Source organism: Streptomyces sp. NPDC005141 (genome assembly GCF_053599975.1).
In genome coordinates, this window is sequence record NZ_JBSFYW010000010.1 from 113,826 (window position 1) to 171,496 (window position 57,671).

General features: G+C 71.7%; 49 protein-coding genes (2 of these 49 cut by a window edge). 34 read left to right on the forward strand and 15 right to left on the reverse strand.

Features of this window, described 5'->3' with window-relative positions:
• The 8 genes from glmS to ACWD68_RS10905 form a co-directional block, all read left to right on the forward strand.
• On the forward strand, positions 1–22 hold the 3' portion of the coding sequence (gene glmS / locus ACWD68_RS10870; protein ID WP_451806095.1) for a glutamine--fructose-6-phosphate transaminase (isomerizing). Its footprint begins 1,826 nt before the window's first position; 22 of the gene's 1,848 nt are visible here — the last part of the coding sequence; the start codon falls outside the window, past its left edge; it ends in the stop codon at positions 20–22.
• Positions 23–329: 307 nt separating this feature from the next.
• Complete coding sequence (locus ACWD68_RS10875) at positions 330–701, forward strand: holo-ACP synthase (RefSeq protein ID WP_451806096.1); 372 nt, start codon at positions 330–332, stop codon at positions 699–701.
• 124 nt (positions 702–825) lie between these two features.
• Positions 826–2,256: an NAD(P)H-hydrate dehydratase gene (locus ACWD68_RS10880; protein WP_451806097.1), complete on the forward strand. Its 1,431-nt coding sequence runs from the start codon at positions 826–828 to the stop codon at positions 2,254–2,256.
• Positions 2,257–2,913: 657 nt separating this feature from the next.
• A complete protein-coding gene (locus ACWD68_RS10885) occupies positions 2,914–3,798 on the forward strand; it encodes a L,D-transpeptidase (protein WP_451806098.1) in 885 nt (294 codons plus the stop codon).
• Positions 3,799–3,912: 114 nt separating this feature from the next.
• Positions 3,913–5,085 (forward strand): alanine racemase, encoded by a 1,173-nt coding sequence (gene alr, locus ACWD68_RS10890; RefSeq protein ID WP_451806099.1) that lies wholly within the window; start codon positions 3,913–3,915, stop codon positions 5,083–5,085.
• Between the two features lie 127 nt (positions 5,086–5,212).
• Positions 5,213–6,448: an alpha/beta fold hydrolase gene (locus tag ACWD68_RS10895; RefSeq protein ID WP_451806100.1), complete on the forward strand. Its 1,236-nt coding sequence runs from the start codon at positions 5,213–5,215 to the stop codon at positions 6,446–6,448.
• Positions 6,414–6,947, forward strand: a complete 534-nt coding sequence (tsaE, locus tag ACWD68_RS10900) for a tRNA (adenosine(37)-N6)-threonylcarbamoyltransferase complex ATPase subunit type 1 TsaE (RefSeq protein WP_451806101.1) — start codon at positions 6,414–6,416, stop codon at positions 6,945–6,947. The genes ACWD68_RS10895 and tsaE overlap by 35 nt, the downstream gene beginning before the upstream one ends.
• A gap of 211 nt (positions 6,948–7,158) precedes the next feature.
• Positions 7,159–7,299 (forward strand): hypothetical protein, encoded by a 141-nt coding sequence (locus ACWD68_RS10905; RefSeq protein ID WP_451806102.1) that lies wholly within the window; start codon positions 7,159–7,161, stop codon positions 7,297–7,299.
• Between the two features lie 21 nt (positions 7,300–7,320).
• On the opposite strand, the gene ACWD68_RS10910 is transcribed toward ACWD68_RS10905, so the two are convergent.
• Positions 7,321–7,875, reverse strand: coding sequence for a hypothetical protein (locus ACWD68_RS10910; protein WP_451806103.1), 555 nt, complete (start codon positions 7,873–7,875; stop codon positions 7,321–7,323).
• A 110-nt stretch (positions 7,876–7,985) separates the two neighbouring features.
• Here ACWD68_RS10910 and tsaB point away from each other — a divergent pair, with 110 nt between their 5' ends.
• The 4 genes from tsaB to ACWD68_RS10930 are packed head-to-tail and all read left to right on the forward strand — an operon-like array spanning position 7,986 to position 10,480.
• Positions 7,986–8,639, forward strand: a complete 654-nt coding sequence (gene tsaB / locus ACWD68_RS10915) for a tRNA (adenosine(37)-N6)-threonylcarbamoyltransferase complex dimerization subunit type 1 TsaB (protein ID WP_451806104.1) — start codon at positions 7,986–7,988, stop codon at positions 8,637–8,639.
• Between the two features lie 17 nt (positions 8,640–8,656).
• Complete coding sequence (gene rimI / locus ACWD68_RS10920; RefSeq protein ID WP_451806150.1) at positions 8,657–9,130, forward strand: ribosomal protein S18-alanine N-acetyltransferase; 474 nt, start codon at positions 8,657–8,659, stop codon at positions 9,128–9,130.
• Positions 9,123–10,226 carry a tRNA (adenosine(37)-N6)-threonylcarbamoyltransferase complex transferase subunit TsaD gene (gene tsaD / locus ACWD68_RS10925; RefSeq protein ID WP_451806105.1) on the forward strand — a complete coding sequence of 368 codons (1,104 nt, stop codon included), beginning with the start codon at positions 9,123–9,125 and terminating at the stop codon, positions 10,224–10,226. Before rimI ends, tsaD begins: the two co-directional genes overlap by 8 nt.
• Positions 10,223–10,480 carry a hypothetical protein gene (locus tag ACWD68_RS10930; RefSeq protein WP_451806106.1) on the forward strand — a complete coding sequence of 86 codons (258 nt, stop codon included), beginning with the start codon at positions 10,223–10,225 and terminating at the stop codon, positions 10,478–10,480. Before tsaD ends, ACWD68_RS10930 begins: the two co-directional genes overlap by 4 nt.
• Before the next feature lie 143 nt (positions 10,481–10,623).
• Here ACWD68_RS10930 and ACWD68_RS10935 read toward each other — a convergent pair whose 3' ends face one another.
• From ACWD68_RS10935 to ACWD68_RS10950, 4 genes are read right to left on the reverse strand one after another with little or no spacing between them, the layout of a single operon-like run.
• Positions 10,624–12,930 carry a beta-xylosidase/alpha-l-arabinosidase gene (locus tag ACWD68_RS10935; protein ID WP_451806107.1) on the reverse strand — a complete coding sequence of 769 codons (2,307 nt, stop codon included), beginning with the start codon at positions 12,928–12,930 and terminating at the stop codon, positions 10,624–10,626.
• Positions 12,931–12,980: 50 nt separating this feature from the next.
• Positions 12,981–13,880 carry a carbohydrate ABC transporter permease gene (locus ACWD68_RS10940; RefSeq protein WP_451806108.1) on the reverse strand — a complete coding sequence of 300 codons (900 nt, stop codon included), beginning with the start codon at positions 13,878–13,880 and terminating at the stop codon, positions 12,981–12,983.
• Between the two features lie 4 nt (positions 13,881–13,884).
• Positions 13,885–14,793, reverse strand: coding sequence for a carbohydrate ABC transporter permease (locus ACWD68_RS10945; protein WP_451806151.1), 909 nt, complete (start codon positions 14,791–14,793; stop codon positions 13,885–13,887).
• A gap of 2 nt (positions 14,794–14,795) precedes the next feature.
• Positions 14,796–16,103: an ABC transporter substrate-binding protein gene (locus ACWD68_RS10950; RefSeq protein ID WP_451806109.1), complete on the reverse strand. Its 1,308-nt coding sequence runs from the start codon at positions 16,101–16,103 to the stop codon at positions 14,796–14,798.
• Positions 16,104–16,241: 138 nt separating this feature from the next.
• Here ACWD68_RS10950 and ACWD68_RS10955 point away from each other — a divergent pair, with 138 nt between their 5' ends.
• The 3 genes from ACWD68_RS10955 (at position 16,242) to ACWD68_RS10965 (ending at position 19,978) form a co-directional block, all read left to right on the forward strand.
• Complete coding sequence (locus ACWD68_RS10955; RefSeq protein WP_451806110.1) at positions 16,242–17,270, forward strand: LacI family DNA-binding transcriptional regulator; 1,029 nt, start codon at positions 16,242–16,244, stop codon at positions 17,268–17,270.
• A gap of 167 nt (positions 17,271–17,437) precedes the next feature.
• Entirely contained in the window at positions 17,438–18,811 is a 1,374-nt protein-coding gene (locus ACWD68_RS10960) for an endo-1,4-beta-xylanase (RefSeq protein WP_451806111.1), read from the forward strand.
• A 105-nt stretch (positions 18,812–18,916) separates the two neighbouring features.
• A complete protein-coding gene (locus ACWD68_RS10965; RefSeq protein ID WP_451806112.1) occupies positions 18,917–19,978 on the forward strand; it encodes an LCP family protein in 1,062 nt (353 codons plus the stop codon).
• Between the two features lie 606 nt (positions 19,979–20,584).
• On the opposite strand, the gene ACWD68_RS10970 is transcribed toward ACWD68_RS10965, so the two are convergent.
• On the reverse strand, positions 20,585–20,737 hold the full coding sequence (locus ACWD68_RS10970; protein ID WP_451806113.1) for a hypothetical protein: 153 nt from the start codon (positions 20,735–20,737) through the stop codon (positions 20,585–20,587).
• A gap of 263 nt (positions 20,738–21,000) precedes the next feature.
• Between ACWD68_RS10970 and ACWD68_RS10975 the strand changes: the two genes are divergently transcribed.
• The 3 genes from ACWD68_RS10975 to ACWD68_RS10985 all read left to right on the forward strand — a co-directional run bounded on the left by ACWD68_RS10975 (position 21,001) and on the right by ACWD68_RS10985 (position 24,869).
• Complete coding sequence (locus ACWD68_RS10975) at positions 21,001–21,357, forward strand: YciI family protein (RefSeq protein WP_451806114.1); 357 nt, start codon at positions 21,001–21,003, stop codon at positions 21,355–21,357.
• Positions 21,358–21,421: 64 nt separating this feature from the next.
• Positions 21,422–22,705 (forward strand): RNA polymerase sigma factor, encoded by a 1,284-nt coding sequence (locus ACWD68_RS10980; RefSeq protein ID WP_451806115.1) that lies wholly within the window; start codon positions 21,422–21,424, stop codon positions 22,703–22,705.
• A 163-nt stretch (positions 22,706–22,868) separates the two neighbouring features.
• A complete protein-coding gene (locus tag ACWD68_RS10985) occupies positions 22,869–24,869 on the forward strand; it encodes a cell wall-binding repeat-containing protein (RefSeq protein ID WP_451806116.1) in 2,001 nt (666 codons plus the stop codon).
• Here the strand turns inward: ACWD68_RS10985 and ACWD68_RS10990 are convergent.
• On the reverse strand, positions 24,847–26,040 hold the full coding sequence (locus ACWD68_RS10990) for a class I SAM-dependent methyltransferase (RefSeq protein ID WP_451806117.1): 1,194 nt from the start codon (positions 26,038–26,040) through the stop codon (positions 24,847–24,849). The two genes, ACWD68_RS10985 and ACWD68_RS10990, sit on opposite strands and share 23 nt — an antisense overlap.
• 91 nt (positions 26,041–26,131) lie before the next feature.
• Between ACWD68_RS10990 and ACWD68_RS10995 the strand changes: the two genes are divergently transcribed.
• The 4 genes from ACWD68_RS10995 to groL all read left to right on the forward strand — a co-directional run bounded on the left by ACWD68_RS10995 (position 26,132) and on the right by groL (position 30,191).
• The gene (locus ACWD68_RS10995; RefSeq protein WP_451806118.1) at positions 26,132–27,133 is read left to right on the forward strand and encodes a polysaccharide deacetylase family protein; all 1,002 of its coding nucleotides are present in this window, start codon (positions 26,132–26,134) and stop codon (positions 27,131–27,133) included.
• Positions 27,130–27,882: a polysaccharide deacetylase family protein gene (locus ACWD68_RS11000; RefSeq protein ID WP_451806119.1), complete on the forward strand. Its 753-nt coding sequence runs from the start codon at positions 27,130–27,132 to the stop codon at positions 27,880–27,882. Before ACWD68_RS10995 ends, ACWD68_RS11000 begins: the two co-directional genes overlap by 4 nt.
• Before the next feature lie 226 nt (positions 27,883–28,108).
• Positions 28,109–28,417, forward strand: a complete 309-nt coding sequence (gene groES / locus ACWD68_RS11005) for a co-chaperone GroES (protein WP_385697282.1) — start codon at positions 28,109–28,111, stop codon at positions 28,415–28,417.
• Positions 28,418–28,568: 151 nt separating this feature from the next.
• Positions 28,569–30,191, forward strand: coding sequence for a chaperonin GroEL (gene groL / locus ACWD68_RS11010; protein WP_451806120.1), 1,623 nt, complete (start codon positions 28,569–28,571; stop codon positions 30,189–30,191).
• Between the two features lie 135 nt (positions 30,192–30,326).
• Here the strand turns inward: groL and ACWD68_RS11015 are convergent, their stop codons facing one another.
• From ACWD68_RS11015 to ACWD68_RS11025, 3 genes are all read right to left on the reverse strand, one after another.
• Complete coding sequence (locus ACWD68_RS11015; RefSeq protein WP_451806121.1) at positions 30,327–31,034, reverse strand: ester cyclase; 708 nt, start codon at positions 31,032–31,034, stop codon at positions 30,327–30,329.
• 127 nt (positions 31,035–31,161) lie between these two features.
• Entirely contained in the window at positions 31,162–31,935 is a 774-nt protein-coding gene (locus ACWD68_RS11020) for an SDR family NAD(P)-dependent oxidoreductase (RefSeq protein WP_451806122.1), read from the reverse strand.
• 107 nt (positions 31,936–32,042) lie between these two features.
• Positions 32,043–32,711, reverse strand: coding sequence for an MOSC domain-containing protein (locus tag ACWD68_RS11025; RefSeq protein ID WP_451806123.1), 669 nt, complete (start codon positions 32,709–32,711; stop codon positions 32,043–32,045).
• A gap of 79 nt (positions 32,712–32,790) precedes the next feature.
• On the opposite strand from ACWD68_RS11025, the gene ACWD68_RS11030 reads away from it, so the two are divergent.
• A complete protein-coding gene (locus ACWD68_RS11030; RefSeq protein WP_451806124.1) occupies positions 32,791–33,687 on the forward strand; it encodes a LysR family transcriptional regulator in 897 nt (298 codons plus the stop codon).
• A gap of 181 nt (positions 33,688–33,868) precedes the next feature.
• Here ACWD68_RS11030 and ACWD68_RS11035 read toward each other — a convergent pair whose 3' ends face one another.
• A complete protein-coding gene (locus tag ACWD68_RS11035) occupies positions 33,869–34,198 on the reverse strand; it encodes a WhiB family transcriptional regulator (protein WP_266761829.1) in 330 nt (109 codons plus the stop codon).
• Between the two features lie 389 nt (positions 34,199–34,587).
• On the opposite strand from ACWD68_RS11035, the gene ACWD68_RS11040 reads away from it, so the two are divergent.
• From ACWD68_RS11040 to ACWD68_RS11055, 4 genes are all read left to right on the forward strand, one after another.
• Entirely contained in the window at positions 34,588–35,199 is a 612-nt protein-coding gene (locus ACWD68_RS11040; protein WP_003948568.1) for a response regulator transcription factor, read from the forward strand.
• Positions 35,200–35,467: 268 nt separating this feature from the next.
• Positions 35,468–36,043: a sigma-70 family RNA polymerase sigma factor gene (locus ACWD68_RS11045; protein WP_451806125.1), complete on the forward strand. Its 576-nt coding sequence runs from the start codon at positions 35,468–35,470 to the stop codon at positions 36,041–36,043.
• 450 nt (positions 36,044–36,493) lie between these two features.
• Positions 36,494–38,002 (forward strand): IMP dehydrogenase, encoded by a 1,509-nt coding sequence (gene guaB, locus ACWD68_RS11050; protein ID WP_451806126.1) that lies wholly within the window; start codon positions 36,494–36,496, stop codon positions 38,000–38,002.
• A gap of 135 nt (positions 38,003–38,137) precedes the next feature.
• Positions 38,138–39,262 carry a GuaB3 family IMP dehydrogenase-related protein gene (locus ACWD68_RS11055; protein ID WP_451806127.1) on the forward strand — a complete coding sequence of 375 codons (1,125 nt, stop codon included), beginning with the start codon at positions 38,138–38,140 and terminating at the stop codon, positions 39,260–39,262.
• A 92-nt stretch (positions 39,263–39,354) separates the two neighbouring features.
• Here the strand turns inward: ACWD68_RS11055 and ACWD68_RS11060 are convergent, their stop codons facing one another.
• The 3 genes from ACWD68_RS11060 to ACWD68_RS11070 form a co-directional block, all read right to left on the reverse strand.
• Positions 39,355–39,621: a hypothetical protein gene (locus ACWD68_RS11060; protein WP_451806128.1), complete on the reverse strand. Its 267-nt coding sequence runs from the start codon at positions 39,619–39,621 to the stop codon at positions 39,355–39,357.
• A 2-nt stretch (positions 39,622–39,623) separates the two neighbouring features.
• Positions 39,624–40,181: a hypothetical protein gene (locus ACWD68_RS11065; RefSeq protein ID WP_451806129.1), complete on the reverse strand. Its 558-nt coding sequence runs from the start codon at positions 40,179–40,181 to the stop codon at positions 39,624–39,626.
• 151 nt (positions 40,182–40,332) lie between these two features.
• Positions 40,333–41,538, reverse strand: a complete 1,206-nt coding sequence (locus tag ACWD68_RS11070) for a nucleotide sugar dehydrogenase (protein WP_451806130.1) — start codon at positions 41,536–41,538, stop codon at positions 40,333–40,335.
• 270 nt (positions 41,539–41,808) lie between these two features.
• On the opposite strand from ACWD68_RS11070, the gene ACWD68_RS11075 reads away from it, so the two are divergent.
• Positions 41,809–43,515: a glycerol-3-phosphate dehydrogenase/oxidase gene (locus tag ACWD68_RS11075; RefSeq protein WP_451806131.1), complete on the forward strand. Its 1,707-nt coding sequence runs from the start codon at positions 41,809–41,811 to the stop codon at positions 43,513–43,515.
• A gap of 70 nt (positions 43,516–43,585) precedes the next feature.
• Here the strand turns inward: ACWD68_RS11075 and ACWD68_RS11080 are convergent, their stop codons facing one another.
• On the reverse strand, positions 43,586–44,662 hold the full coding sequence (locus ACWD68_RS11080) for a serine hydrolase domain-containing protein (protein ID WP_451806132.1): 1,077 nt from the start codon (positions 44,660–44,662) through the stop codon (positions 43,586–43,588).
• Between the two features lie 262 nt (positions 44,663–44,924).
• Between ACWD68_RS11080 and ACWD68_RS11085 the strand changes: the two genes are divergently transcribed.
• The 6 genes from ACWD68_RS11085 to ACWD68_RS11110 all read left to right on the forward strand — a co-directional run.
• Positions 44,925–47,081 carry a protein kinase domain-containing protein gene (locus ACWD68_RS11085; protein WP_451806133.1) on the forward strand — a complete coding sequence of 719 codons (2,157 nt, stop codon included), beginning with the start codon at positions 44,925–44,927 and terminating at the stop codon, positions 47,079–47,081.
• A gap of 169 nt (positions 47,082–47,250) precedes the next feature.
• Positions 47,251–50,322: a protein kinase gene (locus ACWD68_RS11090; protein ID WP_451806134.1), complete on the forward strand. Its 3,072-nt coding sequence runs from the start codon at positions 47,251–47,253 to the stop codon at positions 50,320–50,322.
• A 189-nt stretch (positions 50,323–50,511) separates the two neighbouring features.
• A complete protein-coding gene (locus tag ACWD68_RS11095) occupies positions 50,512–52,236 on the forward strand; it encodes a protein kinase domain-containing protein (protein WP_451806152.1) in 1,725 nt (574 codons plus the stop codon).
• A gap of 58 nt (positions 52,237–52,294) precedes the next feature.
• On the forward strand, positions 52,295–53,938 hold the full coding sequence (locus ACWD68_RS11100; RefSeq protein ID WP_451806135.1) for a serine/threonine-protein kinase: 1,644 nt from the start codon (positions 52,295–52,297) through the stop codon (positions 53,936–53,938).
• Positions 53,939–54,030: 92 nt separating this feature from the next.
• A complete protein-coding gene (locus tag ACWD68_RS11105) occupies positions 54,031–55,734 on the forward strand; it encodes a serine/threonine-protein kinase (protein ID WP_451806136.1) in 1,704 nt (567 codons plus the stop codon).
• A 230-nt stretch (positions 55,735–55,964) separates the two neighbouring features.
• Positions 55,965–57,671: the 5' portion of a succinic semialdehyde dehydrogenase gene (locus tag ACWD68_RS11110; protein WP_451806137.1), read on the forward strand. The gene runs 75 nt beyond the window's last position; only the first 1,707 of its 1,782 coding nucleotides appear in the window; its start codon is at positions 55,965–55,967; its stop codon lies beyond the right edge, outside the window.

Here is a 57,671-nt window from a genome sequence, read left to right on the forward strand (position 1 = left end):
GAAATCGGTGACTGTGGAGTGAGATGGGGCCGCCCCGCCGGCCGCCCGGTCAGGGGCGGCTCTCCATCTCCGGGGAAGGGGGATCCGTGGCCCGATCCGGACAGTGAATCTCTCACCCGCGCATCGGAAGCCGCCTTCGACCTCGGGGGCGACCGCTTCCGCGTCACCACCCTCACGCTCCGGTTCCGCACCCTCGCGTTCGCCGAGGGCCGCTCCCGCGACCACCTGACGGAGGACCGGTCGGTGGTCGATCTGCGGGGTGTCCTCTGAAGGGGCCGTCGGCCGTCACCTGGGCATGTCGGATGTCCGGACCGCCGTAGGGTGCGGACATGAGCATCATCGGGGTCGGTATCGACGTGGCCGAGATCGATCGGTTCCGGGCGTCGCTGGAGCGGACGCCGGCGCTGGCCGAACGCCTTTTCGTGGAGCGTGAGTTGCTGCTGCCCAGCGGTGAGCGGCGGGGCATCGCCTCGCTCGCGGCGCGGTTCGCGGCGAAGGAGGCGCTCGCCAAGGCGCTTGGCGCCCCGGCGGGGCTGTACTGGACGGACGCCGAGGTCTTCGTCGAGGACAGCGGCCAGCCGCGCCTGCGCGTGAAGGGCACGGTGGCCGCCCGGGCGGCCGAACTGGGCGTGCGGTCGTGGCATGTGTCGCTCAGTCATGACGCCGGGGTGGCTTCGGCGGTGGTGGTGGCGGAGGGCTAGGGCCCGTTTCCCGGGCGGGTTCGCCGGGGCCGGCAGGGCAGGCCCCGGCCGGGGCGGTTCGGTGGCCGGGGGACCCGCTCCGGACGGTGCGCACGGTGCGCGCCGGTGCGGGAGACTCGGCTCCATGCGTACTGCGTACAGCGTGGAGACCGTAAGGGCCGCCGAGCGGGAGCTGATGGCACGGCTTCCCGAAGGGGCGTTGATGCAGCGGGCGGCCGCCGGGCTGGCCGCCGCCTGTGCGGACCTGCTCGGCCGGGTGTACGGCCGCCGGGTGGTGCTGCTGGTGGGCAGCGGGGACAACGGGGGCGACGCCCTGTACGCGGGGGCACGCCTCGCCCGGCGCGGCGCCGGCGTCACCGCGGTGCTGCTCGCACCCGGACGGACGCACCCGGAGGGACTGGCGGCGCTGCTCCGCGCCGGCGGCACCTCGGCCTCGTCCGACGCCGCCGAACCGCTCGTGCGGCGGGCCGATCTCGTCGTCGACGGCATCGTCGGGATCGGCGGCAAGGGCGGTCTGCGGCCGGATGCCGCGCGCCTCGCCGAACTCGCGCACGCGTCCCGTGCCGCCGTCGTCGCCGTCGATCTGCCGAGCGGTGTCGAGGCGGACACCGGTGAGGTGCTCGGCGCCGCCGTCCGCGCCGATCTGACCGTCACCTTCGGCACCCACAAGCCGGGACTCCTCATCGATCCGGCGCGCGGGTACGCCGGTTCCGTACGCCTTGTCGACATCGGGCTCGACCTGCCGGAGCCGGCCGATCTGGAGGCACTCCAGCACGCCGATGTCGCCGCCCTGCTGCCCCTGCCGGGGGCGGAGAGCGACAAGTACCGGCGCGGTGTCGTCGGGATCGCAGCCGGGTCCGCCCGCTACCCCGGAGCCGCGGTGCTCGCCGTGTCCGGGGCGCTGCGCGGCGGTGCCGGGGCCGTGCGGTACGTCGGGCCCGCCGCGGACGCCGTCATCGCGCGCTTCCCCGAGACGCTGGTGTCCGACAAGGGGCCGTCGAAGGCAGGCCGGGTGCAGGCCTGGGTGGTGGGCCCCGGAGCCGGGGACGACGCCGCGGCGGTCGCGGAGGTGCTGGACGCGGACGTGCCGGTGCTGGTGGACGCGGACGGGCTGCGGCTCGCCGACCGGGAGGTGGTGCGGGCCCGCGACGCGCCGACGCTGATGACCCCGCACGCCGGGGAGGCCGCCGCGCTGCTCGGGGTCGCGCGGGAGGCCGTGGAGACGGCCCGGCTCGCTTCCGCGCGGGAGCTCGCGGCGCTGTACGGGGCGACCGTACTGCTCAAGGGGGCGACGACACTGGTCGCCGACGCCACCGGCGGGGCGGTGCGGGTGAACGCGACGGGGACGGCGTGGCTGGCCACCGCGGGGAGCGGGGACGTGCTGTCGGGGCTGGCGGGGTCGCTGCTGGCGGCGGGGCTCCGCGCGATCGACGCGGGGAGTGTCGCCGCGTACCTCCACGGGCTCGCGGGGCGCTTCGCGGCGGACGGCGCGCCCGCCGGGGCGCATGACGTGGCCGCCGCGATCCCGGAGGCGTGGCGCGACGTACGCGACTGACGCCGATCCGCCCCCCGTTCACGCGCCCGGCCCTGGTTCCGGCCCCGGCCCCGGCCCCGGCCCTGGTTCCGGCCCTGGAACCGGCCCCGGCCCCGGCCCTGGTTCCGGCCCTGGCTCCGGCCCCTGGTTCCGGCCCTGGCTCCGGCCCCTGGCCCTGGCTCCGGCCCCTGGCCCTGGCTCCGGCCCCTGGCCCTGGCCCCGGCACTGGCCCCGGCCCTGGCCCCGGCCCCTGGCCCCGGCCCCGGCCCCTGGCCCCGGCCCCGGCCCTGGCCCCGGCCCGGCCCTGGAACCGGCCCCGGCCCTGGAACCGGCCCCGGCCCTGGAACCGGCCCCGGCCCTGGAACCGACCCCGGTCCTACCGGGCCCGGGGCCGCTGCGTGGCGGTGACGGCTGCGGTCCGACGGGTCCTCGGGGTCTGCCGGGCCTGCGAGGTCTGCATGCCTGCCATGCCTGCCGGGTCCGAAGCGGCTGACCGGCCTGCCGGGTCTGACGGGTCTGGTGGGACCGCAGTGGGTGAAGGCCCCGTACGCGGACCTCTCGTCCGTGCACGGCGCCGTGTGCACCGGACTTGGGTCCCTCGGACGCGTTGCCCAGATCGGGCGACCCTTTCCGCGCGGCTCACCCTGGGGCACCGCGCCGTTGCGTATGGCTGATCGCATGATGATCAGACGAAGGGTGTGTCAGGGGATCGCGGTGCTGCTGACAGTGGTGGCAGCCGTGCCCGTGGGGTCGGCGACGGCCGCGCCCCCGCCGCCCGGGCCCGTCGGCGAGTCGGCGCTCCGAGCGGTGAAGGGACCGTATCCGCCGTGGCAGGGCGGGGCCCTGGACCTGGCGGCCCCGGCCGAGGACATGCCCAGTGCAGGAGAGGACGGGCGGCAACCGAGGGGCACGTCCGAGGGCGACGACGCGCCGATCGCGTACGTGCCGTTCGGCGACGGGGCCGCCGGTCCGGAGGCGGCCTGCAGCAAGCGGACGGGTCCGTACCAGCGGCAGGTCGAGCGATGGCTGAGGCTGACGGTGGACGGCAGGCAGTCGGCGGCCGACTGCCTGGTCATCCGCGACTTCCAGGCGAAGCAGGGCATCCGGCCGGCCAGTGGATTCGCCGGACCGCTGACCTGGGCCCGCATGCGGCTGCTGTCCGCCCGGGACGACCCGAACCACGCAGGCGCCTGCCCGGTCCGCTCCTACCGGGTCGCCTGCGTCGACCTCACCCGTCAGCTCACCTGGGTGCAGCAGCGCGGCAAGATCCTTTACGGGCCGGTGCCGATGCGCAGCGGCGGGGTCCGGCACCCCACCCGCACCGGCTGGTTCAGGATCTACTGGAAGCACCGGAACCACTGGTCGACGCTGTACAACACCCCCATGCCGTACGCCCAGTTCTTCAGCCGAGGGCAGGCCTTCCACGCGGTCCGCGGCAGCATCCGCACGACCGGCGGTTCGATGGGCTGCGTGAATCTGCGGCCGGCCGACGCCCGCGCGCTCTGGAACGTGCTCAGGACGCGCGACCGCGTCTACGTGTGGGGCCGGAGGTCCGGCAGCTAGGGCGGCGCAACAGTCCCTGGGGCCGACTCCGGGCGGCCGCTCGGTCCGTCCCCGGGTCCGTCCGGGGGACCGGTGCCGGAAGGCTGTCGTACCCCTCTGAGAGACTGGGGCGCGATGACAGAGACAGCACACCCGCGGACGGCGCCCCTGCGCGCCCGCGCCGAGATCGATCTGGCCGCCCTGCGAGCCAACGTGCGGACCCTGCGTGCCCACGCGCCGACCGCGGCCGTGATGGCCGTGGTCAAGTCCGACGCGTACGGCCACGGCGCGGTCCCGTGCGCCCGCGCGGCGCGCGAGGCGGGCGCCACCTGGCTCGGCACGGCCACCCCGGAGGAGGCGCTCGCGCTGCGGGCGGCCGGCCTGCCGGGGCGCATCATGTGCTGGCTCTGGACCCCGGGCGGCCCCTGGGCGGAGGCCGTCGAGGCCGATGTCGACGTGTCGGTCAGCGGGATGTGGTCGCTGCGGGAGGTCGTGGCGGCCGCCGAGGCCGTCGGCGCGCCCGCCCGCGTGCAGCTCAAGGCCGACACCGGTCTCGGGCGGGGCGGCTGCCAGCCCGCCGACTGGCCGGAGCTCGTCACCGAGGCACTGGCCGCCGAGGCGCGCGGACTGATCGCCGTCACCGGGCTCTGGTCGCACTTCGCCTGCGCCGACGAGCCGGGACACCCCTCGATCCGGGCCCAACTGGAGCTCTTCCGCGAGATGGTGGCGTACGCCGAGGAGCGGGGCGTCCGCCCCGAGGTGCGGCACATCGCCAACTCGCCCGCGACGCTGACCCTCCCCGAGAGCCACTTCGACCTCGTACGGACCGGGATCGCGGTCTACGGGATCTCGCCGAGCCCGGAGCTCGGCACCCCGGCCGATTTCGGACTGCGCCCGGTGATGACGCTGAGCGCGTCGCTCGCGCTGGTGAAGCACGTCCCGGCGGGCCACGGCGTGAGCTACGGCCATCACTACGTCACCCCCGGCGAGACCACGCTCGGCCTGGTCCCCGTCGGCTACGCGGACGGCATCCCGCGGCACGCCTCCGGCACCGGTCCCGTCCTGGTCGGCGGCAAGTGGCGTACGGTCGCGGGCCGGGTCGCCATGGACCAGTTCGTGGTGGACCTCGGCGGCGACGAGCCGGAGCCCGGCGCTCAGGCGGTCCTGTTCGGGCCCGGCGACGGCGGTGAGCCGACCGCCGAGGACTGGGCGCGCGCGGCGGGCACGATCGCGTACGAAATCGTCACGCGCATCGGAACCCGCGTTCCACGCGTCTACGTGAATGTGAAAGAGGAACAAGGCGGGTAACACCCCTTAGCCGAACAGGTGCGCGGGGCCCGGCGAGCGGCGGGCGGAACACGGCGGGCGGGAGCCGGACCGAAGCGCGCACAGCCGAGAGCCGAATGCCGACAGCCGGAGCGAAGAGGAGCGGGACGTGAGCGAGAGCAGCGCGGAGGCCGTCGTGAGTGCGGCCTCGGCGGCCGCCGCCTCCGCCGGGAACTGGCGCAAGGCCGGAGTCGCCGGCGCCGCGATAGGCGTGGTCGCGGCGGGCGCCGCGGCCGGAGTCGCGATCGAGCGGCTCACGGTCGGCCGCGGCATGCGCAAGAAGGCGCGCCTCGCCCTCGACTCGGCCGGCCCGTACGGCTCGCTGCGCGGCACCCCCGGCAAGGCGTACGCCGACGACGGCACCGAGCTGTACTACGAGGTCGACGAGGCCGAGCCCGAGGCTTCGCTCGCCCCGCGCCGGCGCAGGCTCTTCGGCCGCAAGGCCCCCGCCCCCGTCACCGTCGTCTTCAGCCATGGCTACTGCCTCAACCAGGACTCCTGGCACTTCCAGCGCGCCGCGCTGCGCGGTGTGGTGCGCACGGTGCACTGGGACCAGCGCAGCCACGGGCGGTCCGGGCGGGGCGTCGCACAGCTGGAGGACCGGACGCCGGTAACCATCGACCAGCTCGGCCGCGACCTGCTGGCCGTCATCGAGGCGGCGGTGCCCGAGGGCCCGATCGTGCTCGTCGGGCACTCCATGGGCGGCATGACCGTGATGGCCCTCGCCGACCACTTCCCCGAGCTGATCCGCGACCGGGTCGTCGCCGTCGCCCTGGTCGGTACGTCGTCGGGGCGGCTCGGCGAGGTCAACTTCGGGCTGCCCGTCGCGGGCGTCAACGCCGTACGGCGCGTGCTCCCCGGCGTCCTGAAGGCGCTCGGCCAGCAGGCCGCCCTGGTGGAGCGGGGACGGCGTGCCACGGCCGATCTGTTCGCCGGGGTCATCAAGCGGTACTCGTTCGCGAGCCGTGACGTCGACCCGGCCGTCGAGCGGTTCGCCGAGCGGATGATCGAGGGCACGCCGATCGACGTGGTCGCCGAGTTCTACCCGGCGTTCACCGAGCACGACAAGACCGCCGCACTCGCCCGTTTCACCGAGATGCCCGTCCTCGTCCTCGCCGGGGTCAAGGACCTGGTGACGCCGAGCGAGCACAGCGAGGCCATCGCGGACCTGCTCCCGGCCGCGGAGCTGGTCCTCGTCCCCGACGCGGGACACCTGGTCATGCTGGAGCATCCCGAGGTCGTCATAGACCGCCTCGCCGACCTCCTCGTGCGCGCTGGAGCCGTGCCGGCAGGGGCTACCGTGGGCGGTTATGGAAGCACCAGCAGCAGCGCACAACCCGGCTGAGTCCGCGCAGGACGAGGTCAGCGCGCAGATCACCGTCAACTCCCCCGAGCAGATGCAGGAGCTGGGCCGCAGGCTCGCCGAGCTGCTGCGCGCGGGCGACCTCGTGATGCTGAACGGGGAGCTGGGCGCGGGCAAGACCACGCTGACCCGCGGACTCGGTGAGGGGCTCGGCGTCCGCGGCGCGGTCACCTCGCCGACCTTCGTCATCGCCCGCGTGCACCCCTCCCTCGGCGGCGGACCGCCCCTCGTGCACGTCGACGCGTACCGCCTCGGTGGCGGGCTCGACGAGATGGAGGACCTCGACCTCGACGTCTCGCTCTCCGACTCCGTGATCGTCGTCGAGTGGGGCGAGGGCAAGGTCGAGGAGCTGACCGAGGACCGTCTGCACCTCGTCATCCACCGGGCCGTCGGGGACACCACCGACGAGGTGCGGCACGTGACGGTCACGGGACTCGGGCGGCGCTGGGCCGCGGCGGACCTGACCGTACTCGCGGCCTGATCCCGCTCTTCACGCGCCGGGCGCTTTTCGCTCGTACATTCGGCCAACGTTCCGACACGACGTCGGCAAGATATTGCGTTCGGCGTCCCGGCCGTGGTCACATGGACACCAGTATGTAGTTAGGTCTACCTAACTGCACTTGCCCCCGAAGCCCGAGGAGGCGTCCATGTCGGCTTCAGAGTCGGCTGCAGTGCCGGCTTCAGAACGTGACGTGCCGGCGCCGCGCGCGACGGCCGGGGTGTCGATGCGGGATCTGCTGGCGGCCTGTGCCGCGGCGGAGGCGGTGTCCAGGCCGCCCCGCGAACCACTGGCCGAGCCCGGCGTCGCCGAACGGCCCCGCAAGGCCGCCTGACGCCGGTGCGGCAGGGTGTCGTTACTTGACGACGACGACCTTCGCGCCCACGGTCGCGAACGCCCACAGCGCGTCGCCGTCGGCGCGCGAGGCACGGATGCCGCCGAGCTTCTTCTCCGGGTCCGGGGCCTCCGTGGAGCCGTTCACAGCGGCGCTGAAGCCGATCGCGACCCCGTTGACCAGCGTGAACCGTACGACGTGCTCGATCTGCGTTCCGTCGGACCCGGTGACCGCTCCCGCACGCGTCGTGACGTCGTAGGTGCCCGCGGCCGGGTCGACCGTGCCCGGGGTGACCTTGAAGGTGCGCCGCACCTTGCTGCCCGCGCCGACCAGCCACACCCGGTCGTCGCCGACCGAGTAGACGACCCGCTCGCCGGTGCCGGAAAGGGACGGCAGCGCGACGGGGTTCTTCTTGTCCCGGGGGGCCTTCGGGGCGGACGACTTGGCCGACACGCTCGCGCTCGGTTTGCCCAGGGTCTCCGGAACGTTCGCGGACGCCTGGAAGGCGAGGAAGCCGACTGCGGCGATCGCCGCCACGGTGAGCCCGGCCACGAATCCCGAGCTGCTCCTAGCCACCTTGTGTGCCCACCTCTCGACCTTCGTACGTACTTGCTGTGACGGTAGCAGCCGAGGGACGGGAGTCCCGGGGGGCCTTGCGTCAGGCTCCGGCGCCGTAGGCTGTTTGCGTGCTCTTGCTCGCTCTGGATACCGCCACCCCCGCCGTGACCGTCGCCCTGCACGACGGCACGTCCGTCATCGCCTCGTCGAGCCAGGTGGACGCGCGCCGGCACGGGGAGCTGCTGCTGCCGGCCGTCGACCGGGTGCTCACTGAGGCAGGCCTCAAGCTGGACGCCGTCACCGGCATCGTCGTGGGCGTCGGCCCCGGCCCGTACACGGGGCTGCGCGTCGGTCTCATGACCGCCGACACCTTCGGACTCGCCCTCGGCGTGCCCGTGCACGGCGTCTGCACCCTCGACGGGCTCGCGTACGCGGCCGACATCGAGGGGCCGTTCGTCGTCGCCACGGACGCCCGGCGCAAGGAGGTCTACTGGGCGCGGTACGCCGACCGCCGCACCCGGCTGTCGGAGCCCGCCGTGGACCGCCCCGCCGAGATCGACGGATCGGTCACCGCGCTGCCCGCCGTCGGCGCGGGCGCGCTCCTGTACCCCGACACCTTCCCGGACGCCCGCGCCCCCGAGAACGTCTCGGCCGCCGCGCTCGCCTCCCTGGCCGCGGAGAAGCTGGCCGCAGGCGAGGAACTGGAGCCGCCCCGGCCGCTGTACCTGCGGCGCCCGGACGCCCAGGTGCCCAAGAACTACAAGGTGGTCACCCCCAAGTGACCGCCGTGCTGCGCGAGATGCGCTGGTGGGACATCGATCCCGTACTGGAACTGGAGAAGGAACTCTTCCCCGTGGACGCCTGGTCCCGGGGCATGTTCTGGTCCGAGCTGGCCCACTCCCGCGGGCCGCAGGCGACCCGGCGCTATCTGGTCGCCTGCGACGGCGACCGGCTCGTCGGATACGCCGGGCTGGCCGCCTCGGGAGACCTGGGCGACGTACAGACCATCGCGGTGCGGCGGGACCAGTGGGGCACCGGCCTCGGCGCCCGGCTGCTCACCGAGCTGCTGCGGGCCGCGAGCGCCTTCGACTGCGCCGAGGTGATGCTCGAATGCCGCGTGGACAACGTTCGCGCGCAGAAGCTGTACGAGCGCTTCGGCTTCGAGCCCATCGGCTTCCGGCGCGGCTACTACCAGCCGGGGAACGTGGACGCCCTCGTGATGCGCCTGCACGACCCCTCCACCTCCGTACAAGGAACAGAGACCCATGGCTGACGAACCTCTCGTCCTCGGCATCGAGACCTCCTGCGACGAGACCGGTGTCGGCATCGTCCGCGGGCACACCCTGCTCGCGGACGCGATCGCGTCGAGCGTCGACGAGCACGCGCGCTTCGGCGGAGTCGTGCCGGAGGTCGCGTCCCGGGCTCACCTGGAGGCGATGGTGCCGACCATCGAACGGGCGCTGAAGGAAGCGGGGGTCACGGCCAGGGACCTGGACGGTATCGCCGTCACCGCCGGGCCCGGGCTCGCCGGGGCGCTGCTCGTTGGGGTTTCGGCCGCGAAGGCGTACGCGTACGCGCTGGGCAAGCCGCTGTACGGCGTCAACCACCTCGCCTCCCACATCTGCGTGGACCAGCTGGAGCACGGCGCGCTGCCGGAGCCGACGATGGCCCTGCTGGTGTCCGGCGGCCACTCGTCGCTGCTGCTGTCCACCGACATCACCTCCGATGTACGGCCGATGGGCGCGACCATCGACGACGCGGCCGGCGAGGCCTTCGACAAGATCGCGCGGGTGCTTAACCTCGGCTTCCCGGGCGGCCCGGTCATCGACCGGTACGCGAAGGAGGGCGACCCGAAGGCCATCGCGTTCCCGCGCGGACTCACCGGGCCGCGCGATCCGGCCTACGACTTCTCCTTCTCCGGTCTGAAGACCTCCGTGGCCCGCTGGATCGAGGCCAAGCGGGCGGCGGGGGAGGACGTGCCGGTGCGCGACGTCGCCGCGTCCTTCCAGGAGGCCGTGGTGGACGTGCTCACCCGGAAGGCCGTCCGGGCCTGCAAGGACCAGGGCGTCGACCACCTCATGATCGGCGGCGGGGTGGCCGCGAACTCGCGGCTGCGGGTGCTCGCCCAGGAGCGCTGCGAGGCCGCCGGGATCCGGGTCAGGGTGCCGCGCCCGAAGCTGTGCACGGACAACGGCGCGATGGTCGCCGCGCTGGGCGCCGAGATGGTCGCCCGGAACCGGGCCGCCTCCGACTGGGACCTGTCGGCGGACTCGTCGCTGCCGGTGACGGACCCGCATGTGCCGGGGCGCGGGCATGCGCACACGCACGATCACGTGCACGAGGTCGCGAAGGAGAACCTGTACTCGTGACCGTCGCGCTGATGTGGGAGGCGCGGGCCGTCGACGGCCGGGGCGAGGAACTGCTCGCCTGGGTGCGGGGGCAGGAGATCGCCGGCGAGCCGGTGCGGCGGGAGATCCTGCGGGCGCCCCAGGACCGGGTCCTCGTCATCACCTGGTGGGACGCCGCGTACGACGCCGAGCTTCCCGAACTGCCGGATCCCGACGGTGAGTTGGTGATCCGGGCGGTGCACAGGTGGCGCTTCGAGTCGGTAGACGCGCACTGACCGCCGCCCACTCGGCCGGCGTGTTTCCGGGCGGGTGGGCGGCGGCTCGCAATCCGGAGACCCGGACACGCGGGCCGGGTCTCCGGGGTCCGGCCGCGGAGTCCTGACCCGGCGACCGGACCCGGAGTGGTCCGCCCCTCAGGTCAGGACACCTGCGCGACCTCGGTCTCGCAGCGCATGCGCCGCTCCGTGCCCAGCTGCCGCACAGGGCCCGTCAGGTTCAGCCGGGCCGTGTGGCGTACGTCCGCGCTGGAGGCGGCGAGCCGCAGCTCCAGGGCGCCCGGTTCGACGATCCGGGTGCCGGTGCGGTCGGTGAACGCCGAGAGGTCCGCGTGGAAGCGGAAGGTCACCCGGCGGGCCTCGCCCGGGGCCAGGTCCAGGCGCTGGTAGCCGATCAGCCGCACGTCCGGGCGGGTCACCGAGGCCACCGGGTCGTGCAGGTACAGCTGGACGACCTCGGCGCCCGCGCGCTCACCGGTGTTGCGGACGGTCACCGACACGTCGTACGAGCCGTCCGTGGTGATCTCGGCCCCGGGAGTCCCGGCCGGCTCCCAGTCGAACGAGGTGTACGAGCGGCCGTGGCCGAACGGGTACAGCGGCGTCGGGTCCAGGTTGCTGACCTCGCCCGCCAGGCCCAGCGGCGGCTGCAGATAGGTCCACGGCTGGCCGCCCGGGTCGCGCGGCACGCTCACCGGCAGCCTGCCCGACGGGCCGACCCGGCCGGACAGCACGCCCGCCACCGCGGGGCCGCCCTCCTCGCCCGGGAAGAACGCCTGGACCACGCCCCCGAGACGGTTCTGCCAGCGGCCCAGCGCGTAGGGGCGACCGGTGAGCAGCACCAGAACCACCGGGACCCCCGTGGCGACCAGCGCGTCCAGCAACTCACCCTGCACACCCGGCAGGCCGAGGTCGGCCACGTCGCAGCCCTCGCCCGAGGTGCCCCGGCCGAACAGCCCGGCCCGGTCACCGAGCACCGCCACGCACACGTCGGCCTCGGCGGCCCGAGCCACCGCCTCGTCGAAGCCGGACCGGTCCGGTTCCGTGACCCCGCAGCCCTGCGTGAACGTCACCTTGGCGTCCGGCAGTTCGGCGCGCAGCGAGTCGAGCACGGTGGGTATGTCCACGCCGGTCGGCACCTCGGGGTGGTGCGTGAGCACGTGCGAGGGGAACGAGTAGCAGCCGAGCATCGCCAGGGGGTCCGCCGCGCGTGGACCGACCACCGCGATCCGGGTGTCCGGGGCCAGCGGCAGCACGCCGTCCGCGTTGTCCAGCAGGACCACCGACTTCTCGGCGAGTTCGCGGGCGAGCGCCCGGTTGCCCGCGGAGTCCAGGTCGACGGGGCGGCCGGTCTCCGGCCGCCAGTCCTCGTCCAGCAGGCCGAGATCGCACTTCTGCAGCAGCACCCGGCGGGCCGCCCGGTCGATCAGCGACTCGGGGACGGTGCCTTCACGGACGGCGGCCACCAGCGGCTTGCCGTAGCACTTCAGCGTGGGCAGCTCGACATCGATGCCGGCCTCCAGTGCCTTGTGCGCCGCCTCGGCCTCGCTGCCGGCCACCCGGTGCAGCGTCTGGAGGAAGCCGATACCGAAGTAGTCCGCGACCACCGTGCCGGTGAAGCCCCACTCGTCGCGCAGCAGCTCGGTCAGCAGTTGCGGGTCGGCCGACGCCGGAACGCCGTCCGTGTCGTTGTAGGCGGCCATCACCGAACGGGCGCCGCCCTCGCGCAGCGCCATCTCGAACGGCGGCAGCGTGATGTCGGCCAGCTCGCGCACACCCGCTCGCACCGGCCCCAGGTTCCGGGCACCCGCCGAGGCCGCGTACCCGGCGAAGTGCTTGAGCGTGGCCACGATCCCGGCCGACTCCAGGCCCCGTACGTAGGCGGTGGCGACGGTGCCGACCAGGTAAGGGTCCTCGCCGATGGTCTCCTCCACCCGGCCCCAGCGCAGGTCGCGGACCACGTCCAGGACCGGGGCGAGGCCCTGGTGGACGCCGACCGAACGCAGGTCGTCGCCGATGCGCCGGCCCAGCTCCTCCACCAGAGCCGGGTCGAAGGTGGCGCCCCACGCCAGCGGGACCGGGTAGGCCGTCGCCTGCCATGCGGTGAAGCCCGCCAGGCACTCTTCATGGGCGACCGCGGGTATACCGAAGCGGCCCGCCTCGGCGATCCGGCGCTGGGCGCTGGCGAGGGCCTGCGCGCCCAGGACCGGGTCCACGGGGGCGGTGCCGAAGGAGCGGGTCAGCTGGCCGAGACCGAGGGCGATCAGCTCGTCCCAGTCGTAGTCGGAGGTCATCTCGCTCTGGAGCGGGGCGACTCCGCCGCCGTCCGTGGCGGCGCCCACCCACACGCCGTACAGCTGGGCGGTCTTCTCCTCCAGGGTCATCCTGGAGAGCAGGTCGTCGACGCGGGTCGCGGCGGGCAGCGCGGGGTCGCGCCAGGGAGCGGTGGTCATGGAACTCCTGTCGGAAAAAGGGGGGTTCGACCGCCCCTGGTCGTACACGTTCACTTGCCGCCCACACCCATGAGGCCGCCGACCAGCGCGCGGCGGGCCACCAGGTACACGATGAAGATCGGGACACCGGAGAGGACGACCGAGGCGAGGATCGCGGGGATGTTCACGCCGAACTCGCTCACGTAGTTGAACAGGCCGAGGGTCAGCACCCGTGGCCCGTCGGACTGGGTGAAGATCAGCGGGAAGAGGAAGCCGTTCCAGGCCTGCAGCGCCGAGAAGATGACGACGGTGCTGATGCCGCCCTTGGCCATCGGGATGACCAGCTGGAACAGCATCCGGGTGGGAGAGGCGCCGTCCAGCGCCATCGCCTCGTACATCTCCTCCGAGATGTCCCGCAGCGTGCCGGTGAGGATCAGCACCGACACCGGCATGGCGAACGCGGCCGTCGGCAGGACGATCGCGAGCAGGCTGTCGTAGAGGTTCAGCTTGGCGATCATCAGGTAGAGGGGCACCACGACGGCCTGCGCCGGGATCGCCACGCCCAGCAGGAACAGCCGGAACGCGGCCCCCGACCACACGCCGCGGGTCCGCACGGCGACGTAGGACAGCGGGACGCACAGCACCAGGACGATCAGCACCACCCCGGCCGCCGCCAGCACCGTGTTCCACAGCAGATGACCGAAGCCGTTGTGCAGGACGGTGTTGTAGTTGTCCAGAGTCGGATGGGACGGCGGCTTCAGGGCGTTGTGGCCGAGCGCCTCGTCCTGGTGGGTGAGCGAGGCCGAGAACATCGCGTAGATCGGGATGATCACGACCGCCAGCCAGATCAGCGAGCTGACGCCGGCGAGCGGGTTGGCGCGCCTGGACCAGTGCTTGCGGCGGCGCGCGGGCCGCTCGGCGACCGGGGCGGAGTCCGTCTTCACCGGACGCGGCAATGTGTCGTGCGACATGTCGTCACATCCCTTCCCGGGTACTGCGCATCGCGCCGAAGCCGGACAGCTTCACCATCAGCAGGGACAACGCGGTCGCCGCGATCACCAGGAAGGAGGCGACGGCGCTCGCGTAGCCGAAGTCGTAGCTCTTGAAGCCCGCTTGGTACATCAGGTACGGCAGGATCGCCGTGTCGGTGCCGGGACCGCCCTGGGTGAGGATCAGGACCGTCTCGAAGTACGTCAGCGAACCGACGACCATCAGCACACCGGACGTCGTCGCCGTGTTGCGCAGCTGCGGCAGCGTGATCGAGAAGAACTGGCGGTAGCGGCCGGCCCCGTCGATCGCCGCCGCCTGGTAGAGCACCTCGGGGATCTGCCGTGCCCCGCCCTGGTAGATCAGGGTGTGGAAGGGGATGAACTGCCAGCCGCCGACGAACACGATCGCGAGGAACGCACCGCTGGTCGTGCCGAGGGTGTCCTTGTGGATGATGCCGAAGTTCGGGTCCAGCAGGGCGTAGAACAGCAGCGAGATCGCCGTCGACGACAGCAGGAACGGCACGAAGAAGATCGCCGACAGCACCGCGCGGTTGCGCTGTTTGCCCGCCGCCCACACGCCCAGCAGCAGCGAGATCACCGTCTGGAACGCCCAGCTCACCACGGTCAGTCCGACCGTGACCGTCAGGGACTGGGTCAGCCGGTCGTCGCTCAGCAGCTTGCGCCAGTTGGCCAGACCGGCCGGCTCCGGGTCACCCAGGCCGTTCCACTTGGTGAACGACAGGTAGAAGGCCAGGACCATCGGGGCGATGGCGAAGAACGCGAAGAACAGGACGCCGGGAAGGGCCAGCGCCGCGCTCGGGCGGCCGGCCCTGTTGCGTCTGCCGGAGCGGGGGCGGCCCGCGTCGTTCCGCGGGCCGCCCTTGACCTGCGTCACGCTCACTTCAGCTCCTTGAGCGCCGACACGAACTGCGTCGGCGAGGACTTGCCCACGAACAGCTTGTTGACCTCGGTGAGCATCGGGGTCGCCACGTTCGGGTCGACCGCCTGGTCCCAGCTCAGCGTGAACGCCGGGGCCTGCTGCACCATCTGGTACTGGAACTTGGCGAACTCCGGGTTCGGCGAGGCGTCCAGGAGGTCCGCCGCGTTCGAGGTGGCCGGGACGTCGCCGTTGGCTATGAGTTCCTTCGTGTAGGCCAGGGAGGCGGAGTCCCGCAGGAAGGCGATCGCCGCGTCCTTGTTGGAGGTACGGGCGTTCACCGACCAGTAGTTGGTCGGGTTGCCGACCACGTTCTTGATGTCGCCGGCGCCGCCCTCGATCTCCGGGAAGGCGAACCAGCCCAGGTTCTTCTTGGCGAAGTCGGGGAACTTGCCGAGCTGCGTGGAGTATTCCCACGAGCCCATCAGGTGCATCGCCGCCTTGCCCTTGGCGAAGACCGCGGGAGCGCCGCCGTTGCCGTAGCCCACCGAGCTGTAGCCCTTGCCGAAGGCGCCGTCGTCGATCAGTTCCTTGACCGTCTGCGCGGCCTTGAGGACGGCCGGGTCGCCCCAGCCGGAGGCGTCACCGTTCTTGATCTTGTCGAAGACCTGGGGGCCGCCGATCCGGTCGACCAGGTACTCCAGCCACATCAGCTCGGGCCAGATGTCCGCTCCGCCCAGTGCGAACGGGGTGATGTTCGCCTTCTTCAGCTTGGTGTTGATGTCCAGCAACTGGTCCCAGGTGGTGGGCGGCTGGAGCTTGTTCTCCTCGAAGACCGTCTTGTTGTAGAAGAGGATCACGGGCTGCATGCCACGCATCGGCACGCCGTAGTTCTTGCCGTCCAGTCCGCCCGCCGCCAGCACCGACGGCAGGAAGCCGCTCTTGAGCACCGGGTCGGACGCGATGACGTCGGTCAGGTCGACCAGCTGGCCGGCCTCCCTGTAGGCCTTGATGGAGCCGCCGCCCCAGTTGAAGAACACGTCGGGGGCGTTGGGCGAGCCCATCGCCGTGCGCAGCTTGGCCGGGTAGTCGGTGGCGGGCACCTTCTGCAGTTTGACCGTGCCCTTGGCCTTCTTCGCGGCGGCCGACGCGTTGAACCGGTTGACGGACTTGACCTGGATCTTCGCCGCGTCGTCACCGTAGACGAACGCGGTGAGCGTTCCGTCGGCGCCCGAGTCGCCGTCGGAGCCGCAGGCGGTGAGCCCGCCGACAGAGGCCAGGGCGGCCGTGCCCGCGCCGAGGAACCAACGTCTGCTGTAGGACTCCATAGGACGGCACCTCTCGGTAAGCGCGAAGGCTCGCCGATGAGCCCCCGCGAATGTTTCGAGTTATATTTCGAATGTTCCGGGAACGTAAGGCGATCCGAAGGGTCCGTCAAGGGGTCGCGCAGAGATACGATCGCCGACATGAAGCCTGGGAAGTCCGCAGAACCTCAGACGGCGACGCTGGCCGAGATCGCCCGGGAGGCCGGTGTATCGGCTCCGACTGTTTCGAAGGTCCTCAACGGCCGCGCCGATGTCGCCCCCGCGACCCGCTCCCGTGTCGAGGAGCTGCTGCACGCGTACGGCTACCGGCGCCGCCGGGCCGAGGCTTCCCGCTCACCGCTGATCGACCTGGTCTTCCACGAGCTGGAGAGCGCCTGGGCGATGGAGGTCATCCGGGGCGTGGAGAACGTCGCCCGGGACGCCGGCCTCAGCGTGGTGCTCTCCGAGTCCGCCGGACGGCTCACCCCTGGCCGGACCTGGGCCGACCAGGTCGCCGCCCGCCGCCCGCACGGCGTGGTCCTCGTCCTCTCGGGCCTCGACGACTCCCAGCGCGCCCTGCTGACCAGCAGATCCATCCCGTTCGTGGTGATGGACCCGGCGGGCGACCCGGGCGTCGACGTGCCCTCCATCGGCGCCACCAACTGGCAGGGCGGCCTCGCCGCCACCCGTCACCTCGTCGAACTCGGCCACACCAGGATCGGCGCCATCAGCGGGCCGTCACGGATGATGTGCAGCCGGGCGCGGGTCGACGGCTACCGTGCGGCGCTGGAGACGGCCGGGCTGCCTGTCGACCCCTCGCTGATGGTTGCCGGAGACTTCCACCACGAGGCCGGCTACCGGATCGGCCTCGAACTGCTGCGCCGCCCCGACCGGCCCACGGCCGTCTTCGCCGGCAACGACCTCCAGGCGCTCGGGCTCTACGAGGCGGCGCGCGAGCTGGGGCTGCGCATTCCCGAGGACCTGAGCGTCGTCGGCTTCGACGATCTGCCGGTGGCGCGCTGGGTGGGGCCGCCCCTGACGACCGTACGGCAGCCGCTGACGGAGATGGCCGAGGCGGCGGCGAAGCTGGTGCTCGACCTGGGCCGCCAGGAAAGGCCGTCGGCCGGGACGAGGATCGAGCTCGCGACGAGCCTGGTCGTACGCAGCAGCACGGGGGCGCCTCCGGCGTGAGCGGTGCGCGCGGGAGGTGTTCGTGCGGTCCGGAGTGAGCTGCGGGGCCCGGGTGCCGCTTCGGGTCCGAAGTTGGCGCGGGGGCGGTGTTGACGGGTGGGGCATCCCGCTCCACACTCCTCCGAAGTCAATCGGTTGTACGACCGAAACTTTCGGAGGCACCCGCCATGAGAACCTCCAGAACCCCCGGAACCACTTCCTTACGACGCCGCGTCGCCGCCCTGTTCGCCGGCGTCGTGACCGTGGGCGCCCTGCTAGCGGCCGGCACGACGGCGCACGCCGCCGACACCCCGCTGCGTGACCTCGCCGCCGCCAAGGGCAAGGTCATCGGCACGGCCGTCACCGGCTCCAAGCTGACCGGGACGTACGGCGACATCGCCGGGGTCCAGTTCAACTCGCTGACGCCGGGCAACGCCATGAAATGGGGCACCGTCGAGCCCACCCGGGGCAGCTTCAACTGGGCCGAGGCCGACCAGATCGTCGCCTTCGCGCAGGCCCACAACCAGCAGGTACGCGGTCACACCCTGGTCTGGCACAGCCAGAATCCGAGCTGGCTGACGAACGGCACCTGGACGACCGCCGAGCTGAGCGGCCTGCTCCAGAACCACATCACCACCGAAGTCACCCGCTACAAAGGCAAGCTGGCCGCCTGGGACGTGGTCAACGAACCCTTCAACGAGGACGGCACCTACCGCTCGGCCCTCTGGTACGACGGCCTCGGCGCGGACTACATCGCCCAGGCGCTGACCTGGGCGCACGCCGCCGATCCGAGCGCCAAGCTCTACATCAACGACTACAACGTCGAGGGCGTCAACGCGAAGAGCACCGCCCTCTACAACCTGGTCAAGTCCCTCAAGGAGCGCGGTGTCCCGATCGACGGCGTCGGTCTCCAGGCCCACCTCATCCTCGGCCAGGTTCCCGGCACCCTCCAGCAGAACATCCAGCGCTTCGCCGACCTAGGTGTCGACGTCGCGATCACCGAGCTGGACATCCGGATGCAACTGCCTTCCGACAGCACGAAGCTGGCGCAGCAGGCCGCCGACTACAAGGCGGTGTTCGACGCCTGCGTCGCCGTGCCCCGCTGCTACGGCGTGACCGTCTGGGGCTTCACCGACTCCGACTCCTGGATCCCGGACGTCTTCTCGGGTTACGGCGCGGCGACACCGTACGACGAGAGTTACGCGCCGAAACCGGCGTACCGCGCGATCGCGACCTCGCTCGGCGGCACCTCGACGCCGCCGCCCACGGGCGCCTGCACGGCGACGTACAGCGTCCAGAGCCAGTGGAACACCGGCTTCACGGGGCAGGTGCGCATCGCGTGCTCCGGGGCCGCGCTGGCGTCCTGGAAGGTGAGCTGGACGTACGGCGCGGGCCAGCGGATCACCCAGGCCTGGAACGCGACCTGCACCCAGACCGGCACGGCGGTGAGCTGCGCCAACGCCTCCTACAACGGGACCGTGCCCGACGGCGGTTCCGTGACCCTCGGGTTCAACGCCTCCTGGAGCGGGAGCAATCCGGTGCCCACGGTGACGCTGGGCTGAGTCCGGGCTGAGTCCGGGCTGAGAAGGATGAGATTCTCCGAAGAAAATCGTTTCGCGCCTCTTTCCCTAACAGTCCCCTAATAATTCGGACTTACGTTCCTCCTCGTGACGGGACACAAGGAGATCGGGGACGGGGCCGGGCCGGTGGGCCGGCGGTCGCGGGTGCTGAAGGCCGCCGGTCTCACCCTGGCGGGACTGCTCGTGCTGGGCGTCGGCACGGCGGGCTGGGCCTACTGGCATCTGAACCAGAACATCAAGAGCGTCGACATCAACAGCGCGCTCGGCGACGACCGCCCGGCGAAGGCCGTGTCGACACCCTCGTCCCCGGTGTCCCCCTCGGCCTCCGCCTCCCCGCTGCCCAGCGGCGCCCTGAACATCCTGGTCCTCGGCTCCGACTCGCGCAGCGGCAAGGCGAACGCGAAGCTCGGCGGCGGCGACAGCTCGGGCGCCCGCTCCGACACGGCGATGGTCGTGCACATCGACGAGGGGCGTACCCACGCGACCGTGGTGAGCATCCCCCGGGACACCCTGGTGACCCGGCCGGCCTGCCCCACCTCCTCCGGGGGGACGACGGCGGTGGCGTACAACGCGATGTTCAACAGCGCCTATTCGATCGGCGGCCCGGTCTGCGCGGTGAAGACGGTCGAGTCCCTGACCGATGTCCGTATGGACCACTACATCGAGATCGACTTCGCCGGCTTCGCGGACCTCGTGGACGCGCTCGGCGGTGTCACCGTCACCACCGACCAGGACATCGACGACGACAGCAGCCATCTGCACCTCACCGCGGGCGAACACCACCTCGACGGCACGAAGGCGCTGGCGCTGGCCCGCACCCGGCACGGCATAGGCGACGGCAGCGACCTGGGACGCATAGGCCTCCAGCAGAAGCTCGTGAAGGCCCTGTTGGGGCAGATCTCGTCGGCCGGCCTGCTCACCGACCCGGCCAGGCTCTACACCGTCGCGAACGCGGTGACCGGGAGCCTGACGACGGACACGGGGCTGGACTCCCTCGGCGAGCTGATGAAGCTCGGCCAGAGCCTCAAGTCCCTGTCCTCCGACGAGGTCGAGACGGTGATGATGCCGGTGGTGCAGGCTCCCTCGGACCACAACCGAGTGGTCGCGAACGAGCCGGAGGCGAGCGACCTTTGGGCTTCGCTCAAATGAACGAGGCCGGGATCCACAGGACTTGAGCTTCGGGGGTCGGGATTCGAGCCTCTTTTGTATGGAATGGGCGGGAGGCCTGACCCACCCACCCTCCCTGTCCGGCGGCCGAAGTACCGTCCGTGCCAGGGGATATGACTTTTCGTGATCGGGTCGCGGCGGAGCGTGGCGTCCGTGTGGCGTGCGCTCCGAAAAGCATCGACCCCCGTGGGTGTTAGCAGCACCACGCGGGGGTCTGACCACGACGATCGAAAGCAGTCGATCCATGGCCATCGCCCAGCTTAGTGCTGCCCCGCGCCCGTCCGCCCTCCCCTGGCCAATCCGGGGTACGGAAAACGGTCCGCGCCCGACCAGACACCCCGTACGGGTCGGGACTTCGCACATCTGCCCACCCGCGAGGCATCGATCGCGACGTACATCGACCGGCTCGCCGACGAGTCCGACCTCTCCATCAAGACCCTCGCCAAGCACCTCCCGTACGGGCCAGTGCGCCCTTTCGACCGCCCTCAACAACCTCTCCGCGGCGGGCCATCTGCGCCGGGTCCGCCGCCCCGTCACCGTCGACGGCTGCCCTCGCTGGGTCTGGCACACCTTCTTCTCGCGCACCGCTCACGGCGACGCCTGGTGGAAGGCCTTCCTCGCGGGGAAGGCGCCGGTGACCGAGCGGCCCGTGGCGCAGGCGGCCCGCTCGACGGCGTACGGCGTGCTGGCCCGGCTCGGCCGGATCGACGCCCGGCTGACGTTGTCGGCGGGGGAGTGCACGGCGCTGGAGGGGGAGGCCGCCGAGTGGTTCGCGCGGGGCGCGGGTGAGGCACAGCTCGTCCAGGCGCTGACGGCGGGGCTAGGTCGAGGCCCACCCCAAGGGGCGCGCCCGGCCGGACCGGTCTGGCCCGTCCGACCCCTCCGGAAGAAAGAATCCAAAGAAGTCCGGGGACGGTGTCGAAACCGGTGTCTCCCGTTCGACGCACGGGTGAGAGGCGAGGAGAAGCCCCGCCTCCGAGGCATCACAGACCCGAGGAGTCACCATGCCCCGCTACCTGTCGCTGGTCCAGATCGACGAGAGCACCGCGCCCGCCGAGGGTCCCAGCCCTGAGCTGATGCAGCGGATGGGCGAGCTGATCGAGGAGATCACCAAAGCGGGCGTCATGCTCGAGACCGCGGGTCTGACGCCCTCCGCGCAGGGCAAGCGCGTCCACTGGGCGGGCGGGGACCTGTCCGTCACCGACGGGCCCTTCACCGAGTCCAAGGAGGTCGTCGGCGGCTACGCGATCATGCAGTGCAAGGACATGGCCGAGGCCGTGGAGTGGACCAAGCGGTTCCTGAAGGTGCACGAGGAGCACTGGACGGTGACCTGCGAGGTGCGGGAGATCGCCGAAGGCTGAGCGGGCGTCTCGGCCCGAGCGATCTCCTTGGTCTGACGCCGCCGCGGGTGTCTGATGGTGAACTGTGGAACAGCAGCCCACCCGAGCCCCCGCCGGCGGCGTCGACACGGCCGTCGAGACCATCTTCCGTATCGAGTCCCCCCGCATCATCGCGGGCGTCGCCCGTATCGTCCGCGACGTCGGCATCGCCGAGGAACTCGCCCAGGACGCCCTGGTCGCGGCGCTGGAGCAGTGGCCACGGGACGGCGTGCCGGACAACCCGGGCGCCTGGCTCACGGCCACCGCCAAACACCGGGCGATCGACCTCGTACGACGCCGGGAGCGGTATGCGCGCAAGCTGGAGGAGGTCGGGCGTGACCTCTCGCTGTCGGCGCCGCACCATCTCGACGAACCCGCCGATCCGGACGACATCGACGACGACCTGCTCCGCCTGGTCTTCACCGCCTGCCACCCCGTCCTGTCCGCCGAGGCCCGTATCGCGCTCACCCTGCGGCTCCTCGGCGGTCTGACGACGCCCGAGATCGCCCGCGCCTTCCTCGTCCCGGAGGCGACGGTCGCCCAGCGGATCGTGCGGGCCAAGCGCACGCTGGCGACGAAGGGGGTCGGCTTCGAGGTCCCCTACGGCCCCGAACGCGAAGCCCGGCTCGGGTCCGTGCTGGAGGTCATCTACCTCGTCTTCAACGAGGGGTACGCGGCCACGGCGGGCGACGACCTGCTCCGTCCGGCGCTGTGCGAGGACGCGCTCCGGCTGGCCCGGGTGCTCGCCGAGCTGATGCCCAAGGAGCCCGAGGTGCACGCTCTCGCCGCCCTGCTGGAGCTCCAGGAGTCCCGGGCGGCCGCGCGCACCGGGCCCGGTGGCGAACCCGTCCTGCTCAAGGACCAGAACCGCCGCCGCTGGAACCGCATGCTGATCCGCCGGGGTTTCACCGCGCTGGGCCGCTGCAGCGCCGTCGCCACCGGCAGCCCGGGGCCGTACGCGCTCCAGGCCGCCATCGCCGCCTGCCACGCGCAGGCCTACACGTACGAGGACACGGAGTGGCGGCGGATCGCCACGCTGTACGGCCTGCTGGCGGCCCGCACGCCCTCTCCCGTCGTCGAGCTGAACCGTGCCGTGGCCGTCTCGATGGCCGACGGGCCGGGACCCGCCCTGGAGATCGTCGACGCCCTCGCCGGTGAACCCGCCCTGCGCGGCTACCACCTGCTGCCCAGCGTGCGCGGCGACCTGCTCGCGCGGCTGGGGCGTACGGCTCAGGCGCGGGCGGAGTTCGAGCGGGCGGCCTCGCTGGCGCGCAACGAGCGGGAGCGGGAGCTGTTGACGGCACGGGCCCGTGAGCTGCGGGATTCGTGAAGTTCCCGTTCGGTGACTCCGTTCCCAACGGGATCAGCAAGGGCTTACAGTGGCGCCGCTGCCGTACACGGGAATGACGCTCTGAGTTCATTCCGTAGGCCCCTGCGAGGTGGTCCGGCGGCCCATCGCACCTACCTGGGGGGGTACACCCATGAAAATCTCCGTGCGCCACAGACTCGTGGCGCTCACCGCGGTGACGGCCCTGGCCGCCGGCACCGCGATCACGCTGGCCCCGGGGGCGGCGGCCGACGTCGCCGGGTGGCCGGCGACCGACGGCAGGATCGCCGTGGTCAACAACGGCATCATCTCGGTGGACGGCACGGGCAACAACCCCAAGCACATCACCGACACCCCGGACTCGACACCCGCGTGGTCGCCCGACGGCAGCCGTCTGGTCTTCGAGAACGGCGGGTCGCTGGACACCATCAGCGTCACCGGCACCACCAGGACGTATGTCTACGAGGGGGTCGACCTCGGCCCCGCCGCGTCGCACCCGACGTACTGGACGTACGGCCGTCGAATCGTCTACTCCGCGACCAGGAAGCTCTTTTCCATCCCGGCCGACGGCGGAACTCCGGCGCGGCTGTTCACCGGCGGCGGCTGCGACACCCTCCCGAGCGGCGATGCGACCGGCAAGCTCCTGGCCTTCCAGCGCAGGGGCACCGATTGCACGAGCACGCCCTCGGTCATGCTCTACGACGCCACCACCAAGGCGCAGACCAAGCTCACCTCGGGCGGCTCGCCCGCCATCTCGCCCGACGGCACGAAGGTCGCCTTCGTCCGCACCGTTGACGGTCACCGCCAGCTCTTCTCGATCAACACCGACGGCACCGGCGAGCGCCGCCTGACCGATGACGCCGGTGACTACGACAGCCCCTCCTGGGCGCCCGCGAGCGACCGGCTCGTCGTGCACTTCCTGCGGCCCGTCAGTGACGGCTACCAGCAAGGCAACGTCGTCATGACGATCACCCCGGACGCGGTGACGGAGGGTGTGCCCTTCTCCGGCGTTGAGCCCGCGTGGCAGCCGCTGCGCAAGAACACCGTCGCCCGGGTCTGGGGCGCCGACGTCAACAGCAGCAACATCGCCGGGTCCCGCTGGACCTGGAACACGGTCGGCAAGAGCGAACCGGGCCTGATGAACGCCTCGTCCGCCGTGCTGGTCTCCCAGGACAGCCCCTCGTACGCGCTGACGGCCGCCGCCCTCGCGGGCAAGAAGCACGGCCCGGTCCTGCTGACGCCGGAGACCTCGGTCTCCTCGGCCGTGCAGGCGGAGCTGAAGCGGGTCCTCAAGCCCGGCGCCACGGTCCACCTCATCGGCGGCACGTCGATCCTCAGCAGCTCCGTCGCCTCGAAGATCACCTCGCTCGGCTTCACTCCGAAGCGACTGGCGGGGACCTCCCGCTACTCGACCTCCGTCGCCGTCGCGAAGTCCGTCACCAGCGCCCCCGACTACGTGTTCCTGGCGACCGGCACCGACTACCACTCTGCGCTCGCCGCGGCGTCCGCCGCGGGCTCCCTCGGGACCGCGGGCAAGGCCGTCGTCGTCCTGAACGACGGGAACACGCTGACCTCGTCGGTCAAGTCGTACCTGAACGGCCTCGACCCGGACGACACCTACATGATCCCGGTCGGCGGTTCGGCCAAGTACGCGCTCACCCACACGAACTTCTCCAACTGGCCCTCCCGGTACACCTATTACCCGGTCGCGGCGGCCACCCACGAGGGCACCGCGGTCGCGCTGGCCACGATGTGGTGGGACGCACCGGGCAGCGTGGCACTCGCGTACACCGACAGCTGGCGAGGCGGCACCACCGCCGCCGCCGCGATGAACGTGTTCGGCCCGCTGCTGTGGACCGACCTCGGCACGCTCTCCGCAGACACCAAGTCCTACCTGCTCAAGGGTGCCGCGAACGTCAACGGTGTGGCGGTCTTCGGCGGCACCGGCTCGGTGTCGACGACGGCGCTGAACTCCGCGGGCGCGGCGATCAGCGCGAGCGGCAGCCAGTGGAAGTACGCGCCGTACTACAACGGCGTCGAACCGACGGCGAGTTCGTACTCCTCGACGAGGTCGGCCGCGGGTGCCCCGGCGGCGCGTCCCGGCACGGCGCCGCGTCCCGTCGCCGAGCCGAACCTCGGTCCGCTCAAGACCGGCCACCAGCAGTAGGCGGTCCCGCGGGTGCCCCCACCAGCATGGTCGGGGCGCCCGCCACCCGGGTCAGGAACACCGTCGCGGAGCGGGGGCCCTGCGGCTTCACCTTGCGCCGCAGCTCCTCCGGCTCGACGGCCGATCCGCGCTTCTTCACGGTCAGGACGCCGACCTCCCGCTCCCGCAGCAGTGCCTTCAACTTCTTCACGTTGAAGGGGAGTCGATCGGTGATCTCGTAGGCGGAGGCGTACGGCGTCGGGCGCAGCTCGTCGGCCGTGATGTAGGCGATCGTCTCGTCGATCAGCCCGCCGTCCAGTTCCTCGGCCACCTCGGCGACGAGGTGCGCGCGGATGACCGCGCCGTCCGGCTCGTACAGATAGCGCCCGACCGCTCGCACCGCCGGATCGGGCAGCCCGCGCCCGCGCAGCTCGCGCGGGCCCGGCAGCAGGGTGGCGCGCACCAGGCCAGGCTCCGTGCCGAACCACAGCACGGCCTCCTTCACGTCTCCGCCGTCGGAGATCCACTCGGCCTCCGCCTCGGCGGGGACCGCTTCGTGCGGGATGCCGGGAGCGATCTTCAGCGCGGCGAACGGAGCCTTCGCGGCCGCCCCGATCGCCCAGGACAGCGGCGGCGAGTACGCCTCCGGGTCGAAGATCCGGCCCCGGCCGCCCCGGCGCCCCGGGTCCACGAAGACCGCGTCGTACGACGAGGTGTCCACCTCGGTGACGTCCGTCTCGCGCACCTCGATCAGGTCCTTGAGCCCCAGTGCGTCGGCGTTCGCGCGGGCGGCGGCGGCCGTCAGCGGATCCCGGTCGACGGCGAGGACCCGGATTCCGGCGCGGGCCAGCGCGATCGCGTCGCCGCCGATGCCGCAGCAGAGATCGGCGACGGAACGGACTCCCAGGGCGCGCAACCGCTCGGCGCGGTGGACCGCCACGCTCGTCCGGGTGGACTGCTCGACCCCGTTCGGGGTGAAGAACATCCGCCCGGCGTCCTCGGCCCCGAACTTCGCCGCCGCCCGCTGCCGCAGCCGGGCCTGTCCGAGGGCCGCCGAGACCAGTTCGGCGGGGTGCTCGCGGCGCAGCCGGGTGGCGACGGCCAGTTCCTGTGCCGGTTCGGTGGCGCGGACCTCGTCGAGCAGGGCGCGGCCCTCGGCGGTGAGGAGGGAGGCGAAGGAGACGTCGTTCACCCGGCCATTGTGGGCCAGTCGGTGGACGGTGTGCTTCCGGCGGCGGTGTCGGGGCCCGGGTGAGGGCGGTGACCTGGGAGGATCCGGCTCCATGCGACCCGTACGACAAAATGATAAAAACGGCACAAACGGGGCCGGTGCGCGCTGGGGAGTCGGCGTGCTCGCCCTCGCCCTTCTCGTCTCCGGCTGTGCCGAGACCAGCTCCGGTTCCGGCTCCGGTTCCGTCCCCGGCTCCGGTTCCGGCGCCGGAACCGGAACCGACGCCGATGCCGATGCCGATGCCGCCAAGCCGGCCCACGGTCGGCAGGTCCGGCTCCAGGCGCCCCCGGCCCGCGCCCTCGACGCGTACGCCTCCCGGCTCCGGCTGGCGCAGGCCCGGCGTGTCGCCGCCGCCAAGCGCTGGGGACTCGCCGAGGTGCCGCTGACACCCCCGGCGCCGCCCGCCAGGAAGCCGGTCATCGAGGCCCGCAAGGGGTTCGAGGTCGACGGGCAGGAGGAGCTGGGGCTGCCGCCGGTCTTCACGACCGTCCCCACCAAGGACAAGGTCGTCTTCCTCACCATCGACGACGGCGAGGAGAAGGACCCCGCGTTCCTGCGGATGATGAGCGACCTGAAGATCCCGTACACCGCCTTCCTCAGCGGCTACCTGGTCAAGGACGACTTCGGGTACTTCCGGAAGATGCGCGACCGCGGCATCACCCTCAACAACCACACGCTGCACCACCCCTATCTGCCCGCCCTGTCCTACGCGCGGCAGAAGCGCGAGATCTGCGGCATGCAGGACGTGATGAAGAGGCAGTTCGGCAAGCGCCCGGTCCTCTTCCGCCCGCCGTACGGCAACTACAACCAGGACACCCTGCGCGCCGCCAAGTCCTGCGGCGTCAAGTACGCGCCCATCTGGGACGAGGAAGTCTTCGTCGACCACTGGGAGTACCGCGAGGACGACCGTGACCTGCACCCCGGCGACATCGTCCTCACCCACTTCCGGGGCCGCAAGGACTGGAAGGGCACCATGCCCGACATGGTCCGCCGCTTCCTGAGGACGGTCACGGACAAGGGGTACGCGGTCGCGCGCCTCGAGGACTACCTGTGAGGGTGCGGGCGGTGCTCGCCGGACTGCTCGCGGCGGTGCTGCTCGGTGGCTGCGCGCAGTCCGTCGACCCCATCGAGCGGCTGGGCAAGAAGGCGGCCCAGCGAGTGCGTCCGCAGGAGACGGCATACCGCCGCTGGGGTCTGGCCACCCCGCTCGCCGCGGCACCGAAGGCGCCCGCCCGGACCACCGCACGCAGCGCGGGTCCGGGGCTGCCGCCCGTCGTGGACCATGTGCGCACCCGCGACAAGGTGGTCTTCCTGACGTACGACGACGGGGCGGAGCGCGATCCCCGGTTCGTCGACATGGTCCGCGAACTGCGGCTGCCGGTCAGCATGTTCCTCACGGACAGTGTCGTCGGGCCGGGGTACGGGCACTTCGCCCGGCTGCGCGCGGTCGGCGCGAGCGTCCAGAACCACACCCTCGACCACGCCTCCCTGCGCGGTCTGCCCTACGCCGGCCAGCGCGCCGAGATCTGCGGACAGCAGGACAAGCTCCGGCAGCGCTTCGGCATCCGGCCCCGGCTGCTGCGGCCCCCCTACGGCAGGTACGACAGCACCACCCTGCGCGCCGCCGCCGACTGCGGGGTCGCCGCGATCGTCCTCGGCCGCCCCGCCGACGCGCACCGGCTCCGGCCGGGCGACATCCTCTCCGGCTTCGGCGAACCCAATCTCACGGACGCCACGGTCCGGCTGCTCCGGCGCATCCAGGCGGAGGGCTTCACTCCGGCCCGGCTGGAGAACTACCTCTGAGGGGCCGCCGTCCGGCGCGGTCCGGCCCCGTTCGGACCGCGCCACGCCGACGCCTTTGGCACTCCGCTTGACCGAGTGCTAATCGCAGTCATAGTCTCAGGTCTGGCACTCCCCACTGGAGAGTGCCAATAGCGACGGGCAGGTCCGGCACCCGCGACGACGGATCGACCTGGTCGCCACCTCAGACAGTTAACCCCGTGAGATCTCCGAAGGGGGAGGTCGGATCGTGACGACCGCCAGCTCCAAGGTTGCCATCAAGCCGCTCGAGGACCGCATTGTGGTCCAGCCGCTCGACGCCGAGCAGACCACGGCCTCTGGCCTGGTCATTCCGGACACTGCGAAGGAGAAGCCCCAGGAGGGCGTCGTCCTCGCCGTTGGTCCGGGCCGCGTCGAGGACGGCAAGCGTGTCGAGCTCGACGTCGCCGTCGGCGACATCGTGCTCTACAGCAAGTACGGCGGCACCGAGGTGAAGTACAACGGCGAGGAGTACCTCGTCCTCTCGGCTCGCGACGTGCTCGCGATCATCGAGAAGTAATTCACCCGGTAAGGGCGTTCGGGGGCTTCCCCCGGACAACCCCGCACCAAGCATTGCAGTGAACTGCGCCCCTGGCCCCCGCTACCTAACAAGCCGGGCGCCGGGGGCGCTGTTCGTTCTCCAAATTTTCCGAGAGGGCTGAACCGCTCCTATGGCGAAGATCCTGAAGTTCGACGAGGACGCCCGTCGCGCCCTTGAGCGCGGCGTCAACAAGCTTGCCGACACGGTGAAGGTGACGATCGGTCCGAAGGGCCGCAACGTCGTCATCGACAAGAAGTTCGGCGCCCCCACCATCACCAACGACGGCGTGACCATCGCCCGTGAGGTCGAGGTCGAGGACCCGTTCGAGAACCTCGGCGCCCAGCTGGTGAAGGAGGTGGCGACCAAGACCAACGACATCGCGGGTGACGGTACGACCACCGCCACCGTGCTCGCCCAGGCGCTCGTGCGCGAGGGCCTGAAGAACGTCGCCGCGGGTGCCTCCCCGGCGCTGCTGAAGAAGGGCATCGACGCGGCCGTCAAGGCGGTCTCCGACGAGCTCCTCGCCACCGCGCGCCCGATCGACGAGAAGTCCGACATCGCCGCCGTCGCCGGTCTGTCCGCCCAGGACCCGCAGGTCGGCGAGCTCATCGCCGAGGCGATGGACAAGGTCGGCAAGGACGGTGTCATCACCGTCGAGGAGTCCAACACCTTCGGTCTGGAGCTGGACTTCACCGAGGGCATGGCCTTCGACAAGGGCTACCTGTCCCCGTACATGGTGTCCGACCAGGAGCGTATGGAGGCCGTCCTCGACGACCCGTACATCCTCATCCACCAGGGCAAGATCAGCTCCATCCAGGACCTGCTGCCGCTGCTGGAGAAGGTCATCCAGTCGAACGCCTCCAAGCCGCTGCTGATCATCGCCGAGGACGTCGAGGGCGAGGCCCTGTCGACCCTGGTCGTGAACAAGATCCGCGGCACGTTCAACGCCGTCGCCGTGAAGGCCCCCGGCTTCGGTGACCGCCGCAAGGCCATGCTCGGCGACATCGCCACCCTCACCGGTGGTCAGGTCATCGCCGAGGAGGTCGGCCTCAAGCTCGACCAGGTCGGCCTGGACGTGCTCGGCAGCGCCCGCCGCGTGACCGTCACCAAGGACGACACCACGATCGTCGACGGTGGCGGCAGCTCCGACGAGGTCGTCGGCCGCGTCAACCAGATCAAGGCCGAGATCGAGAACACCGACTCCGACTGGGACCGCGAGAAGCTCCAGGAGCGCCTCGCGAAGCTGGCCGGCGGCGTGTGCGTGATCAAGGTCGGCGCCGCCACCGAGGTGGAGCTCAAGGAGAAGAAGCACCGTCTGGAGGACGCCATCTCCGCGACCCGCGCCGCGGTCGAGGAGGGCATCGTCTCCGGTGGTGGCTCCGCGCTCGTCCACGCCGTCAAGGTCCTCGAGGGCAACCTCGGCAAGACCGGCGACGAGGCCACGGGTGTCGCGGTGGTCCGCAAGGCCGCCGTCGAGCCGCTGCGCTGGATCGCCGAGAACTCCGGCCTGGAGGGTTACGTCATCACCTCCAAGGTCGCCGAGCTCGACAAGGGCCAGGGCTTCAACGCCGCCACCGGCGAGTACGGCGACCTGGTCAAGGCCGGCGTCATCGACCCGGTCAAGGTCACCCGCTCCGCCCTGGAGAACGCCGCCTCCATCGCCTCCCTGCTCCTCACGACCGAGACCCTGGTCGTCGAGAAGCCGGCCGAGGACGAGGGCGACGCCGGTCACGGCCACGGGCACTCCCACTGACGTACGACGTCATGAGGACGGACACGCCCACCGAGGCGTGACGTCGTGAAGAGGTCCCCGTTCCACCAGGAACGGGGACCTCCCGCGTTTCCGTGGGGCTGTTTCCCGGGGCCGTCCTTCCGGCGCGCGGAGCGGTCAGCCCTCCAGCGCGTCCAGTGCGCCGAGCCCGGCCATCAGACCCAGCCGGTCGTACTGCCACCAGCCCTCGACGATCTTCCCGTCCTCTCCGCACCGGAAGATGGTCGTGCCGGTCATGGAGGCCTGCTTCCCGGACGCGGGCATCCCCATGAAGTCGCCCGTGTGCGTGCCGTTCCAGGTCCACCGCGTGCAGACGCGGTCCCCCTCGGTGATCTGGTCCTCGATGGTGAACGCGAAGTCGAAGCCGCCGCGCCACATCTCGATCTCGCGCCGTACCGCGTCGAGCCCGATGGTGTCCTGTTCGTTGGCGGGGTCGTGGTCGTGGTAGCCCTCCGCCATCAGTCCGTTGAGCGGCTCCAGCTCACCCGGGCCCGCCAGCATCTCGAAGTACGTGCGGATGTTCGCCGCGTAGAGCTGCTCGTCACGCACCACGTCGAGGTCCGTGAACGTCGGCATCCCGTCGCAGAGCGCCACCATCTCCTGGAAGATCGTGTCGGTCTCCGGAAGCTTCGAGTTCCGCATCGCGTCTTCGTACGACGGGAACTCCACGATCTCCACGAAGTGACTCGCGTCGGCGCGGTCCTTGCCGATGACGCTGTGCGTCGCGGTCCGCTTCCCCTTGGTCTTCTCGACCCACGTGTCCATCAGCCGGTTCATCTCGTCGAACCTGCTGGTCCTGCAATCGATCAGCTGCATGAATGTCATGGCGCCGCCTCCGGCCCCCTGGTCCGGTAGATCCACCCTCAATCCTCCCACCGGAGGGGCGGCACCACCCACCGCACGAAACGCGCGGGCGCCTGCCGCGCGACCCGCGCGACCTGCGTGATCGCCCCTACTGGGGGCCGTACTTCCGACCGGTCCTCGACGTGATCCCGCCCAGCAGCGCCCGGGGCGTCACCTTCACCACGCCCATCAGCGCCTTGTAACGCGGATCGGGAATGGACAGGGTCCGGCCGCGCGCCAGGTCGGCGAGTGCCGCCGCGACCAGCTTGTCGGCGTCGAGCCACATCCAGTTCGGGATGTTGTCGGTGCCCATGCCGGCCCGCTCGTGGAACTCGGTGCGCACGAAGCCGGGAGCCAGCGCCATCAACCGCACGCCGCTGCCCGCGAGATCTTTCGCCGCGCCCTGCGTGAACTGCACGACCCACGCCTTCGACGCCCCGTACGTGCCCCGCGGCACGAACGCGGCCACCGACGCCACGTTGACGACGCCGCCCCGGCCGCGCTCCCGCATGGCCTCGGTCGCCGCCGACGTCAGCCGGAGCACCGCCTCGCAGTGCACCTTGAGCATTTTCAGCTCGTCCGCCATCGACACGTCCAGATAGCGGCCCTTGTTGCCGAAGCCGGCGTTGTTGACCAGCAGGTCGACCGGGCTCCTGCGGTCGGAGAGGCGGGCGGCCACCGCTTCGATGCCCTCGTCCGTCGCCAGGTCCGCCGTGAGCACCTCCGCCTCGATGCCGTGCCGGTCGTGCAGCTCGGTCGCCTGCTCCCGCAGCCGCTTCGTGTCCCGCGCCACCAGCACGAGGTTGTGCCCGTCCGCCGCCAGCCGCCGCGCGAAGGCGGCACCGATTCCCGCGGTCGATCCCGTAATCAGAGCCGTTGTCATGGCGCAAGGTTAGTGACCGGCCTGCCGCCCGGTGGCCGGTGCCACCCAACGCCCGACCGGGTTCCACGAGTTCTCCGCACCCCGCCCGGCCGGGGCCGGGGCGGCCCCTACCCGCCGTACTTCGCCACGTACTCCCGCGCCGCCGCCCGCGACTCCGTGTGCAGGGCCTCGCCGGCCGTCAACAGCCTTGGCAGCAGCTCCCGTTCGGTCGTCGAGGCGCGGAACTGGACGGCGACGGTGACATCGTGGCCCGGCCTGTGCACGATCTCGATCGGGTCCCCGGCGCGGATCTCCCCGGGCTCGATCACCCGCAGATACGCGCCGGGTGCGCCCCGCCGCGTGAACCGCTTCACCCAGCCCTTCTCACCGAGGTGCCCCTGGAAGGTGCGGCAGGGGATGCGCCCGGAGGTGACCTCCAGGACGACCTCGGAACCGATCCGCCAGCGCTCGCCGATCAGCGCGCCGGACACGTCGAGCCCGCACGTCGTGAGGTTCTCGCCGAACACGCCGTTCGGCAGGGTCCGGATGAGCTCGCGCTCCCAGTCGTCGAGGTCCTCGCGCGCGACCGCGTACACGGCCTGGTCGTCACCGCCGTGATGGCGCAGGTGGCAGATCGCGTCCCCGGCGAGCCCGCTCCCGCCGGACCCCTTGGGGCCCGGTGCCGTCACGCGTACCGGCCCGTCGACCGGGCGCTTGTCGATGCCGGTCATACCCTCCGGCTGGTCCGTGTACCCGACGGCCCGCGCCCGGCCGACGTTGAGCGACAGAAGCTTCATGGCACCAAGTTAGGCGATACAGCTCAAAGCGTCGATGCGATATTTCCCGTCGCACCCAAGATGCGCTTATGCTCGAAGGGTGATCGAGGCCCGTCATCTCCGTGTCCTGCGCGCCGTCGCCACCACCGGATCCTTCTCGGCGGCGGGCCGCGAACTGGGGTGCACCCAGCCCGCCGTCAGCCAGCAGATGAAGGCCCTGGAGTCGTCCGTGGGCACTCCCCTGCTCGTCCGGACGGGCCGCGAGATGCGCCTCACCCAGGCGGGCGAGGCCCTGGTCAAGCACGCGGCGAGCATCCTGGCCGGTCTCACGGCCGCCGAGGAGGAGGTCGCCGCGATCGCCGGTCTGCGCGCGGGCCGCGTCCGGCTGGTGTCCTTCCCCAGCGGCAGCTCCACCCTCGTCCCCACGGCCCTCGCCGCGCTGCGCGCCGCGCACCCCGGCACCCGTGTCTCCCTGGAGGAGGCCGAACCGCCCGAGTCCGTCGAGAAGCTCCGGGCCGGCGACTGCGACATCGCGCTCGCGTTCCGCTACGAGGGAGCGCCGGGCGTCGAGGAGTGGGACGACCTCGTAGTACGGCCGCTGCTGATGGACCGCCTCGTCGGTCTGGTGCCCGAGGGGCACCGGCTCGCGCGGTCGGAGTCCGTGGCGATCGGAGAGTTCGCCGGGGAGCCGTGGATCGCCGGGTGCCCGCGCTGCCGCGGCCAGCTCGTCGAGGTCTGCCGCGGTGCCGGCTTCGAGCCCCGGATCGACTTCGCCACCGACGACTATCCGGCTGTGGTCGGGCTCGTGGGCGCGGGACTCGGCGTCGCCGTCCTGCCGGAGCTCGCGATCGAGTCCGTACGCCCGAAGGGGGCGCGCACCGTGACGGTGGAGCCCGCGGTGCGCCGCGAGATCGTCGCCCTCACCCTCCCGGATCTCGCCGGGGTGCCCGCGGTGGCCGCGACGCTGGACCGGCTGGCGCGGGCGGCGGCCCGCTAGCGGCCTCCCTCCGGGGGGCTACCGCGGACGCACGGCTGCCGTCGCGTCGAAAGCGGGGCACGCGTGCACGTGGCCGACGTGCCTCTCCCTGCCGGGTCCGTCCCTGCCGGGTCCGTCTCCGCCGTGTGTGTCCGCCGTGTACGCGTCCGGCGGCACGCGCTGTCAGAGCAGAAACGTTCCTTCAGTTGTTCGAAGCGGGACTGCTCCCGGTGGTCGATGCCGAGACCAGTCGGTTGCGTGCCCGTCCCATGAGCTCTTCGCGCTCGTCCTCGGTCAGTCCGCCCCACACGCCGTACGGTTCGCGCACCGCCAGCGCGTGTGCCGCGCACTCCGCGCGCACCGGGCATCTCATGCAGACCTCTTTGGCCGAGTTCTCACGAGCGCTCCGTGCCGCACCACGCTCGCCCTCAGGGTGGAAGAAGAGCGAGCTGTCGACCCCGCGGCAGGCCGCGAGGAGCTGCCAGTCCCAGAGGTCCGCGTTCGGACCGGGAAGGCGGGAGAAATCTGCCATTGCGTGTCCCCTTGTTGCCGTTCTGGGCTGCTCTGTGCCCACCGACCGTACATCTACGATCTAAGGAGATGAAAATATGACTCATTGCGAATCTAGCCTCAGACACCAGCAAATGGGAAGAAAACAGGCTAAATGGGGCATCGGTTGTGATGAAACGTTGAGGGTCGGCGCGCATGTCTGCACCGTGTCCGCGCCCTCACGTACAGTGCCGATGACGGCCGACTGCCCCGTAACTCTTTCGAGTGACCATCGTTGAGATGGCTGAGGCGGTTGAAGGAACAAGCGCTCGGGCAGGCGGTCATATCCGTCGGCGAGTATCGACCGCACAGGTGACGATTCGTAACAGCCTGGAGGCTCAAGGTGACGCGCATCAGCTGCGGAGGACGGCCATGACATCCGTCCTCGTCTGCGACGACTCCCCGCTTGCCCGAGAGGCGCTCCGCCGTGCGGTCGCGACCGTGCCCGGTGTCGAGCGTGTGACGACGGCGGCCAACGGCGAGGAAGTCCTCCGCCGCTGGGGTGCCGACCGTTCGGATTTGATTCTGATGGACGTACGCATGCCCGGTTTGGGCGGCGTCGAGACGGTCAGGCGGCTGCTGTCCGCCGACCCCGGTGCGCGCATCATCATGCTCACCGTCGCCGAGGACCTGGACGGTGTGGCACTCGCCGTCGCCGCCGGCGCCCGCGGCTATCTGCACAAGGACGCCTCACGGGCGGAGCTGCGCGCCACCGTGACCCAGGCGCTCGCCGACCCGACCTGGCGGCTCGCGCCGCGCAGACTGCGCTCGGCCGAGATGGGCGCCGCGCCCACGCTCACCGCGCGTGAGATCCAGGTCCTCGAGGGCATGAGCCACGGCCGCTCGAACGCGGAGATCGGCCGTGAGCTGTTCCTCTCGGAGGACACGGTCAAGACCCACGCCCGGCGGCTGTTCAAGAAGCTCGGCGCCTCGGACCGGGCGCACGCGGTCGCGCTCGGATTCCGGTGGGGCCTGGTCCGCTAGGTGAGCCGCGTCGAGGGTATGACGGAAGTAGCCCCTGCCCGCCGTACGGCGGGCGGGGCCGGGCCCTCGGAGAGAGCCTCTTCGGTGTCCGATCCCCGTTTCCCGGCGGATGCCGCATCCTTGAGGTGTGGAGTTCCTTGGGGACAAGTCGGTCGAGCGGAAGGGGAGGGCGCAGGAGATGAGTTCCGGCGCACCTGCTCATAACGCTTCGGTGCACAACTATGGACGCGGTGCCACGGACAGGACGACGCCAAGGCACCATGGACCGATGCGTGAAGACGAGACGACGGGGATCGGTGCGCTCGTCCATCGCGCGGTCGAGGGCGACGAGCAGGCCACACACGACCTGCTCGCCCACGTACATCCGCTCGCGCTGCGTTATTGCCGCGCCCGTCTGTCCCGGCTCCCGGGCGACGCGCGGCACTTCGTGGAGGACCTGGCGCAGGAAGTCTGCGTCGCGGTGCTCCTAGCGCTGCCGCGCTACAAGGACACCGGGCGCCCCTTCGAGGCGTTCGTCTTCGCGATCGCCGCGCACAAGGTCGCCGACCTCCAGCGCGCCGCGATGCGCCATCCGGGGTCCACGGCCGTTCCCTCCGACGAGATGCCGGAGCGGCCCGACGACTCTCTCGGCCCGGAGGAGCGCGCGCTGCTCAGCAGCGACGCCGAATGGGCCAAGAAACTCATGGCCAATCTCCCCGAGAACCAGCGCGAGCTGCTTCTTCTGCGCATCGCGGTGGGCCTCACGGCCGAGGAGACGGGCCAGATGTTGGGAATGTCACCGGGCGCCGTCCGGGTGGCCCAGCACCGGGCACTGAGCCGGCTGCGGGCGCTGGCGGAGCAGTAGGGATCTCGGCCGGCCGCGGTGACGCGCGACCGGTGCGCCGTGCCCCCGCCGCGCCGATCGGGTCCCGTCCGAACGGTGTTCTCCGGTGGTGCCGACCGTCGCCCGGCCGGGTGGCACGGTCTTTCGTTCCATGACGGCGGATCCCTGTTTTTCCCCGCGAACGGCGGGGAACGGCAGGGGCCCCGATGGCGTTGCCGCCCGTCCCGGCCAGGGCGGACGGCGGGTTCCCCTCCACCATGGGGGCGGGGAAGCCGGCCGACGAGGACATGACCCGACGCGGTGGCCCCGGCGTCGCCCCGGCGCCCCCTCCGGGCAGGGTCTGAACGGTGACGACTTCCGTCCCGTACGAACATACGAAGCCGAAGCCCACCCGTAACCGTGGAATGAGAGAGCCATGCTTCCCGTTAGCATGGACATCCGCACCGATCAAGGCCATTTGGGGAAGGTGTCATGACTGCCAACGTCGACGGAGTGCCCGCCAAATTCGCGACACTCGGGCTGACCTACGACGACGTGCTGCTGCTGCCGGGCTCGTCGGACATGGCGCCCGACCAGATCGACACCGCCTCGCACATCTCGAAGAACGTCCGGGTCAACATCCCGCTGCTGTCCGCCGCCATGGACAAGGTCACCGAGTCGCGCATGGCGATCGCGATGGCCCGCCAGGGCGGCGTCGGTGTTCTGCACCGCAACCTGTCCATCGAGGACCAGGCCAACCAGGTCGACCTGGTGAAGCGCTCCGAGTCCGGCATGGTGACCGACCCGATCACCGTGCACCCGGACGCCACGCTCGGCGAGGCCGACGCGATCTGCGCCAAGTTCCGCATCTCCGGTGTGCCGGTCACCGACGGCGGCGGCAAGCTGCTCGGCATCGTCACCAACCGCGACATGGCCTTCGAGACCGACCGCTCGCGCCAGGTGCGCGAGGTCATGACGCCGATGCCGCTGGTCACCGGCAAGGTCGGCATCTCGGGCAACGACGCGATGCAGCTGCTGCGCCGTCACAAGATCGAGAAGCTTCCGCTGGTCGACGACGCCGGCGTGCTCAAGGGCCTCATCACGGTCAAGGACTTCGTCAAGGCCGAGAAGTACCCGAACGCCGCCAAGGACGCCGAGGGGCGTCTGCTGGTCGGCGCGGCCGTCGGTGTCGCGGGAGACGCGTTCGAGCGCGCCCAGGCCCTGATCGAGGCGGGCGTCGACTTCATCGTCGTCGACACCGCGCACGGGCACTCCCGCCTGGTCGGCGACATGGTCGCCAAGATCAAGTCGAACTCCTCCGGCGTGGACGTCATCGGCGGCAACATCGCCACCCGCGACGGCGCGCAGGCGCTCATCGACGCGGGCGTCGACGGCATCAAGGTCGGTGTGGGCCCGGGCTCCATCTGTACGACCCGCGTGGTCGCCGGCATCGGAGTACCGCAGGTCACGGCCATCTACGAAGCGTCGCTCGCCGCCAAGGCGGCCGGTGTCCCGGTCATCGGCGACGGTGGCCTCCAGTACTCCGGTGACATCGCCAAGGCCCTGGTCGCGGGAGCCGACACCGTGATGCTCGGCTCGCTGCTCGCCGGCTGCGAGGAGTCCCCGGGCGAGCTGATGTTCATCAACGGCAAGCAGTTCAAGTCGTACCGCGGCATGGGTTCCCTGGGTGCCATGCAGTCCCGTGGCGATCAGCGCTCCTTCTCCAAGGACCGCTACTTCCAGGAGGGCGTCGCCTCCGACGAGAAGCTCGTCCCCGAGGGCATCGAGGGCCAGGTGCCCTACCGCGGCCCGCTCTCCGCGGTCGTCCACCAGCTGGTCGGCGGTCTGCGCCAGTCGATGTTCTACGTCGGCGGCCGTACCGTGCCCGAGCTCCAGGACCGCGGCCGGTTCGTCCGGATCACCTCGGCGGGTCTCAAGGAGAGCCACCCGCACGACATCCAGATGACGGTCGAGGCGCCGAACTACAGCCGCAACAAGTAGTCACCCGTACACGCGAACGGGTTCCACGCGTGCGTGGAGCCCCCGGCGAGGGCGGCCCCGGAGGTTCCGGGGCCGCCCTCGCCGTAGGCGTCGGGGATACTGGAGGCGCAGAAGCGAAGACGGAAAGGCCACAACGTGACTGAGATCGAGATCGGGCGCGGCAAGCGCGGCCGCCGGGCGTACGCCTTCGACGACATCGCCGTCGTCCCGAGCCGCCGTACGCGGGACCCGAAGGAGGTCTCGATCGCCTGGCAGATCGATGCCTACCGCTTCGAGCTGCCTTTCCTGGCCGCCCCGATGGACTCGGTCGTCTCCCCGGCCACCGCGATCCGTATCGGCGAGCTGGGCGGCCTGGGCGTCCTGAACCTGGAAGGCCTCTGGACGCGGTACGACGACCCGCAGTCGCTGCTGGACGAGATCGCCGGGCTGGACTCGGAGACCGCGACCCGCCGCCTCCAGGAGATCTACGCGGCTCCCATCAAGGAGGAGCTGATCGGGCAGCGCATCAAGGAGGTGCGCGACGCCGGAGTCGTCACCGCCGCCGCCCTGTCCCCGCAGCGCACGGCGCAGTTCTCCAAGGCCGTCGTCGACGCGGGCGTGGACATCTTCGTCATCCGCGGTACGACGGTGTCGGCCGAGCACGTCTCCGGTGCCGCCGAACCGCTGAACCTGAAGCAGTTCATCTACGAGCTCGACGTCCCGGTGATCGTCGGCGGCTGCGCCACGTACACCGCGGCCCTGCACCTGATGCGCACCGGCGCGGCCGGTGTCCTCGTCGGTTTCGGCGGCGGCGCCGCGCACACCACGCGCAATGTGCTGGGCATCCAGGTCCCGATGGCCACCGCCGTCGCGGACGTCGCCGCGGCCCGCCGCGACTACATGGACGAGTCCGGCGGCCGGTACGTGCACGTCATCGCCGACGGTGGTGTCGGCTGGTCCGGCGACCTCCCCAAGGCGATCGCCTGCGGCGCGGACTCCGTGATGATGGGCTCCCCGCTCGCGCGCGCCACCGACGCGCCCGGCCGTGGCCACCACTGGGGCATGGAGGCGGTGAACGAGGAGCTGCCGCGCGGCAAGAAGGTCGACCTCGGCACCGTCGGCACCATAGAGGAGATCCTCACCGGTCCGTCGCACATCCCGGACGGCTCGATGAACATCTTCGGCGCCCTCCGCCGCGCCATGGCCACCACCGGCTACAGCGAGCTCAAGGAGTTCCAGCGCGTCGAGGTGACGGTCGCGGACTCCCAGCACAAGCGGTAACCCGTACGTCGGTACGCGTGCACGAAGCCTGTACGCGCGAAGGGCCCGTCCACCGATCGGTGGACGGGCCCTTCGTCGTGAGACCGAGCCTGTCAGCCGCTGGTCAGCAGTTCGGCGACGCCTGCGAGCATCAGCACGACGCCGGCGAGGCCGACGGCCGCGGCGTACGGCCGGAGACCGATGGCGAAGACCCGATCGCGCGGCGGAGTGAAGCTGCCGGTGGCCAGGGCGTTGAGGTTGTGGCTGCGCTGCCGGAAGGCCTCCATCGCGTCGGCGGCGCCCCGGATGTTGAAGGCGACCCAGCTTCCCGCCACCGCGGCCGACAGGCCGAGCAGCATCAGCAGCACGTGGACCGGCATCGTCAGAGCCCGGCCTTGCGGGTGCTCTGGAACGCCACGTACGCCGCGACCGCGAAGAAGACGAAGGTCAGCGGGTCGGCCTCGGCCTTCCATGCCTCCTGGACCGTGTCGAGGTGGTCGAAGAAGACCTCGCTGAAGCCGACGCCGAACTGCTTGGCGATGATCATGGCCTCGCCGACCAGCTGGCCGAGGTAGATCGCGGCGACGGACACGACCACGCTCGCGACCGGCAGGGCCTGGCTGCGACCTCCGACGCGGCCCGCGGCGATGCCGACCAGGAAGCCGACACCGACGGCGGCGTAGCCGATCTCGTGCTTGGTGAGGCCGATGATCAAGCCGTACAGGATCGCGGAGACCAGGCCGGCGCCGACGGCGGCGGCGAGACCGAGCGCCGCGTTGCCGCGCGCGGGGGCGGCCGGGGCGACGGGCGCGACCGGGAAGCCCGGCTGGGGCGCGCCCTGCGGGACACCCTGCTGCGGGACGGGCGGCTGATCGGTGGGCGCGCCCGCGTACGGGTTGTTGTCGACCGGTGGGCCGGACGGCGGCGTCGACTGACTCATGTGGTTCCCCCCAGGGATGTGAGCGCAGCTGTGGTGTGCGCGTGGGACGTGGGCGCACACCTGCGGACGCCCGGGACGTGGGCGCACGTGTGTGCGAGAGCTGCCGCACATTAGCAGGCGGGGGTGACAACCCGTGAGGGCATTTCCGGGGTCAGAGCCGGTGTGCCGCCCCGGTCGGGGTCGCTCCCCTCGTGTCCAGGAGGAGTTGGGCCTTCACCGACAGTCCTTGCAGGTCGTACGTGCGGTGCTGTTGGAGCAGGATCGTCAGGTCGGCGTGGGCCGCGGCCTCGTAGAGGGAGTCCGCGCGCGGCACGGGCCGACCGAGGACGCTCCAGGCGGGGACGTGCGGGTCGTGATAGCTGACGGACGCGCCGAGTTCCATCAGGCGTACGGCGATCTCGTGGGCGGGAGCGCCCTGTTGATCGGCCATGTCCGCCTTGTAGGTGACGCCGAGGAGGAGCACGCGTGCGGCACGGGCGGACTTCCCGTGCTCGTTGAGCAGCGTGGCGGCGCGCTGGATGACGTACTGGGGCATGTGGTTGTTGACCTGCTGGGCGAGTTCGACCATCCGGAGCGGGCGCCCCGACGCGCCGAGGTCCTGGGCGATCCCGTGCCCGCCCACCCCCGGTCCGGGCCGGAACGACTGGAAGCCGAACGGCTTGGTCTCCGCGCAGCGGATGACGTCCCACAGGTCCACGCCCAGGTCGTCGCAGAGCACGGCCATCTCATTGACGAGCGCGATGTTGACGTGCCGGAAGTTGGTCTCCAGGACCTGCACGGTCTCCGCCTCGCGGGGCCCGCGCGCGCGGACGACCTTGTCGGTGAGCCGTCCGTAGAAGGCGGCGGCCGACTCGGTGCACGCGGGGGTGAGGCCGCCGATGACCTTCGGTGTGTTCGCGGGGGTGAAGTCGCGGTTGCCGGGATCGACCCGGCTGGGCGAATAGGCGAGGTGGAAATCCCGCCCCGCGCGCAGCCCGGAGCCCTCTTCGAGGAGCGGACGGAGGAATTCCTCCGTGGTGCCGGGGTGTACCGGCGATTCCAGGATCACCGTGGTGTGCGGGCGCAGCTGTGCGGCCAGCGTGCGGGCCGCCGCCTCCACCTGGCCGAGGTCCAGGGTGCCGTCCGCGCCCCGCGGGGTCGGTGCGCAGATGACGGCGGTGCGTACCCGGCCCAGCTCGGCCGGGTTTGTGGTCGGCCGGAAGCCCCCCGAGAGCATCCGGCGCAGTTCTGCGGGGGTGAGGGAGCCGCCCTCCGGCCCTGTTTTGTAGCCGAGGGTGGAGATGCCGGCGGCGACGGCGGCCTGGGCCAGGGGCAGGCCGAGATGACCGAGTCCGATGACGGCGAGGTCTGCGGGCATGGAGTGGGCCGTCCTTCCCAATAACCGATGCGGGACATGTGCGCAAGCCCTGTGGACAGGACGGGCGAGAGCAATGTCAGACTAGGAGTAAATATGACCGATTTACGGGATTGATCGATCAAGATTCCCTGCGCGTCGCCGAGACTTGTCCACAGGCTGCGGACGGACGGTGGCCGATGAGGGGCAAGACGGTCAGACTTTGGGCAGGGGGGATGTGAGCCGGGCGTCGCCGGACAGGTGCGGCCAGCGCGACAACAGCGGGAGGCAGCGGTGAGGACAGCGACACTGGGGCCGGCGGAGCGCGCCGAGTCACTTGCGGGAATGGCCGAGGGCGAGCTGGACGTGCTGGTCGTGGGCGCGGGCGTGGTCGGCGCGGGCACCGCGCTGGACGCCGTGACACGTGGTCTGTCCACCGGCCTGGTCGAGGCGCGTGACTGGGCATCGGGCACCTCGAGCAGATCCAGCAAGCTGATCCACGGCGGTCTGCGGTATCTGGAGATGCTCGACTTCGCGCTCGTCCGTGAGGCACTGAAGGAGCGCGGCCTGCTGCTCGAACGGCTGGCACCGCACCTGGTGAAGCCCGTCCCGTTCCTCTACCCCCTCCAGCACAAGGGCTGGGAGCGGCTGTACGCGGGCTCCGGCGTCGCGCTGTACGACGCGATGTCGATGGCCCGCGGCCACGGACGCGGACTGCCCACCCACCGCCATCTGAGCCGCCGCCACGCCCTGCGCGTCGCACCGGCCTTGAAGAAGGACGCGTTGATCGGCGCCCTGCAGTACTACGACGCGCAGATGGACGACGCGCGCTATGTGGCGACGCTGGTGCGCACGGCGGCGGCGTACGGCGCGAAGGTCGCCAACCGCGCGCGGGTCACCGGCTTCCTGCGCGAGGGCGAGCGGGTGGTCGGGGCCAAGGTGCGCGACGTCGAGGGCGGCGGCGAGTACGAGGTCCGCGCCAAGCAGGTCGTCAACGCCACGGGTGTGTGGACCGACGACACCCAGGCGATGGTCGGGGAGCGGGGCCAGTTCCACGTGCGGGCGTCCAAGGGCATCCATCTGGTCGTACCGAAGGACCGGATCAACTCCACCACGGGCCTGATCCTGCGCACCGAGAAGTCCGTGCTGTTCGTGATCCCGTGGGGGCGCCACTGGATCATCGGCACCACCGACACCGACTGGGACCTCGACAAGTCCCACCCGGCGGCCTCCAGCGCGGACATCGACTATCTGCTGGAGCACGTGAACTCGGTGCTCTCGGTGCCGCTCTCCCGGGACGACGTCCAGGGGGTGTACGCGGGGCTGCGGCCACTGCTGGCCGGAGAGTCGGACGCCACGAGCAAGTTGTCGCGCGAGCACACCGTGGCCCATCCGGTGCCCGGACTCGTGGTCGTGGCCGGCGGCAAGTACACGACCTACCGGGTGATGGCCAAGGACGCGGTGGACGAGGCGGTGCACGGCCTCGATCAGCGGGTCGCCGAATGCGTCACCGAGGAGACCCCGCTGGTCGGCGCCGAGGGATACCACGCGCTGTGGAACGCGCGAGCGCGGATCGCGGCCCGCACCGGGCTCCATGTGGTGCGTGTGGAGCACCTGTTGAACCGGTACGGGTCGCTCGCCGAGGAGCTTCTCGACCTCATCGTGGAGGACCCGTCGCTCGGTGAGCCCCTGCCGGCCGCCGAGGACTACCTCCGGGCCGAGATCGTCTACGCCGCCTCGCACGAGGGCGCCCGCCACCTGGACGACGTCCTGACCCGGCGCACCCGCATCTCCATCGAGACCTTCGACCGGGGCACCCGCAGCGCCCGCGAGGCCGCCGAGCTGATGGCACCGGTCCTCGGCTGGGACAAGGACCAGATCGAGCGCGAGGTGCAGCACTACGAGAAGCGGGTCGAGGCGGAGAGGGAGTCTCAGCGCCAGCCGGACGATCTGACGGCGGACGCGGCGCGGCTGGGCGCGCCCGACATCGTGCCGTTCTGACCGCCGGTTCCCGCTCATCTCACTCGAACGGGTGCGGTGAGCTGGGATCTTCGTTCGCGGCCCGGCCGTTCTACGGGGTGCGGGGACAGAACTCGGCGGCGAGCAGAGCCGGTCCGAGCGCCGTGTCCGTGACCCCGTCCGTGTTCACCCGGAAAGTGAGGACACGGCGACCGTCGGCGGTGGCCGCGCTGCGCACGGAGCTGCCGGAGATACGGCCGTTGTGCCCCCACACCGTGGTCCCGCACGGCAGCTTCACCGGGAACAGCCCCATGCCGTACGAGCCATGCGCGGCGCGGGTGTCGAGCATCTCGCGCAGCCGGCGCGAGGGCAGGAGTTCGCCGCCGAGCAGGGCCGCGTAGAAGCGGTTCAGATCGGCCAGCGTGCTCACCAGCTCACCCGCCGCGCCGGCCACGCGCGGGTCGAGCTCGGTGACGTCGGAGCCGTCGGCGGCGTACGCGCGGCCGTGCGGTGAGGGAAGGGAAGCGCGGGCACCGGGGAAGGAGGTGCCGGTCAGGCCGAGGGGAGTGATGACGCGGCGCTCGGTCTCGGTGGCGTACGAGTGGCCGGTGACCTGCTCGACGACCATGCCGAGCAACACGTAGTTGGTGTTCGAGTAGGCGAAGCGGCCCCGGTGGGCCGGGGGATGGGTGAGTGCGATGCGTACGGCCTGAAGCGGGGTCACCGGGACGGCGCCCCGGGTGACCGAGGTGAAGTCGTGGAGGCCGCTGGTGTGGTGGAGCAGGGCACGCAGCGTGATGCGGCGGCCGTCGTTGCCCGCACCGCGCACCAGACCGGGCAGGTGGTCGTCGACGGAGTCGGACAGGGACAGCCGGTGTTCGGCGGCGAGTTGCAGGACGACCGTCGCGATGAAGGTCTTGGTGATGCTCCCGGCGCGGAAATGATCGGAACGGGAAATTCCGCTTCCGGCGCTCGCGAAGCGCGGACCCGACTCCTCGTCGGCCAGCAGAGCGGCGGCCGGAGCGCCGCCACGGGTCACGAGGAGGGTGAGTGCGGTGTCCGAGGCAGGGGTGACGGTGCCTTGGGAGGAGACCAGGGTCCGTCCCAGCAGGCCGGTTTGGGCCATGCCGAGGAGCGCCAGGGACACGGGTATGGCCAGGAGTGTCCGAGCTGTCCAGGGTTGCGGCATCGGTGGGTCCCTCCTTGTCGCGGCCCATCATGGGGCACGTTTCTGTGCCGGGGGTCAGGCCGGGGACGGGTGGGGCGGGTGTGCGGGACTCCGGTTGCCGGGTGGTCGGTGTGCGCGGTGTGCGCCGGTTGGTGAGGTGTCGGCCGGGGCCTGGCGTCTCATTGGCTGAGCTGTTGCGGTTCCAGGGGCCCCCAGGGCGTTGGGCACTTGTCGGGTGAGGGACAATGAAGGCTCTGTCAGGGCGGGTTGCATGAGGGGACGCATGTCGGAGGCGGAGCGGGCGGGAGCATCCCGTCAGGACAAGAGCGAACGTCTCCTCGCCGGGCGGTACCGGCTGGGGGATGTTCTCGGCCGCGGCGGCATGGGCACCGTGTGGCGCGCGCAGGACGAGACCCTGGGCCGCACGGTCGCCGTGAAGGAGCTGCGGTTCCCGTCGGCCATCGACGAGGACGAGAAGCGCCGGCTGATCACGCGCACGCTGCGTGAGGCCAAGGCGATCGCACGGATCCGCAACAACGGCGCGGTGACGGTCTTCGACGTGGTCGACGAGGACAACCGGCCGTGGATCGTGATGGAGCTCATCGAGGGCAAGTCGCTCGCCGAGGCCATCCGCGAGGACGGCCTGCTCACGCCGAAGCGCGCCGCCGAGGTGGGCCTGGCCATCCTCGACGTGCTGCGCTCGGCGCACCGTGAGGGCATCCTGCACCGGGACGTGAAGCCGTCGAACGTGCTGATGTCCGACGACGGCCGGGTCGTGCTCACCGACTTCGGCATCGCGCAGGTGGAGGGCGACCCGTCCATCACGTCGACCGGCATGCTCGTCGGCGCGCCCTCCTACATCTCGCCGGAGCGGGCCCGCGGCCACAAGCCCGGGCCCGCGGCCGACCTGTGGTCGCTGGGCGGTCTGCTGTACGCGTCGGTGGAAGGCGTGCCGCCGTACGACAAGGGCTCGGCGATCGCGACGCTCACCGCCGTGATGACCGAACCGGTGGAACAGCCGAAGAACGCGGGTCCGCTGGAGAACGTGATCTACGGCCTGCTCGCCAAGGACCCCGAGCAGCGGCTCGACGACGCGGGCGCCCGCGCGATGCTCAACGAAGTGCTGCGCGCGCCCGATCCCGAGCAGTCCCTGCCGGAGCCGCCGGACGCGACGAAGGTCGTGGCCATGCCACCGGTGCCGGAGGGCCCGGGTCGGCGGGGTTCGGGCGGTTCCCGTGCCAGGAAGGGCGAGGAGCCCTCGGAGCGGCTGCGCGGGGCGCTGCGCTCGGTGCGCAAGGCCGCGACGTCGGCCGGGGCCGCCACGGCGGCGGCCACCGCGGCGGCGACTGCCCGTGCGAAGACGGTCGGCGGCTCGGATGCCTCCCGGGCGGAAGGGGCCGCCGGGACGGCCTCCCCGCGCACGGGTGCCGGGTCCGGTGTGGCTGCCGGTACGGCCGGCGGCACCTCCGTGCCGTCCGCCCCGGCGGGTTCGTCCGTGCCGCCCGCTCCGCGGAAGCCGGAGGGGAATGACGGTGCGTCGCTGAACTCCAGTTCGGCCGGGGGTACCGGATCGGCGGGTGCCGCCGGTGCGCGGAACGCCTCGGGTTCCGGGTGGCCGGTGGCCCCAGAGCGGCCGCCGCGGCCGGCGCCGAAAGCGTCGCTGACGGATGTCGTGCCGCGCCGCACGCTGGTGATCATCGCGGTGGCCGTGGCGCTGGCCGTGCTCGGCACCGTCCTGGCCCTCACTCTCGGTGGCGGGGACGACAACAACGCCAAGGACGGCAAGACAGGCGGCGGCAAGGCGGCCGCCTCCAGCGGAGCGACGTCCGGAAGCGGGAACGGCGACGACACCAAGAAGGACGACGACGCCCGCACGGACAGCGGCGACAAGTCCGGCTCCGGCTCGGATGCGGACGGGACCGCGAACGCCTCCTCGGGCGCGAGCGCGAGTGCGAGCACGTCGGACGGCTCGAGCGGCGGCAAGGAGTCGGGATCGGGATCGGGTTCCGGCGCCGCGAAGACGTACAAGAGCGGCCAGGGCTTCTCGATAGGACTGCCGAAGGGGTGGAAGTACCAGTCCCAGGACGCCGCGGGAGCCCGGTTCACGGGGCCCGACGGGCAGAAGCTCCTCGTCGGCTGGACGGCGACGCCCAAGGACGACCCGGTCGCGGACTGGAAGAACCAGGCGCGCTACATGACCCGCTCCCAGTACGTGAAGCTCCGCATAGAGAAGGTGGAATACCGCGGCTGGAACACGGCCGACTGGGAGTTCACCTACGTGGACGGGGGCACGAAGTACCGGTCGATCGACCGCGGTTTCGTTGTGAACGCGCATCAGGGATACGCGTTGATGTACACGGCGAAGGCGTCCGCGTGGGACAGCACTCTGCGCAAGAACACGTGGAAGACGCTGACCGAGACGTTCCAGCCGAAGTCGTGACGTACCGCTCGCCGAGGTGACGTTCCGCCACGGAGCGGAGCCCGAGATCTGGCATCACCGCTCTGCGGGTTGCCTCGGGCACGTATCGTGAGTGGTTGCGGACCGTACGAAGCCACAACGGAACGCAAGGCGAACGGAATTGACCAACCGGTCGGCTGGGGGAGGCATTGTGGACGACTATGCGGGACGGGTACTCGCCGACCGCTACCGCCTGCCCCTGCCGCCGTCCGACGAGTACGAACTCGCCGAGAGCCGGGCCTTCGACACCTACAGCGGGCAGGAAGTCCTGGTACGGCAGGTGCCGTTGCCGGAGGTCGTCGAGGCCGAGGTGCTCGACGCGGACGGGCTGCCCGAGGGGTTCGTGGCCCGGGACGGCGGGGTGCGGCGGGCGTCCGCGCGGACCACGCGTCGGCCCACCGAACCGGCGGTGCGACGCGCGATCGAGGCCGCCCAGGCCGCCGCGCAGATCCCCGACCATCCCCGGCTCGACCAGGTCTTCGACGTGTTCGCCGAGGGCGGGTCGTTGTGGATCGTGAGCGAGTTGGTGCCCGCGAGGCCGCTGGCCGCGCTGCTCGCCGAGAAGCCGCTCAGTCCCTACCGGGCCGCCGAGGTCGCCTCCGACGTCCTGACCGCGCTGCGGGTCCTGCACGCGCACGGGTGGGTCCACCGGAACATCACCGTACGCACGGTGCTCGTCTGCGACGACGGCCGCGTACTGCTGACCGGACTGGCCGCCGGTGCCGCCGAGGAGGCGCTGTGCGGGTACGACCCGGTGCCGGTGCGGGAGGACGACCTCACGAGTGAGCCCGGGTCGGGTCCGGGGGCCCCGGAGGGCGGCCTCGCGCGGCCCGGCTTCGGCGGCGGCTCCGGGCGGACCGGGAACGGTGGTCCGGCCGGGCCGGGCGCTCCTCGGGGCGCGGGCGCCGGTGGGCCGGTTGGCGCGGGCGGGCGCGGTCCCGCCGACGGCATCGGGTTCGGCGGCGGTCCCGCGCGCGGCGTCGCCGTGGCGGCCACGTCCGGCGCCGATGCCGAAGCGGCCCGCCGGGCGGCGATCGAGGCCCGGGCGGAGCAGGGAACCCCGGTTCCGGGAACGCCGGCGGAGGCTGCGCCGGGCAGGAGCCCGCGTGCCCTCGAAGCGGCGGGTCCGGCCGGTCCGGGTGGCTCGGCGGGACAGGCCGGACCGGGCGGTGGACCGGACACGAGCGGGGGAGCGAAGGGCGCCGAGAGCGACATCCGTGCCGCGCGCGCCGGGGCCATCGCCGCGTACCGCGCGGGAGCACGCGCCGCGGCCCGCGTGCAGGGGGAACAGCGGGGCGACCCGCTCGCCCTTCCGGCACCCCGGCCCGCGGCACCCGGCGAGCAGAACGGACAGGCCGACCAGGACAGTCCGTACGGCACCTCCGCGCACTCCCCGCAGGACCGGGCCCACGGGCAGACGGTGCTGCCCGGCCAAGGCGGACAGCAGCGGCCCCGTACCGCGCCTCCGGGCCAGATAGCCGACCCGTACGGAGTCGGCACCACCTGGCACGGGGCTCAGCCGCGCCCTGCCGGACCCGTCGGCGGGGACAACGGCCAAGGGCACCCCACCCTTCCCCCGGGAGCGGGCGGCAGGCCGGGCACGGGGGCCACCGGGTACGAGCGTCCCGTGTCCGGGCCCGGACAGCAGCCCTTCGTCGCGGGGCACGGCGGTCGTTCCGGCGTCCCGGCCCCCGGAGGGTCTCCCGACAGCGGCCGGATCCCGGACAACGGCAGGTTCACCGGCGGCTTCCAGGCTCCCGGGCACACCCAAGTACCCGGACTGCCGGGCGGTTTCACCGAGTCAGGACACGCTCGCGGGCCCGGCGTCTCCCCGGCCCCCGATCACACCCGGGTTCCCGGCATCGCGCAGAGCCCCGTCCCGGCTCCGCACAACCCCGAGGGCCGCAGCGGCGGTTGGGGAGAACTGGTCGTCGGGGCGGCGCCCCGGCGAGGTCCCGCCACCGCGCTCGCGGCGGAGCGGGCCCGGCAGGCACGGATGGCCGTGGTCGGACCGGTGACCGAGCGCTGGGCGCCGGAACAGGCCGGGCCGGTGCACGAGAACTGGCAGCTTGCGGCCCCCATCGGACCGGCCACCGACCTGTGGGCCCTGGGCGCGCTGCTCTTCCGCGCCGTACAGGGGCACGCGCCGTATCCGGAGGAGAACACCGCCGAGCTGGTGCAGCTGGTGTGCGCGGAGCCGCCCGCTTTCGCCGAGGAGTGCGGACCGCTGCGGCCCGTCGTCGAGTCGCTGCTGCGCCAGGACCCCACCGAGCGGCTCGACTTCGAGGAGCTGCGCGGCTGGCTGCGGTCCCTGGTGCGGTCCGCGCCCGAGCCCGAGGCCGGGGCGTACGTCGTGCCCGTGCCGCCCGCCGACTCGAGCCGGCTGCCGATCGTACGGCGCCGGGGTGAGCTCGTCCGCAGGCGTCGCGCCGGGCTGCCCGCGACCAGCCCGCACGCCCGCCACAAGCGGGCCAGGAAGGAGAGTTCGGCGGGGCCCCGCCGGCTGGGCCGGAATCTGCTCCTGCTGATCCTGCTCCTGCTGGCCGCGGCGGTCACGTACGCCATGGTCTTCATGCCCAAGTCGGACCGGAGCGGTACGGGTGAGCAGCGGACCGGCGCCGCCGGACAGGCCGGGCCCACCCCCGACACCGGCCGCGACGCGAAGTCGAGCAGCGAGCCACGGCCCGACCAGACCTCACCGGGTCCCGACAAGAGCCCCTCGGGGAAGTCGAGTTCGACCTCCTCGCACACCACCACCGATCCCGATGTCGCCCAGGGCTTCACGCTCCGCAAGGACCCCGAGGGGTTCCGGGTCGCCGTGGCCAGCGGCTGGGACCGTTCGCCGAAGAACGGGAGCGGTCAGATCGTCTACTCCCAGGGGGACTTCGAGCTCATCGTCGTACCCGGGCGGGACAGCACGGGCACGTACGGCAGCGACCCGATGACGTACCAGCGGGAGAACGAGAAGGAGTTGCAGCCCTTCCGGGACTCGACCTGGGCCACCTCCAGCGGGATGCGGCGGATCGACGTGGGAGGCCGGGCGATGGCCGAGGGCCAGTTCATCTGGCAGGACTCGGCAGGTCGTTCGCTCTATGTGCGCAACCTCGCGATCCTCATCGGCGGGCACTACCACGTGGTGCAGCTGCGCGGCCCGGAGGCCGAACGGGACGAGGTGACCCGGCTCTACGAGCAGGCCTCCGAGACCTACCAAGTCACCGGCTGAGCAAGCCTCCTGCGCCCGGACCCCCGCGTTTCGCCAGGCGAGGACGTCTGAACATCGAACGGTTCCCTCCCGTACAGGGAAGGGAGAACCGTCACAGTGCGGTCTCCGTACGACCCCGCTTGTTCCCTGGTGGGTGACCGCTCCTTAGTCTGACCCTGTCAAGACCATTGCGGGGAAAACGTGAATCAGATGCAGGGCCTGCTCCTCGCGGGCCGCTACCGGCTTGTCGACTCCATCGGCAGCGGTGGCATGGGCCGGGTTTGGCGCGCCCATGACGAGGTGCTGCACCGCGCGGTCGCGGTCAAAGAGCTGACCGCCGCGCTGTACGTCGCCGAGAGCGACGTCGCCCGGCTGCTCGCCCGCACCCACGCCGAGGCGCGGGCCGCGGCCCGGATCAACCACTCGGCCGTCGTCACCATCCACGACGTGCTGGAGCACGACAACCGGCCGTGGATCGTGATGGAGCTGGTCGAGGGCAACTCGCTGGCCGACGAGGTCAAGGACCGGGGGCGCCTCGAACCGGCGGAGGCGGCACGGATCGGCCTGTGGGTACTGCGCGCGCTGCGCGCCGCACACGCGGCCGGAGTGCTGCACCGGGACGTGAAGCCCGGCAACGTCCTGCTGTCGCCCGACCGGCGTGTGCTGCTCACCGACTTCGGGATCGCCCAGGTCGAGGGTGACACGACCATCACGCGCACCGGCGAGATCGTCGGTTCCGTCGACTACCTCGCGCCCGAGCGGGTGCGCGGCCACGATCCCGGGCCGGCCTCCGACCTGTGGGCCCTCGGGGCCACGCTGTACACGGCGGTGGAGGGACGGTCGCCGTTCCGGCGGACCTCGGCGCTGTCGACCATGCAGGCCGTGGTCGACGAGGCCCCCACACCTCCGCAGCACGCCGGTGCCCTGGAGCCCGTCATCGCCGCGCTGCTCCGCAAGGACCCGGCGGAACGCCCCGGCCCGGCCGAGGCCGAGGAGATGCTCGCCGATGCCGCGGAGGGCCGCCGGCCGAGGACGGCGCAGGCGTATGTATCGACGCAACACGTGGACACCAGCGTGGAAAGCGGACCTGCCCATGGGGGCGGAACCCATGGGGGCGGAACCCATGGAGGTACCGCCCACGGCGGTCAGCCGTACGGCACACCGACGGCGGGCGTCCGCCGCCATGGATCCGGCGCCACCGCGGGGCACGCGCCCCACGGCGGCGGCCCCGCCGGGACCATGTACCAGCCCCTGTCCGGCCCCGAGCCCAGGAAGCGACGGCGTGGCCGCACCATCGCCCTCGTCCTGGCCATGGCCGCGCTGGTCGGCGGCGGCGGTGCCGTCGCCATGCGGTACGCGGACAACTGGCGGCAGGACAGCGACTCCTCCGCCGCGACCGGCGGCAACAAGGGCGGCGCCACCGGCAAGCCGACCGGAGACCCCACGAGCAGCGGCTCGGCGACACCGGCCGGCACCCTTCCCGAAGGCTGGGTGCGCCGGAAGGACCCCGAGGGCTTCAGCCTCGCCCTGCCCGGCAAGGACTGGAAGCGGGAGGTCAATGGTTCACAGATCGACTACACCCCCGACGGCGGCCAGCACTTCATCCGCATCGCCCTCGACGACTCGCCGGACTTCGAGGACCCGCACCGCCACCAGCTCGACCTGGAGGAGCAGGTGAAGAAGCTCAAGGACTACCAGCGGATGGGACTCCAGGAGAACACCTTCCGGGACTGCCCCGCCTCCCTGTGGGACTTCACCTGGACCGCGCTGCCGTCGCAGGGGGACTTCCCGGGCCCGCGCCGCGCCATCGAGGAGACCTATCTGTCCCGGAAGGGCGTCGAGTACGCGATCTACATGTCCTCGCCCTTGGAGGACTGGATCGTCACGCGTCAGCAGTTCGGCACCGTCCTGCGCAACTGGCGCGAGGCCGGATAGCACCCACGGCGACGTCACCGCTCCGGAAGGTATCCGTCCGTTGGGGCATGATGGGCCCATGGGGACCGAGGGGGAGAACGTCCGTGTGATCGCGGGCCGTTACCGGCTGGAGGCCAGGATCGGGCGGGGCGGCATGGGCGTCGTCTGGCGTGCCACCGACCAACTGCTCGGCCGCCGGGTCGCGGTGAAGGAACTGGCCCTCGACGACTCGCTCTCGGCGGAGGAGGCCGGGCTCCAGCGCGACCGGACCCTGCGTGAGGCCCGGGCCGTGGCGCAACTGCACCACCCGCACATCATCGTCGTCCACGACGTCGTGGTGGACGACGAACGCCCTTACATCGTCATGGAGTTGATCGACGGCGGCTCGCTCGCCGAGCGGATCTCCGCGGACGGGCCGGTCGACGCGCGCGAGGCCGCCCGCATCGGCATCGACCTGCTCGGAGCGCTGCGCCGCGCGCACGAGGCGGGGGTCCTGCACCGCGACCTCAAGCCCGCCAACGTCCTCGTCGAGGCGGGCACCGACCGTGTCGTGCTCACCGACTTCGGGATCGCCCAGGTCGCGGGCGCGACGACGCTCACGGAGAGCGGGGCGTTCGTCGGCTCGCCCGAGTACACCGCGCCCGAGCGGATGTCCGGGGCGCGGACCGGTCCCGAGTCCGACCTGTGGTCGCTCGGCGCCCTGCTGTGCACGGTGCTGAGCGGCGCGTCGCCCTTCCGCCGTGACTCGTTGGGCGGCATCCTGCACGCTGTCGTCGTCGACGAGATCCGTCCGCCGGCCCAGGCCGCACCGCTTCTTCCCGTCGTGCGAGGGCTTCTGGAGCGCGATCCGGAGCGGCGGCTCGACGCGGCGGAGGCGGAGCGGATGCTGCGCGCCTTCCGGGACACCGGCCGTACGCCGCGCCTGCCGGTCCCGTACACGCCCACGCGGCGGGACGTACCTCTGCACAGACCGGGGTCCAAGCCGCAGCCGCCCGCTTCCGGCACCACGGCGGACGGCCCGCCCAAGCAGTCCACACGGAGTCTTCTCGTCGCCGCCGCGCTGGTCGCCGCGATGGCCGGCGCGGGGGTGTCGGCGGCCATGCTGCTGATGAACGGCGGCGGCGGGGACGGCACACCACCCTCGTCGAGTGCGCAGGGCACGTCACGGACACCGAGTACGTCGTCCTCGGCGGCCGGCACGCTCTCGGCCCCGCCCGCGAGCGCCGCGCCCACCGTCACGGTGACCCGGCGGCAGTCGCCGACCGCCACGGCGGCCCGCACGGCGCCCTCGGGATACCGCATCGCGTCGGACGCGAACGGATTCTCGCTCGCCGTGCCCGACGGCTTCACCCGGGATCCGCAGGGCGAGCGGGTCTTCTACATGTCACCGGGGAAGACCTTCCGTCTCGGTATCAAGCCGGCCGACCCCGAGACCGGCGGGCCGCTCGGCGTGATGCGCCGGGCGGACGCCGAGGGGCCCGCCAGCAACCCCGGTTACCGCGACGGCACGGTCGCCCGGACCACGCACGACGGACACCCGGCCGCTCTCTGGGAGTTCACCTGGAACGGCTTCACCAAGGCGGAGGGCGCACGGCACACGTACGACCTGTGCTGGGAGCAGGGCGGCCGGATGTACGACGTGTGGGTCTCGGCGCCGGTCGGGCGGGGGACGGAGGCGAAGGAGTACTTCGACGTCGCGGTGGACACCTTCGTACCCTCATAAAGGGGAAATAAGGGATGGTCCGCGTCACGGGTCTGTGACCGGCGGGCGACGGGACTGGATGACGACGGGCCCGCCGCGATAGAGATGGACGCATGAGCGACAACGGGGGAGTCCCTCGCAGGGGCGACGAGCCGACGAGTTTCGGTCTGCAACCGCCGAGGGCCGTGGTGCCCGGCGTACCTGCGGGGGCTCCGGCCGCCGCTGTCCCGTACCCGGGCAATCCGTATGCCACGCCCGCCCGGACCGTCCCGGACCAGCCACAGGCTCCCGCGCCGCAGCCCGCGCCGGAACCGGGGACCGGGCGCCTGATCGGCGGGCGCTATCGCCTGCTCTCCAAGCTCGGGCACGGCGGCATGGGCACGGTGTGGCGGGCCAAGGACGAGACCGTGGACCGCGAGGTCGCCGTCAAGGAACCACGCGTTCCGGACCATCTTCCCGAGCGTGAACGTGCCAACGCGTACGAGAGGATGCGGCGCGAGGCACGCGCGGCGGCGCGGCTCGACCACCCCGCGGTGGTGAGCGTGCACGATGTCGCGGTCGTGGACGGACAGCCCTGGATCGTCATGGAGCTGGTGCGGGGCCGCTCGCTCGGCGACGCCCTCCAGGAGGGCACGCTCGGCGTCCGCGAGGCGGCGCGCGTCGGCCTGGAGGTCCTCGGCGCCCTGGAGGCCGCGCACGCGGCGGGCATCCTGCACCGCGACGTCAAGCCCGACAACGTGCTCCTCGGCCGTCACGACCGCGTCGTGCTCACCGACTTCGGAATCGCCCAGATCGAGGGCGAGACCAGCCTGACGGACACCGGCGGTTTCGTCGGCTCGCCCGAATACATCGCCCCGGAAAGAGTGCTGGGCCAGCGCCCCGGTCCCGCTTCCGACCTCTGGTCGCTCGGTGTGGTGCTCTACACCGCGACCGAAGGTGTCTCCCCCTTCCGCCGCAGCAACACGCCCGCCACGCTTCAGGCGGTCCTCAACTCCACGCCGACCGCGCCCGGTTCGGCGGGCGGACCGCTGGCAGGGGTGATCAACGGGCTGCTCGGCAAGGAGCCGTCCCACCGCCCCGGCGCGGCCGAGGTGCGGCGTCTGCTGGAGGAGGCCGCACAGCCTCCGGCCCCGGCGCCGACACAGGTCGTGCGGGTCGAGGGCCCGGACGGTCCCGGAGGGTCCGGCGGCGGGGGTGTCCGGGTCGGCCGCAAGACCCTGATCAGCCTCGGAGCGGCGGTCGTCGCGGCAGCGGTGGCGGTGTACCTGGTGATCGCGGACCCGTTCGCCGGTCCGCTGCCGGACGGCTGGCAGAAGAAGCACGTGTCGGACGTCGCCGCGACGCTGGCGGTGCCCGCCGGGTACAAGGAGGCGAAGCCGGACCGGACGTCGGACAAGACGCACTGGGTCACGTACACGGACGAGAGCGGGAGCATCTCGATCGGGCTGAGCCTCGCCAGGAAATCCGAGGACACGAACAAGGAGATCAAGGGCTCGGCGCGGGCCGAGATGTACGCGGACGACGGTGTGTTCAAGGCGACCGGCTCGTACGACCTGAGCATGCCCGAGGGCTCGAAGACGTCCCCGGACGCCGGGGTCACGTACCAGGGCGGGCAGGCCGCGGAGAACACGGTGGGCTACACGACCACCGACAGCCAGAACCCCCGCCCCCGCGAACTCCGGCTCTTCTACTACAAGTCGAAGGCGGGCGACATGTACAAGCTCACGATCAGCTATCCGCGCAAGGGCGACTTCACGGCACGAGGTCATGAGGTGGCCAGGACGGCGATCGCGAACCTGGACATCGACAAGCCGTGACCGACCGCGGCGGCGCCGCGCGAGCGGTCGGGGCCGGGGTGGTTGTGGCCACGGTCTCGTCCCCGGTGACCGGACTGTGATCGGGAAAGCGACCGCCCGGTGATCGTCGGATCGACAACGCCCTGATCAGCGCGTTTGCTGCCAGTGATCACTGGCGGTGTGTGAGTACTCCGTGAAAGGCTATTACCGACGGGTACCCAAAGGGAGCGAGCAGGCATACTCTGCGGCTCATGACGGACTCGCAGGCCGCGCAGCAGGCCACGGAAAAGACCGGCGCCGACGAGGCGGCCGGTACCGACGCAGCGGTCGGCGTGGCCGCGGTGACCGACGCGGACGCGGCCGGCCCGGATGCCACCGCCGGTCCGGAAGGCACCGCGAGCGCCGACGACACCGCGGGCATCGACGCGCCCGGCGTGCCCGATGCCATCGGCACCAACCCGCTCGCCCCCGCCCCGGTCGGCGCCCGTACCGCCGCCGATGTCGTCACCCCCGAGCTCGTCGCGCAGCTCACCAAGGGCGTGGCCGGGTCCGGGCGGACCGCCAACCACACGCCGTTCACCGGCGGGAAGCTGGCCGACCTGCCCGAGTCCACCCCGGAGGACGTCGAGAAGGCATTCGAGCGGGCCCGCGCGGCCCAGGTCGCCTGGGGTGCCACCCCCGTACGCCGGCGCGCCGCCGTCCTGCTCCGTTTCCACGACCTCGTGCTCGCCCGGCAGGCCGAGGTGCTGGACCTCATCCAGCTGGAGACCGGCAAGGCCCGGCTGCACGCCCACGAAGAGGTCCAGGCCGTCGTGGTCGCCGCGCGGCACTACGGACGCAAGGCGCCCGCGTATCTGCGCCCCAAGCGGCACACCGGCGCGGTCCCCACGCTCACCAAGGTCACCGAGCTGCGCCACCCGCGCGGTGTCGTCGGGCAGATCGCGCCCTGGAACTACCCGCTGGAACTGTCGGTGGGCGACGCGCTGCCGGCCTTCGTCGCGGGCAACGCCGTCGTCATGAAGCCCGACACCGAGACCTGCCTCACCGCCCTGTGGGCGCGTGACCTGCTCATCGAGGCCGGGCTGCCCGCCGAGGTCTTCCAGGTCGTCCTCGGGGACGGGCCCGTCGTCGGACCCGAGGTCGTGAAGCACGCCGACTACGTCTCCTTCACCGGGTCGACCCGGACCGGCCGCGAGGTCGCCCAGGGCGCCGCCGCCCGTCTCGTCGGCGTCTCCCTCGAACTCGGCGGCAAGAACGCCATGCTGGTCCTCGAGGACGCCGACATCGACAAGGCCGCCGCGGGCGCCGTCCGCGCCTGCTTCTCCTCCGCCGGTCAACTCTGCATCTCCATCGAGCGGTTGTACGTCCACGAGTCGATCGCCGACGCCTTCGCGGAGCGGTTCGCGGCCCGGACCCGGGCCATGCGGCTCGGCACGTCCCTCGCGTACGGGGCCGACATGGGGTCGCTGGTCGGGGAACGGCAGCTGGAGACGGTGGCACGGCACGTCGAGGAAGCCGTCGCCAAGGGAGCCAAGGTCCTCGCCGGCGGTGTCGCCCGGCCCGACATCGGCCCGTTCTTCTACGAGCCCACCATCCTCGACGGAGTGGAGGCCCCGATGGCCGTCTGCGCCGAGGAGACCTTCGGGCCTGTCGTCTCCCTCTACCGGTTCAAGACCGAGGACGAGGTCGTCGAGCTCGCCAACGCCACGCCGTACGGCCTCAATTCGTCCGTCTGGACGAAGGACGGGCGGCGCGGTCGCGCGGTCGCGGCCCGGCTGCGCACCGGGACGGTGAACGTCAACGAGGGGTACGCCCCCGCGTACGGAAGTGTCCAGTCGCCCATGGGCGGCATGAAGGACTCCGGCCTCGGCCGCCGGCACGGCTCCGAGGGCATCCTCAAGTACACGGAGGCGCAGACCGTCGCCCAGCAGCGGCTGCTGCCGATGGCGCCGTCCCTC

Bases quoted from the DNA above. Each gene is read 5' to 3' on its own strand.
- ACWD68_RS10875 (WP_451806096.1), top strand. From the start codon at position 330: ATGAGCATCATCGGGGTCGGTATCGACGTGGCCGAGATCGATCGGTTC.
- ACWD68_RS10880 (WP_451806097.1), top strand. From the start codon at position 826: ATGCGTACTGCGTACAGCGTGGAGACCGTAAGGGCCGCCGAGCGGGAG.
- ACWD68_RS10885 (WP_451806098.1), top strand. From the start codon at position 2,914: ATGATGATCAGACGAAGGGTGTGTCAGGGGATCGCGGTGCTGCTGACA.
- alr (WP_451806099.1), top strand. From the start codon at position 3,913: ATGACAGAGACAGCACACCCGCGGACGGCGCCCCTGCGCGCCCGCGCC.
- tsaE (WP_451806101.1), top strand. From the start codon at position 6,414: ATGGAAGCACCAGCAGCAGCGCACAACCCGGCTGAGTCCGCGCAGGAC.
- rimI (WP_451806150.1), top strand. From the start codon at position 8,657: ATGCGCTGGTGGGACATCGATCCCGTACTGGAACTGGAGAAGGAACTC.
- tsaD (WP_451806105.1), top strand. From the start codon at position 9,123: ATGGCTGACGAACCTCTCGTCCTCGGCATCGAGACCTCCTGCGACGAG.
- ACWD68_RS10935 (WP_451806107.1), bottom strand. From the start codon at position 12,930: ATGACCACCGCTCCCTGGCGCGACCCCGCGCTGCCCGCCGCGACCCGC.
- ACWD68_RS10940 (WP_451806108.1), bottom strand. From the start codon at position 13,880: ATGTCGCACGACACATTGCCGCGTCCGGTGAAGACGGACTCCGCCCCG.
- ACWD68_RS10950 (WP_451806109.1), bottom strand. From the start codon at position 16,103: ATGGAGTCCTACAGCAGACGTTGGTTCCTCGGCGCGGGCACGGCCGCC.
- ACWD68_RS10955 (WP_451806110.1), top strand. From the start codon at position 16,242: ATGAAGCCTGGGAAGTCCGCAGAACCTCAGACGGCGACGCTGGCCGAG.
- ACWD68_RS10960 (WP_451806111.1), top strand. From the start codon at position 17,438: ATGAGAACCTCCAGAACCCCCGGAACCACTTCCTTACGACGCCGCGTC.
- ACWD68_RS10975 (WP_451806114.1), top strand. From the start codon at position 21,001: ATGCCCCGCTACCTGTCGCTGGTCCAGATCGACGAGAGCACCGCGCCC.
- ACWD68_RS10995 (WP_451806118.1), top strand. From the start codon at position 26,132: ATGCGACCCGTACGACAAAATGATAAAAACGGCACAAACGGGGCCGGT.
- groL (WP_451806120.1), top strand. From the start codon at position 28,569: ATGGCGAAGATCCTGAAGTTCGACGAGGACGCCCGTCGCGCCCTTGAG.
- ACWD68_RS11015 (WP_451806121.1), bottom strand. From the start codon at position 31,034: ATGACATTCATGCAGCTGATCGATTGCAGGACCAGCAGGTTCGACGAG.
- ACWD68_RS11020 (WP_451806122.1), bottom strand. From the start codon at position 31,935: ATGACAACGGCTCTGATTACGGGATCGACCGCGGGAATCGGTGCCGCC.
- ACWD68_RS11025 (WP_451806123.1), bottom strand. From the start codon at position 32,711: ATGAAGCTTCTGTCGCTCAACGTCGGCCGGGCGCGGGCCGTCGGGTAC.
- ACWD68_RS11035 (WP_266761829.1), bottom strand. From the start codon at position 34,198: ATGGCAGATTTCTCCCGCCTTCCCGGTCCGAACGCGGACCTCTGGGAC.
- ACWD68_RS11040 (WP_003948568.1), top strand. From the start codon at position 34,588: ATGACATCCGTCCTCGTCTGCGACGACTCCCCGCTTGCCCGAGAGGCG.
- ACWD68_RS11045 (WP_451806125.1), top strand. From the start codon at position 35,468: ATGCGTGAAGACGAGACGACGGGGATCGGTGCGCTCGTCCATCGCGCG.
- guaB (WP_451806126.1), top strand. From the start codon at position 36,494: ATGACTGCCAACGTCGACGGAGTGCCCGCCAAATTCGCGACACTCGGG.
- ACWD68_RS11060 (WP_451806128.1), bottom strand. From the start codon at position 39,621: ATGCCGGTCCACGTGCTGCTGATGCTGCTCGGCCTGTCGGCCGCGGTG.
- ACWD68_RS11065 (WP_451806129.1), bottom strand. From the start codon at position 40,181: ATGAGTCAGTCGACGCCGCCGTCCGGCCCACCGGTCGACAACAACCCG.
- ACWD68_RS11070 (WP_451806130.1), bottom strand. From the start codon at position 41,538: ATGCCCGCAGACCTCGCCGTCATCGGACTCGGTCATCTCGGCCTGCCC.
- ACWD68_RS11080 (WP_451806132.1), bottom strand. From the start codon at position 44,662: ATGCCGCAACCCTGGACAGCTCGGACACTCCTGGCCATACCCGTGTCC.
- ACWD68_RS11085 (WP_451806133.1), top strand. From the start codon at position 44,925: ATGTCGGAGGCGGAGCGGGCGGGAGCATCCCGTCAGGACAAGAGCGAA.
- ACWD68_RS11095 (WP_451806152.1), top strand. From the start codon at position 50,512: ATGCAGGGCCTGCTCCTCGCGGGCCGCTACCGGCTTGTCGACTCCATC.
- ACWD68_RS11100 (WP_451806135.1), top strand. From the start codon at position 52,295: ATGGGGACCGAGGGGGAGAACGTCCGTGTGATCGCGGGCCGTTACCGG.
- ACWD68_RS11105 (WP_451806136.1), top strand. From the start codon at position 54,031: ATGAGCGACAACGGGGGAGTCCCTCGCAGGGGCGACGAGCCGACGAGT.